This is a genomic window from Corynebacterium sp. HMSC063A05, from assembly GCF_001809695.1.
Taxonomy (GTDB): Bacteria; Actinomycetota; Actinomycetes; order Mycobacteriales; family Mycobacteriaceae; genus Corynebacterium; species Corynebacterium amycolatum.
On record NZ_KV798496.1, the window covers coordinates 325,348 to 383,018 of the forward strand.

The following is a 57,671-nucleotide window of genomic DNA, read 5'->3' on the forward strand; positions in this document are numbered from 1 at the left end:
GGAGCTTATCGAAGCCGCGGGTGGGCCTGCGGAGGAGGTATCCCCCGCCAACCGCCTACGCGCAAACCTCCAGGTCTCGCTGGAGACGGCAACAAGGGCCGAGCTACTCATGTCCATCGACTCTGCCGCCGAACCGGAGCTGCGCGAGATCTGGACGCGCCTTTTGCGCCGGTGGAATCCGCCGGTAGAACAGATTGCCACCGATGAGGAAGCCTGCATGGCCTACGTTGTCCAAATGATTTCCGATGGACTCTGGGCCAACGACTATCTCAACGGCAATCAGCTCACGAAAGCACAGCGTAAGGCAATCGCCGAGGCCGCGGCAAAGCTGATTCCAGAGTCGATGGAGTAGCCAGCTCTAAACGCCCTTGCGCTGAACGTCCTTGAGCTCGGAGTCAGTAGCCAGGCCGTAGTTAGCACCCTCATAGACGGCCTTTGCTCGACTCGTTCCGCCGAGCACATACTCACTAAAGGACAGCACCAGCGAGCCAAGCACATTCTTAGACGGATCATCCAGGTAGGTGCCGTGGTAGGAACCGGTGACTACCGCTTCCCAGGCGGGCCCTTCAGCATCGCGGTAACCACGTCGATCCGCATCAAAAGGAACGATGTCCTCGTGCTCCGCAATGGCCACCAGGCTTGGAATCTCCGGCGGTGTGGAGATTAGTCCAGCGTCGGAAGGCCCTGGGGTGATGGCGACCAGACCGCGGGTGACCATATCGATACCCGCAGCCTGGAAGGCTTTATCCATCCTGTTGTTCAGGAAGATTGCGGAGCCACCACCCGCAGAGTGCCCGACCAGCATCGTGCGGGAGAAATCGATCTTGCCTGCAAGTGGTGTGGACTCGTCCTCATTGGCTGCTGCGGCAACCGAAGCTGCCAGCACCATCTGTGGCGCGAACCAGTTGGTGAAGTTGTAGCCAAGAGCCACGACGTATCCGTGGCTTGCATAGAGTCGCGCTTGCGCGTCGTACATACCCGGCTCAGTACCAATGCCAGGACTCAGAACCATCAGTGGCGCAGACTCCATCGAGTCAATATCCGCCGGATAGATAAGCTGTGCGCCAACTGGGGAGGCGTTGGCCGATTCTGGCAGTACGTCATAGCAGCCGGTGGTGCCGTGGAGACCGTGGAGGTCCCGCAGCACGCGGTTATAGATGGTGTAGACGACACCATCACATGGCATTGCTTCGCGGGTTGCGGCAACTGGATGGGAGCCCATCGCTCCGAACTCCTTGCGCAGCTGCCCCGCCTCTGGGGCGAACGGCTCGGTGATATGGCCACTTTCGCCACCGGAGATGATGCGGTTCACGCCACCCATGACATCCACCAGACCACCGCCAATTTTGTCCACGGTTTCCGAGTTCTGGTAGTCAATAGTGCTTTCGCGTGCAGTGATGTCCGGTAGCTGACCAATGCGCGGTGCCGCTTGCGCTGGCACCTGTCCGCTGAGAACTACACCAGCTACGAGCGAGAGAGCAACCACCTTCGAGAACGTACGCCCCTGCCCTCGGCGGGATGCCAACACGGTCTTTCCGGCGGCACTTAGTGAACCAATCATCGTTTTCCTTAACTCTTGCCAAAAACCTTGGAATACAAATCTACCTAATGCGTAAAGAAGTACGTAAAGACAGAATCATCCTCCCCCATACTTCACCCCTCAAACAATCATTCAGGGCGCTACAAATGTTCACTCTCGCTCAAAATTAACACCCTCACCCCCATTTCCTACCCCCTTTGCAAGAGTGTGCAAATTCAGAAAACCCACCTCACCACCGTTACCCACATATTTTTATTACCTTTTTCCACAAACGCCTCCGCTGCCTCCCCACCAGCGCATACCTTATTGACACCAAGGAGAAAGCGGCCACGCCCACACTCACTGTTAACCGACAACCGAGTGCGCATGGCCCTTAATAAAACCCCCGAACAGAAAAGAACTCCCACAATGAGAATCGGCATCCCTTTAGAACCCGATCCCCAGCAAACAATTGTGGCTGCGACCCCGGAAACCGTCGGCAAACTCGTCAAGCTTGGCTACGAGGTCGCCGTGCAGGCTGACGCCGGCCTGGCTGCAAAGTTCACCAACGCGGACTACGAATCCGCCGGTGCCACCATTGTCGACGAGTCTGTCTGGCACAGCGATATCGTCGTAACGCTCGACACTCCGCCGGAGCAGTTCCGTGCACTGCTTAACGACGGTGCCATGCTGATTAGCCGACTTGCACCAGGCCGTAACGAAGAGCTGGTCGAAGAGCTCGCGCACTGCAACATCACTGCCCTTGCTATGGATGCAGTTCCCCGCATTTCCCGGGCACAGTCGATGGACGTGCTGTCGTCGATGGCCAACATCGGCGGCTACCGCGCAGTAGTCGAAGCGGCTTCTGCATATGGTCGCCTTTTCACTGGTCAGGTGACTGCCGCAGGCAAGATGCCACCAGCTACCGTTTACGTCATCGGCGCTGGTGTCGGCGGACTTGCCGCAATCGGTACCGCCAACTCTATGGGCGCGATTGTCAAGGCAACAGACCTGCGCCCTGAAGCCGGTGAACAGGTCGAATCGATGGGTGCAGAGTTCATCCCGATTCCGGCTGCCACTGAGAAGTCCGAAGATGGCTATGCCAAGGAAATGACCAATGATCAGGCTGCCGCTGCCGCGAAGCTCTACTCCGAGCAGTCCGCGCAAGCTGACATTGTCATCACCACCGCGAATATCCCGGGCCGCCGCTCTCCGCTGCTGCTGACTGCTGCCGATGTTGCAGCTATGAAGCCAGGCAGCGTCATCGTCGACATGGCTGCCGCCGGTGGCGGTAACTGCGAGGTGACCGTTCCAGGCAAGACTATTGTCACTGACAACGGGGTGACCATCATCGGTTACACCGACCTTGCAGGACGTCTGCCCGCACAGGCATCGTCGCTGTACGGCCAGAACATTTTCAACCTGTTCAAGCTGATTACGCCAGAAAAGGATGGCTCTCCAGTTCTCAATCTCGAGGACGAGATTATCCGTGGCATCACGGTGACAAAGGCTCGCCCACAGAATGGTGCCGGCGCTACCGGAGCTGAGATTCTCTGGCCACCACCGCCAATCAAGGTCGCTGTCACCCCTGCTGCCCCGCTGCAGGAACAGCAGGCTCAGCAGGCTGCATTAGAAGAGAATGCGCCGGAGAAGGTTTCTTTCATGGGATCGGGCCTGGGCTCGAAGATTGCTCTGGGTCTGACGGCACTGCTGGCAATTGTGGTTATGCTCAGCGCGCCGCACAGCGTGAGCGCCAACTTCATGGTTCTCACCTTGGCTATCGTGCTTGGCTTCTACGTGATCTCCGCGGTTACGCCACGCCTGCACACACCGCTGATGTCTGAGACCAACGCGATTTCCGGCATTGTTCTGGTGGGTGCGATTCTCCAGGTGGGAAGCTCCAACCTGCTGGTTTCCGGTCTCGCGTTCGCGGCCATCGTGGTCAGCTCCATCAATATCTTCGGCGGTTTCGCCGTCACCGACCGCATGCTTGGCATGTTCGTGAAAGAGGAGGCATAAAGTCTAATGGCTAGCATTGATACTGCTTCGCTTCTGGACTGGACCTACCGCCTGTCCAACGTCGGCTACATTGTCGCCGCTGTCCTGTTCCTCTCTGCCCTCTCGGGCCTGTCTAAGCCGGAGACCGCTCGCCGCGGAAACGCCTTCGGTATTGCCGGCATGGCTGTCGCCGTTGTCATTGCCATCTTTCAGGCACTCGTCACCGCTGACACCAAGCCGGATACTCACTTCTCCCCGCTGATTACCCTGATTCTCATCGCTGTCGCTATCGGCATCGGTGGTGTCATCGGTATCACCCGCGCACGCAGCGTTGCCATGACTGGTATGCCGCAGCTGATTGCACTGTTCAACGGTCTGGTTGGACTCGGCGCTATCTTCATCGGCTTCAACTCGTACATCTTCGCCGAAGATGTTGACACCGATGCCCTGAAGTTCCACTTCGGCGAGGTCTACATTGGCGTCTTCATCGGCGCTGTGACCTTCACTGGTTCCATCGTCGCTGGCCTGAAGCTGTCTGAGAAGATCAAGGGCTCGCCGCTGCTACTGCCGGGCCGCAATGCTCTGAACATTGCCATTCTGGTGGTCACTCTGGTTCTCCTGGCTGTCTTCATCGCAACCGGCACCGAGGGCGGCGCCATCGCATGGGCATGCATGGTTGCTGTGACTGCTTTGGGCCTGTTTTTGGGCTGGCACTTGGTCATCGCCATCGGTGGCGGCGACATGCCGGTTGTCGTGTCCATCATGAACTCGTACTCCGGTTGGGCCGCTGCTTTCACCGGCCTCATGCTTGGCAACCCGCTGCTCATCATCACCGGTGCGCTGGTTGGTTCCTCCGGCGCCTACCTGTCGTACATCATGTGTGAGGCCATGAACCGCTCCTTTGCAAACGTTATTCTGGGTGGCTTTGGCTCCGAGGCTTCGTCGGCAAGCGCTGTGGAAGGCTCCCACACTGAGGTCAACCACGAGGACACTGCAGAAATCCTGCGCAACGCGGACAAGATTCTCATTGCTCCGGGCTACGGTATGGCTGTGGCACAGGCTCAGTACGCCGTCGCCGATCTGGTACGCAATTTGCGTGCCGACGGTAAGGAAGTGGTCTTCGGTATCCACCCAGTCGCTGGCCGCCTGCCGGGTCACATGAACGTGCTGTTGGCAGAGGCCAAGGTTCCCTACGACATCGTGCTGGAGCTGGACGAGGTCAACGATGACTTCGCTGATGTGGATGTCACCCTGGTCATCGGTGCAAATGACACCGTCAACCCGATGGCAGAGCAGCCGGGCTCCCCGATTGCGGGTATGCCGGTGCTGAAGGTGTGGGAATCTGAGCGCGTGATTGTTCTCAAGCGGTCGATGGGTTCGGGCTACTCGGGCGTGCAGAACCCGCTGTTCTTCAACGAAAACACCGACATGCTTATCGGCGATGCGAAGGCGAGCATCGACTCCCTGAATCGCATCCTGGCGGATTCGAAGGTCACCGCTTAAACCCGAAGTAAGCAACGCCGTACAAACCGGAGCCTAGGCGATTAGTTCCTAGGCTTCGCCACGGGCTGCATCACGAACCATGGTGATGTGCTCAATGCCGGCTTCCATGAAGGTCTCCCCGACCTCATGGAAGCCGGCTTTTGCGTACACAGCCTTCGCCTGCGTCTGGGCATGAAGAATCAGCCCCGTATCCGGGTGGTCAGCGATGACCTGCTGCAGCAGTTTCGAGGACAACCCCCTACCCCGGCTCGCAGCATCGACGACAACTCGGCCGATGGTGCGCGGGTAGCTCGACGAGTACTCATCGAGCGTGTCAATTACACGCAAGTACGCGATAATCTTGCGGGAGTCGTTGTCGTCGCGGATGAAATAGTGCTCTGCGGTATCTTCCAGGTCGCGCCAATCCATTTCCGGCTCCTCACAGGACTGCTCAAGATAGAACACGTCGGTACGCAGCGCCGAGATGGCATACGCATCGGTCGCACTGAGGTCGGAAAAAGAAGCTCTCTCAATCATGGTGGCTGATTTTACTGCGAAGTGCTGTGCGACTCTGACAGCTGGCAGACTTTGTGGCGCACCATCGCGCAGGATGACGCCGCAGACCTATGCCGCCCGCACCCGGCGGAATTTTACCTTCGCGCCGGGCACCAATTGCCCAGCTCTCGACAATGACGGCTCCGTCAGCACACCAATGACCGGATATCCACCCGTCGCCGGATGATCAGGACCGAAAATAATCGGCTGCCCCGATGCGGGCACTTGTATCGCACCGGGAACCATTCCCTCGCTGGCCAACTCATGGGTGACCTGGCGCTCAAGAGTAGTCCCACTCAGCCGAAGTCCGACGCGGTTGGCCTCTTGCGTCACGGTCCATGTCTCGTGAAAGAAATCACTGACACTTTCCGACGTAAACCAGTCCGCCCGAGGCCCAGGAACAACATCAAGACGGGCAGCCTCGCTCGACCAATGAGGAGCGGGATAAATTGCGATTGACGAACCCGTCGAATACTCCGGGTCGCCGACTGGCAAGACCTGACCAGCCTGCAAAGGCGCTGGACCGAGCTTGCCAAGCGTATCGTATGACCGCGACCCCAACACTTCCGCGACATCGATGCCCCCTCGAATCGCGACGTATCCACGAAGACCCGCATCGAAGGTACCAAGCCTCACAATCGCCTTCGCCCCGACCACAATTCGGCTATTCATCGAGGTTTTGATGACCTTGCCATCCTGCTCGACGGTCACCTCACCGTGGGCTCCTGCAAAGGAGATAATTGCCCCCTCCGCTACTTGGAACTCCAACCCGCCGACGACGCATTCGAGCACAGCGAGGTTTTCTTCGTTGACAACCATCCGGTTAGCAGCTGCCGCGGACTCGCGGTCGAACGCACCGGAGGTACTCACCCCCAAGCTCCCTTGCCCAGCACGGCCCCAATCCTGAATAGTCGTCAAAATACCGGGTCGAATAATCTCGATAGAATTCTTCATCTCTTCCGCACCCTTTTTCTACGCCGCACTCGCCGTAGAAGTCGCCTCAAATTGAACCTCAGCCCCGGGCTCAAGCAGCGCCGGATTGAGCCGATTTAAGTCCCACATCTCCACATCTGTATGCCCCAAGAGTTGCCAGCCACCGGGCGAATCGATGGGATACACACCTGCGAATTGGCCTGCAAGTCCGACAGAGCCCTTGGGAACTCGGGTGCGCGGCGTCGCAAGGCGGGGAATATCAAGCGGCTCTGGCCATCCCTGACCGCTCCCCCGCACCATGTAATAAAAGCCCGGCGCAAATCCACCGAACGCGGCCGTCCAAGGGCGCTCGCAGTGCCAATCAATTAACGCTTGGGGGCTCATCCCAAGGCTTTGTGCCAAGGATTCAAGGTCCGCGCCGTCATAGTGAACGGGAATCGTCACTGTCTTTCGCTTGTCGACGGTGTGCCTCTGCGTATTGTTGCCCTGCAGCGCGGTTTCGACTGCGCTGAGGTATCGACGAGCCGGCCCGCGAAAGCGAAGTAGGAGCGTTTGGGCTGCGGGTACCCTGTCAACGAGTCCCTCGATCTCAGCCGCCGCAGAGTGTGCACGAAGTACCTTCGCCAACGGATTGGCCGATGATGAATAGTCGATAAGCAGCGCATTTGTTCCCATAGGGCGAATCTCGGCCATGGCGGTGCTGATCCTTTCTTTCTTGCGAGGTTGAAAAACTGCGGTCGATAAGACCGGTGTACGAGTCCGCGCTATACGTGGGCAGCGACGGTAACTCCCGCGTCGACGAGACCTTGGCGAATCCTACGGGACAGTTCGACCGCGCCAGGGGTGTCTCCGTGCAAACAAATAGAGTTAGCCTGCACGGTCAACAGTGAACCGTCGTAAGCGGCGATTGGTTCCCCACTGGCCATTGCAATGACACGTTTGACGGCGGCATCGGGGTCTGCAATGACCGAGCCCGCGAGCGCTCGGGAAACTAGCGTTCCGTCGGAGTTGTATGCGCGGTCAGCAAAAGCTTCCCGAATCACAGGGAGGTCCGCATCGAGGCTGAGCCGTTCGATGACCGACCCCGGCTGCGCCATAATGGCAAGCCCATCTCCGCAGGTGGAGCGAGCGAGCAGGAGCGCCTCCACCACTGCAGTGGCCTGATTTTCGTCCACTGCGATGCGGTTATAGAGGGCACCGTGGGGTTTGACGTAGGAAACTTCGGTACCCACCGCCCGTGCACATGCCGATAGGGCACCAATCTGGTATACAGTTTCGGCTCGCAATTCTCGATGTGAGTAGTCCATGCGACGTCGTCCGAATCCGGCGAGATCGCGGTAGGCGACGTGTGCGCCGATGCGAATTCCGCGCGCGGCAGCTGCCTCACAGGTCTCCATCATGACGCTAGCGTCACCCGCGTGATACCCGCAAGCAACATTCGCACTGGTCACAATGTCCAGTAGAGCGATGTCATCCCCCATCTTCCATGAGCCGAAAGCTTCCCCGAGATCAGAGTTGAGATCGATAATGGCGCCCATAAACGTCGCCGCCCCTTCCAGGTAGTAATGCTGGTCTTTGTACCGTTGATATGTTGGTCCTCATCTGAGCTGTACGAAAAACCGGCCGATTAGCCGAGCATTTCAAACACGCCGCCGAACGAGCGCCACGCCAAGAACCAAGCGACTGCGACACCCACGATTCCGATAGCCGCTAACCACTTCGGGTACTTGTAGCCATTCATGAGGTCCGCACGGAACAGCGCGATGTAAATCAGCACAGTAACGCCAATTGGTAGAACCAAACCGTTGAAGGCTCCGGCGAAAACCAACAGCGTCGCTGGAGCCGTACCGATGACACCGAAGAGCAGCGTGGAAATTGCAATTAGGACAATGGTGATCGTGTTTTGAGTCTTGGCACCAGCACCCGCGGAACGAGTCAGAAACGTTGCCGAGGTGTAGCTGGCACCCACAATCGACGAGATTCCCGCAGCCCACAGGACAACGCCAAAGAATCGCATACCCCAATCGCCTGCCGCAGCTTGGAATGCCTCTGCAGCGGGGTTTCCATCCGTATTGAGGACCACGCCACCCGCGACCACTCCCAAGACAGCTAGGAAAAGTAGGAAACGCATGATAGCCGTGACAATGATGCTCGTAACAGATGAGCGAGTGGTCTGCGCGAGGTGCTCCACACCGCCGGCGCCAGCGTCAAGCATGCGGTGAGCGCCGGCGTATGTAATGTAACCGCCAACAGTGCCACCGACCAGCGTGATGATTGCCAGCAAGTCAATCGTGTCGGGCATGACCGTGTTCTTCAGTGCTTCTCCTACTGGTGGGTTAGAACTGAACGCCACAATTGCAGTGACCAGAATCATCACTACACCAAGCACGACGAGTGCCTTGTCCAGCGCCATACCCGCCCGTCGGGAGAGAAAGAAGCCAATGGCGAGGATTGCAGTAACAATGCCGCCAATCTTTGCGTCCACGCCCAACATCGCGTTCGCGCCAAGTCCAGCACCGCCGACGTTGCCAATATTGAAGACCACACCACCGATGACAATGAGAATTGACATAAGCCAGCCCAACCCCGGAAGCACGGCGTTGCCGAGCTCCTGCGCGCGGCGTCCAGAGACAGCGATTACTCGCCACACGTTGAGCTGAATCGCGATATCAAGAAGCACCGAGATCAAAATGGCAAAGGCGAAAGCTGCGCCAAGCTTGGCCGTAAAGGTTGCGGTCTGGGTGAGGAAGCCCGGCCCGATAGCACTGGTCGCCATCAGGAATACAGCGCCGAGGAGTGCCGTTCGACGCGCCTTGTGGGCAGATGTTGAAGCGTCCATAGCGTAAGGCCTTTCCCTACAAGCCAGACGACTCCCACGTTGAAGGATTCCTACGTTGAAGATCGCCTGCACCGAGATTGTTGAACAATGTCTCGTATGTTAATTGGTGATGACCGCCACACAAAAGTGCTTTAGTAGTCTGTATTACATGACTACCCCCGGAAACATCCTCGACGATCAGACCCACACGTCCTCTGGGGAAAAACAACATGACGTTTCAGTAGCGGATGCCACCGCAACTGTCCTGCGCCGAGAGATTCTCGCCGGAAAGCACTACAGCGGCGAGCAGCTCCGTGAAACCCAACTTGCTGCGCGACTACAGGTCAGTCGCAACACCATCCGACAGGCGTACCGGAAGCTGGAATCTGAGGGGCTACTTACTCACATCCCTCATCACGGCGTTTTTATCGCCTCCTTCGACAAAGAACGCATCCGCGAACTGTATGCTTTTCGCCATGTCGCCGAATGCGGAACACTGCGGTCGCTAAGCAAGAGCCAAGCAAAGCTCCTCGGCGAAGAGATTCTTTCTCTTTGTGGTTCGCAGTCATCATTGAACCTTCCCGAACGGAATAATGCCTTTCACCTCGCCATCGTCAGGGCTTCCGGGTCTCCCGACCTGTTAGCAACCGCCGAATCCATTCAGGCCCAACTCCGTCTTTGCTTCCTCTCCTACCCCCAAAGCATCGAACTCCATGCCCGATACGCCGATCGCCACATCAGTATCGCCAAGGTTCTCATCGAAGACACCCCGCACCACGCCGCCGACCTCCTCAGCGCCTACCTCAACGAGTCCTTCGACGCCGTCACCGCTGCCCTCCCACCTGCCACCCGTTCATAATTAGCAGCTAGGACTACAGTGATGGACATGGCAGCAAATTCAGGCAACGCATACGCAATGACCATTACGGAGTTCGGCCCCGCTGACATTTTCACCAGGACACCTATCGAGCCTGCAGAGCCCGGCCCCGGTGAAATCCTGGTCAAAACCACAGCCATCGGCGCAAACCCGCTGGACTACAAGATGCGCGATGGATCTTCCGGCCTGTGCGCAAAGTTCACCCCTCCCGCGGTGCTCGGACGTGAAGCCGCTGGCGAAGTCGTTGCCGTCGGCGAAGGTGTGGACAGCTTCGCCCCCGGCGACCGTGTCTTCGGCATGCGCAGCTTCGACGACTTCCGCGGCACCTACGCAACGCACAACGTCTTCCCCGCCGACGGTGTGGTCCGAACGCCCGATTCGCTTGACGACGTTACCGCTGCGGGCCTTGCCCTAGTGGGAATCACGGCGACCGTGGCTGTCGAGCAGCTTGCAAAGGTAAAAAGCGGTGACACCGTACTAATTCATGGTGCCGGTGGCGGTGTTGGCCAGCTGATGACGCAGCTGGCGGTCGCCCGTGGCGCAACTGTGTTGGCCAGTGCGTCGTCACGCCATCATGAAAAACTAGTGGGCTTTGGCGCGCAGCACATTGATTACACAGCGGAAGATGTATTCAAGGCTGTGCGCCAGCAGTTCCCCGAGGGCGTGGACGTTGTCCTTGACGGCGTGTATTTCGATACTTTCCTCCCCTCGCTGGATGTGTTGGCATCGGATGGTCGGATTGTGGCGCTGCCTTCGCTGGCCGATTTAACACCGGCGAAGGAACGCGGCATTGAGGCACACATCCCGGCTATTTCGAATGACACGACTATTTATGCAGACCTGGCCGACCGCGTGGTTGCCGGTGAGATTTCGCTTCCTATCGGCCTGACTAAAAATCTCACCGAGGTCGCGGAGGTCCACCGGGTATTGGAAGACGGACACGCTGACGGCAAGGTTGTGATGACCGTCGACTAATTCAAGTGCGTTACTACAGCTCGCGACGAGCGTTCTGATACGTCTTCGTCAGCGAGCACCAGAGCTCGTCGGCATCAGAGATGGCTTCCACCAGCTCCCGGTTAGTCATAGTTTCGCGCTGCTCGCGCAGTCGGTTGTTTAGCTTTCGAGCTCGAGAGAGCTCACCGCGTAGTTCGATGAGCTCCGGCGTAGCCTCTCCGGAGGCAAATACATCTTTGTAGATGGTGCCGACCCCCATTGTGGTGTTCACGTTGTCCCAGGCAGAGAGGATTGCGGTGAGCTGGTACTCGGTGTCCATGGCAATCTGCTGTAGCTCAGCGTGATTACGCTCGGCGAGCTCGTGCGCCTCAGCGCTGCGGCGCACACCGACCCACGCCTGGTATGCAATGAGAATCGCAAGCACCAAGCCCGCAACTGGCAATGCATATTGCAGAATCCACAGCGTGACACCGAAGAGCTGAACAATCAGGCCGAAGAAGAAAAATACGACAATGACCGTCGCGCACCCGTTGTCGGAGCCTGAGCGTTTACTCATCGCGGCGTCACCTCCGCCGCAGCATTCAAAATCGCATCGGCCCCCAGGTGGCTGGCGTAGCCAAGTCCGATGGCTGCTGCCAAAAGGAGTATTGCCAGCAACGTATAGACGATTGCCTCTTTGACGGTGCTAGTGACCGCAATGCGCTGCTCTTCGTAGTCCAGCAGTGCCCGCATATCTTTGGTCGAGGCATTCAAGCGGCGTTCGAGATTAGCCATGTGTTCCTGCTGCTCAGCAGGCGAGATAGCGATGGCATTGAGTGGCACATCAACGCTCTCGACACTGGCATATGCCTGTCGACGAGCACTCTTCACGCTGTCGAACGAAACTGACGGTGCGGGTGGCACTTTAGTTGGCCCAGTGAGATTCCGCGACACCTTATAGTAAGAGCGCGCTGCGGCCCTCGTCAGTTCGTTGTTGGAGTCGCCTTGATTGCCCATAGTGCCGAGTCTGCCACATGAATTTTCTTTGGCTCGGTATCGTCCACCTCATCGAGGATGGCAAAGACATGCATGCCTGCATATGGTGCGGCTTCGGCTCGGAGCACAGTCCCCGGTCCTACCCCTGATGTCGCCAAATAGCGCAGTAGTTCAGGGTCGGAGTCATTAATGCGATCGACTACCACCATCGCGCCGGCTTCGATATCCGTCAGGTCGGTGCGCACTGCGCTGGCGATGGTACCGCTTGCGCTGGGAATTGGATCGCCATGCGGATCGCGCTCAGGGAATCCCAGCATTGCATCAATGCGACTAATGAAATCATCCGAGACCGCATGTTCAAGCTTTTCGGCTTCCTCGTGAACCTCATCCCAGGTGTATCCCAGAGTCGAGACCAAGAAGCTTTCAATCAACCGGTGGCGACGCACCATGATTAGCGCAATGTCTCGCCCACGGTCCGACAGGCTAATGCCCCGATACGGCTCGTGGTTGACAAGGCCACGTGCAGCTAGCTTCTTTACAGCCTCGCTGGCGGTGGGCTTCTTTTCGCCCATCCGCTCAGCGACGTCGCCAAGTGCCACTTTTTCACCGGTGCGCTCGTGCAAATCCCAAATGACCTTGAGGTAGTCCTGGGTCTTTGCTGGTAAATCCTCCACGTGCATTCTTCAAACTCTAGCGCTATTGCGTGTTGACGCAATCTTGAGGGGGACATAGAAACAGCCGGCGCATACACCAATGCAGCCACCAACTGACAGATTCGCCGCCACCGCAATGAATAGCCCCACCAGGCCAATCGCGATACCCATCAATGGCGCCAACACGAATAGCAAACGGGTATCGTTCACTACCCCAACGAGCGCAGCTGCCGGGGCAGCTAGCAGCGCGATGGATAGAATCGTGCCGACAGCCGGAATCAGCGCCACCAGAGTCAGAACGATGAGCCCGCTGGTGACCAGCTGTGCTTTTCTCCTCGAATGCGCGACTCCGAAAGACTCCGGGTCGAAGGTGAAGTAAATCAGCTGCCGCCACCGAGCCACCAGCACCAACGCCACCAGCAGCAAGAGGCCACCGGACAGCGCAATATCAATCTTGTTCACGTTGAGTACGCTGCCGACCAGGAAACTCTCTACCTTCACCGGCAACGGGGCGAACCACTTGTTCAGGAAGTAGCCCAGTGCGAACCCAAATGTCAGCACAATTCCCGCCGCCGAGGACGTCGTTCCCACCTTTGACAGACCGAACAGCGCCCCAATCGGAATACACATCAGAAATGCTCCGATAAAGAGGAACACCGAAATCCACGAGTGGCTCAGGCCGAGCGCTGCCGCAATAACAACGCCCACAACCGCGCCGGGAAAAGTCGCATGTGTAATCGCTTCTGCGAAGAACACTTGTTTTCCCAGCACCGCGAGCACCCCAACTACTCCAGCCAGGGCTCCTACCAGTATCAGTTCGATAATTGGCAAAATCAGGATGCTAGACACGGTCGCCTCCCAGCACGACGCGCAGCCCCAGTGCCATGAAATACAGTCCCACCGAGGTCAGCGCGACGACTGCCTGAGGCGACACCGGCCCCAAAGGCACCAGTGCCAAACCAACGATTCCGCTGAGGCAGCCCACTGCAATCGCGATCGGCACCATCACATGAACTCGGCGAGTCAGCAGTCTCGCCGCCGCTCCCGGCACGACCAGATATCCGACTACCAGCAGCACGCCCACTGCGCTTGCCGACGACACCACGACCGCAGCAATCGCCGCGTTAATGGTGAGGTCGGCGCCCCACACATTGACGCCTGCGGCTTTGGCACCGAAGCGATCAAAGGCAACAAACACCTGCTGGCGCCAGGTCACTGCGATAAGAACCAAGGCGATGGCACAGACAATCAGGGCGCTGGTGAGACGGGAGTCAGTGACTTCCAGCAGTCGCCCGAACATGAGCGCTTCCAGCTGTCCTGACTGGTCACCTTTCTTCAGCGAGAGAATCACGCCGATGGAAAAGAAGCTGGTCAGTACGACTGCTACTCCAGCTTCCGACATGTGCGAGCGCGATACTAAGGTCAGTGCTACTGCCACTACCACCGCAAATGCTGCAGCCACCGGGATAATCATGTCGATGCCGCCGAATACGGCACCGGCCACAATTCCGGGAAAAATAGAATGCACCATGGCCTCCGCATTGAACTCGAGGCCACGCAGGTTCACGATGACACCGACCAGGCCAGAGACCGCCCCGAGGGCAATCAGCAGCACTAGTGGCCTGAACATGAAAGGCGCTACCCCAAGCTCATTCGCAAGCTCAGTCCACATAGGCTGGCACCAACTTCGAGGTCGCACCAAAAGCTGGCTGCTCCGCCACGATTAATGTGTTTTCGCAGGTTTCCTCGGCAAGCACGAGATCATGGGTGGCCGCGATAATTGCCGTGCCATTTTCCTTCAGTTCGTTGAGGAGATTCAGCAGCATCGCCCGATTTTCAGCGTCGAGGCCGTTAAACGGCTCGTCGAGAAGCACGAGTTGCGGACGTGCGACGATGGCACGCGCCAACAGAACGCGTTGCTGCTGACCACCGGAGAGGTTGCCGAAACGTTCACTGGTGCGGTCGGCAAGCCCGACTTTGGCTAGCGCTGCGTGGATGCGTTCTTTGCGGTGTCCAAGCGGTTGGAAGGGGCGCAGTTCGTGCAGCACCCCCATGGCGACGACATCGAAAGCCGTGACCGGAAAAGTGCGATCGAGGTCTGCCGACTGCGGGACGTAGGACACAATCTTCGCGTTGTTGTGCATCTCACCAGCGAGAATACGAGTCCCACCCAGGATTCCGCGCAGCACAGTCGTTTTTCCAGAGCCATTGGCGCCGATGAGTGCAAGCCCGGTACCCGGCGCGACATTGGCGGTGATGTGATTGACGATGGGTACCGCCGTGTAGCCGAATGAGGCATCGCGGAGCGTGACTATGGGCTCGGCAGACATGGGGTTAGCTAAGCGGTTACGGCTCACTTGATGCCCTCTGGCAGCGGCGCGACAGTTCCGTCCCATGCCGTCACAACCTGAGTGACGTTGTGGATGATGGAACCGATGTAGGTTTCGCCATCACTGCCAGCCGGACCAAGGGAGTCGCCGTAGAGTGCGTCCTCACCAACGATGGCCTTGACACCTGCGGCCTTAGCGATCGCCTCAATTGATTTCGAGTTGTTCGAGTTCTCCGCAAACAGCGCAGTTGCACCCGAGTCCTTCACGGTCTTTGCCGCCTCGGCGATATGCGCGACCGTGGCATCCTGCTGCTCGTTGAAATCAGACAGCGCTGCACCGATGAAGTTGATATTGAACTCGTGGGAGAAGTATCCAAAGGCATCGTGGCTGGTAAACAGCACAGGGTCCGACACGGTGGCGATGGACTTATTTGCCCACTCATCCAGCTGATTCAACTTGTCCTGGTAGGCCGCAACGTGGTCGGCGATGGTGGACTTCAGCTCATTGTCGCCACGTTCCTCAGCGACCTGTTCCAGTGCGTAGCCGATATTGGCAACCTGAACCTTGGCGTTCTTCGGCGAGGTCCATACATGCGGATCGAAGCGGAATTCCGCCTCCTCACCGGGTTCTTCCGGCGGGAATGGCCATGGGGCGACATCAATCTTTTCCACCCCTCGGTCGATGGTGTAGTTACCATTCTTCGCCTTCTCTGGTGGCAGCGGCTTGGTTTTGTCCGTGTCCTTGGCTGCCTTCATGGCATCTACGTCACCTGCAGTGAGAACGCCACTGGTTACTGCCATCGTTCCGGAAAAGCCCGAGGACTCAATCGCCTGGTCCAGGAAGTGCTCCAGATCAACCCCGTTGACGAACAAGAGATCGGCGTTACCAGTCTTGGTCAGCTGCTCATGGGTCATTTCCAGCTCATGTGCTGTTGCATTCGGCGCCAACAGACAGGTCAAATCAACTTCATCGATGTCCAGCTGCTTCACGTAATCACAGATCTGTGTCGTGGAAGCCACGACGTTGATTGGGTTCTCGCCGCTGGCTCCCTCACTGCCATCGCCACACGCTGCAAGGCCAGCGCCCGCTAGCAAGATTGAAAGGCCCGCACACATGGACTTAGCTGATCGCGAAAGCTTTCCGGAAATTGTCATGTTGGTGTCCGCTCTTGATTGTTTGTTATTGCTTTACGACGGCTTCGCTGACCGACCGCTTCAATAAAGCTGGTCACTTTAAGGACGGTTGGGGCGCACTTCGCCGTTCATCTATCAGGTGTGAGAGTAAACCTAACGACATCTATTTTCAACCTGTTGAACTCAGATGTTTTTGGTATTACATTTTTTGAAGATAATGATTGAACAAAATCTAACCGCTGGCCGTTGCGCCACAGCACCAACCTTCCCGCCACAACATCAGCCATGATGGAGACATGGAAGCGAAGATTTACCACAACCCCCGCTGCTCAAAGTCCCGCCAAGCTCTCGCCGTACTACGCGAGGCCGGAATCGAGCCGGAGATCATCAAGTACCTAGACACTCCTCCAACCAAGACCGAGCTGCGCTCGCTAATCGAGACGGCCGGCCTGAACGTCATCGATGCCGTGCGCACAAAGGAAGCGGAGTTCAAGGAACTGGGACTCTCCAAGGACTCCAGCGACGAGGAACTTCTGGACGCAATGGTTGCGCATCCACGCCTGATTGAGCGCCCGTTTGTCGTCACCAATAAGGGGGTAAGGATGGCGCGCCCCACCGAGGCCATTAACGACATTCTCTAACCGATGACAAGCGTTAATCGCTTTTACACCAACCCCCTTCAAAGGTCTCCAAGACCAGCAAGTTAACAGCCCGTTAATAGGAGATAAAGCCACTGTAAACTCGCCGCTGAAACGATAAAGCTCTCCGCCTGCTGTCCCTAGCCACCCGCACAGGTTGCACCAGAGGCAGCGGCGGCCTTCAGCGAAAGGACTCTCATTATGAGCAGTCAGAGGCTCGGCTGGCTCAGCGCACCCGGCCCAGCAGCTCCCCTCCCCGAGGAAAAAATTGCCCCGACCTACCGGACCTGGCGATTCAACGTCTTCATGGGCATCTTCATCGGCTACGCGGGCTTCTACCTCATCAGAAATAACATCCCCCTGGTGTCTGCCGTGCTGGAAAAGCACGACCTACTTGGCGCAGCCGGAATCGGCATCGTAGCCAATGCAGTTCTGTTCTCCTACGGCCTATCCAAATTCTTCATGGCCATGCTCTCCGACAGAGCCAATGCCAGGTACTTCCTCCCACTTGGCCTAGCACTGTCCGCGGTCGTAAACCTCTTTGTTGCGTTCGTCCCAGCCATCAGCGCCTCTGTTGCAATATTCGCGACAGTCATGTTCATCAATGGTTGGTTCCAAGGCATGGGCTGGCCTCCCTCTGGACGAGTTGTCGTCCACTGGTTCTCGACATCCGAGCGCGGCACTTTGATGTCGATCTGGAACACTGCCCACAATGTCGGCGCCGCCGTCGGCGGTGCTCTGGCAGCCTGGGGCTTGCATTCGTTCGCCACTTCCGACGCCGACTGGACTCCCGCATTCTGGCTACCGGCAATTGTCGCGCTCGCGATTGCCGCCATCGCATTCCTGCTGATTCGAGATAACCCGCAATCCATGGGCCTGCCTCCGGTCGAGGAATACCGTAACGACCCGGACAAAGTCGAAGGAACTAATGACGAGGCACAAGAACCCTGGTTCACAATCGTCAAGAACCATGTTCTTACCAATCCGGTTATCGTCATGCTGGCACTTGCCAATGTATTCGTCTACGCACTCCGTTACGGAGTTCTTAACTGGATTCCGATTTACTTGACAAACGAATTGCACAAGACCAACGTCACGGGCGGAATCATCGGATTCATGCTCTACGAGGGCGCAGCAATTGTTGGCACCCTGCTGTGCGGTTGGGTCTCCGACAAGGTCTTCAAGGGTTGGCGCTCAGGCGCCGGCATGCTCTTCCTGGTTGGCACCGGCATCACCATTTTCGCATATTGGCAGCTACCCGCCACGGCACCATTGTGGATGTTCTACGTGCTCATCTCCCTGATCGGCGCACTCATTTACGGTCCAATCATGCTTATCGGACTGCAGGCCATCGACCTCTCGCCTAAGTATGTTGCGGGAACCGCAGCTGGTTTCACTGGATTGTTTGGATACCTTCTCGGCGCAACACTCGCCTCCACTGGTGTCGGCCTCTTGATCGACTTCGCAGGCTGGAATGTTACATTCGCGACTCTCATTGGAGTTGTCGCTATTGCGTTTGTCCTCATGATCTTCGTCGGCAAATACGAGCGCGAAGTCATGCACAAGGCAGATGAAGCCCGCACCAAAACAGCTCAATAACTGTCAGTCACGGTGTTGCTAGTCGAATATCAACTTCACTCCGTGGGGCCAATACGGTCGCAAGGTCACCAATTCATCGGTACACTCTATGTCACAAACGAAAAACGCGAGTAGACATTACGAATGGAAGGAGACTTCACCATGGGACTTATGGACAAGGCCAAGGAAGCACTGAGCAACGAAGAGAACACCGATAAGGTTCTGGACAAGGCTGAGCAGCTAGGCAAGGAGAAGCTCGGCGAGGACAAGGCCGACCAGATCAAGAAGGCTCGCGACATGGCAGACGAGCGCCTGGGCGACGAGAAGTAAGCTACAGAGCTTTTCACCCCGCATTAGCACCCCACTTTCACAGGGGAGCTGGTGCGGGGTTTTGCTGTCCTTAGGAGATCCCACAGGACCGCTGACGCGCCTTTATTGACAATTATTTTCACATTGTCCATCATTAGCCAAGTGAAAACTATTGTCGATAGAGCTTCTCTTCCGCGTCCTCGAAACCAAAAACTTCGATCCCGGCTCTTCGGCTTTCTGTTTTTCCTGGCCGTCCCCGCCACAATCCTCTTGGCGATCTCCATCGGCCCCGCGGGAACCGGTTTCAGCAACGGCATCGTCGCACTGCTCACTCCGCTCATCAATACGCTTTCCGACGACCTCCCAGCTCTCAACCACCTTCTGCCAGAGATATCCCCTGCCACGCAATCACTTGTCTGGAGCATTCGACTACCGCGCGTCCTCCTTGCGGGACTGGTCGGCGCCTCGCTCGCTGTCGCAGGCGCAACCATGCAGGCAGTCTTTCGCAATCCACTGGCGGAACCCGGTGTTACCGGTGTCTCCTCCGGTGCAGCAGTGGTAGCCGTTATTCTCATCGTCACTGGCGTGGCCGCGAAAGCGCCGTGGGTTCTCTCGGCAGGCGCGTTCATAGGCGCGTTGCTGGCTGTCATATTTGTCCAGATCGTCGCCGGTCTCAATGGCGGCAGCGGAGCCACCCTGTTGCTCGTCGGTATTGCACTCAACGCATTCCTCGGCGCAGTCATCGCCGCCACCATCGCAAACGCACCACACAGTGATGACGCACAACAGGCCATGTTCTGGCTCAACGGCGATTTAACTGCTGCCAATTGGCAGGACATTGCGCTGGCAGTCGGCCCCATTACCGTCGGCACGGTTATCTTGATGATGCTCATTCCCGAACTCAACCTGCTCCTCCTCGGCGAAGAACAGGCCGCTGCCACTGGTATGCGCACAGTCTGGATCCGGCAACTGCTACTCGCCCTGGCTGCTTTAGTCACGGCAGCGGGCGTCGCTGTCACTGGCGTTATTTCCTTTGTCGGATTGGTCGTCCCGCACCTGATTCGCCTTGCCATCGGCCCCGATCACCGCAGCCTGCTGCCCATTTCTATGTGCCTCGGCGCAGTGTTTCTCATTCTCGCCGACCTCGTCGCCCGCAGTCTCTTTTCCCCAGTTGCTCTGCAAACTGGCACAGTCACCGCGTTCCTTGGCGCACCTGCGCTACTCGCGTTGATTCTTCGGCAAGGTGGTCGCCAGTCATGAGTCAGCAGACGCAAAATCTCACTGACCACGTCACTAAGCCAGACACCGACAGCACCGCGCTGCTGCGGGCTACCGACCTCAGTGTCGGTTACCGCAATCGGACCGTCGTAAGTGGCGTGAACCTTGCTATTCGACCTGGCGAAGTCCACGGCATCATCGGCTCCAACGGCACCGGAAAATCCTCCTTGCTCCGTGCTATGGCTGGCATTGTGACACCGAGTTTGGGGCAGGTTGAGCTCCTCGGCACGCCGCTGACGAAGCTTCGTGCCCACGAACGCGCCACTCGATTGGCGTACCTGCCACAGCACACACCGGCCGATGCTGCTATTGACGTTCGAACTGTCGTGGCACTCGGCAGGTACGCGCACCACCGTCGGCGTGACCGTTTCCGCAGCTCACTAAACTCCACGGACCACGACATCGTCGCCTACGCGCTAGACCGCGTTGGTGTCACCGCACTCGCCGACCGCCCTATCACGGCTCTGTCCGGCGGGCAGCGGCACTTGGTGTTCATCGCAAAGCTATTGGCACAACAGGCCAAGGTCATGCTTTTCGACGAACCCACTGCAGCCTTGGACATCGGGTTTCAGCTGGAAATCCTCGAGCTCGTCGGCGAGCTTGCCGACGAAGGCCACGGTATCGGAGTCGTCCTTCATGACCTCAACCTCGCTGCCCGCAGCTGCCACCGGCTCAGTGTGATTCACAACGGCGGATTGGAAGTCACTGGTTCCGCCGAAGCGGTGCTAACACCTCCCCGAATAGATGCGATTTATCGCATCTCCAGCGCTGTCGATACCGATCCGCATACCGGTTCGGTGCGAGTGACGGCGTTGGCTCGGGCTCGCCCGGCTGACTGATTGCGGCTAACTGATTCAGACTGACTGATTCCAGCTAGCGATAACGCAACTGAAAACTTTCCCGACAATCAAAACTCAACATTCAAAGAAGTACTTTCGTGTTTTCACCAACTTCTCCTATCTCTGCCTTGAAGCGAAACTCTAAAAAGGCCTTCGCTCTGCCGTTGATTGCAGCGCTCCCACTCGCTGCGGTGGTCGCTTGTTCCACTTCGGAGGAGGCGTCGCAGCAGCCGTCGTCAAGCGAAACTACGGCGAACCAGCAGGCGCAGTGGCCGCGTACTGTGACCGTTGGCGACCACGACGTTACGGTGCAGAGCCAGCCGAAGCGCATCGTTGCACTGTCGACCGAGGTTGCAGATCTGGCGCTGGAACTGGTTGGGCCAGATCGTGTCGTCGCGGTGACGAAGAACGCGCTCGATGAGAGCTCGGGTAATCAGGTTGAGCTGGCGCGTCAGGTGCCCAATGCGATTGCCAATTCCACAAAGCCGGATCCGGAGCAGATTCTGTCCTATGAGCCGGACATGGTGTTGATGACTAGCCGCCATGATCAGGAACAGTCGGCAAGTAAGCTGCTGGGTGCCAGCGATGTTCCGACCGCGGCGTTTTCCAGCAGTGATTTCGCTTCGCCGAAGGCGCTGGCAGAGTCGGTGACCACGCTCGGCAAGTTGCTCGGAGCCGAAGACAAGGCAGCCGAAATGGTTGCCAAGATTGAATCGGAAACCGAAGAGATTCTCTCAGGAATTGATTCCACAACTAAGCCAAAGACGCTGGTTCTGTTTGCCCGCGGCGGCCAGAAGATGATTATGGGAATGCAGTCGGCGACGACGAATCTCGTTGAGCTGGCCGGTGGCGAGCCGATTTCGCCAAAGGGCAAGCGCCCGGGTGCCGTCCCCGCGGATCCCGAGACAATCGTGCAGCTCAATCCGGATGTCATTTTGATTCAGGATTTCCACGGCCAGGGCAAGGCTCCATTCCAGGAGTTGCTGGATAATCCGGCGCTTGCCGACGTCGCTGCGGTCAAGAATGATCGAGTGCAACTGATCGATGCGAAGACGACCTCTGGCACCGCCGGAATGCATATGCCCGATGGACTGCGTGAGATCGCTGACGCGCTGGCTAAATAGAAGATAGGTTTCACGTCGCTATGTGGATTCATGAAGCACTGACTTCGCCTCCCCGCGGAATGCACTGGGTTTTGTTATCCAGCTGGGGGCGTAGCTTTTTCTTCGCTCTCAGTGCTGTGTCTCTTGGACACGCGCTCGATGCTCTAAGCAGTTTGCACGGCGGTATGACATTCACCAGTGGCGGCAATTGGTTTGGGGAATGGGGACTTCATGAATCCCTGGCCGCTACAATTGTGGCGGTCATTCTGGGAAGCCTCTGTGCTTATGTCACCGAGGCACTACCACCACGGCTAGCTGGGGAGCAGGAAAAGCTGTGGCGCTCGCATGTGGTTGGCAGTGTGCTGAAGCCGGAGTTTTCTGCTCCTGAACAGGCCACGAAGCACGCACATGGAAAAGGGCACGGTGGCGGGAAAGCTGGTCACGCACCTCGAAGCGCCGCCAACACTGGCGAGGGTCTACTCTTCGATACCGCAACCACAAGCGTCGAACAGACCGCGAATTACCGAGCGACATTTCTCGCCCCCACGTTGGCCTCGTTTAGTGCTCCACTGATCATTTTGGCGGTCTGGGCTTTGTGGGTGGATACGAAAACCGCCTTGTGGCTGGCACTATTTTTCATTTCCACGCCGTTGATCATTATTGGTGCTGGAAAGATTCTGCGGAAATCCAATGCGACGTATCGCCGAAAGCAAGCAAAGGCCACCCATGCGTACTTGGAAATGCTCGAAGGGCTGGGAACATTCAAAGTTCTTGGAGCAATTGACCGGGTCATGACGCGTTTTGCCAGCCAAACTCGCACCGCGATGGCTGAGCTCACCGCCCTGCTCGCCCGCAATCAGCTGATGATTATTGTCAACGATGCTGTTTTTGGAATTGCAATGTCGACTACAGCAATCGGCCTTGTCCTGCTGCGTTTACAGGCCGGCGCAATCAGCGTAGGCACTGCTCTCGCAGGTGTTTTTCTATCCGTTCTGCTCTACGAGCCCGTTAATCGTGTCGGTCGGACCTTCTACATCGGACTCGGTGGACGCACCCATCGAAATGGAATTGTGGAGATGTTCGGTGAACCTCCAGCTGAAGCGTCCACAGCCGCAACAGCGCATTCCACCGATGCCTCCGCGCCGCAGGCACCGCACGCACAGCACGCACCGGAGATTTCCCTCCGCGATGTCAGCGTTGACATCGGCGAAAAGCGCATTCTCTCCGATATCAACCTGACAATTCCAGCCGGCAGCAGAGTCGGCATCGTTGGCCCCAGCGGTTCCGGAAAAAGCACACTCCTGCGTGTACTCGCAGGCCTGCAGCCACATTCCGGGGAAGTCTCCCTCGACGGCCACGCTCTTTCAACCCCGGAGTTGCTCGCCAACTCGCTACTCATCTCCCAGCAACCAGCCATTTTCGGCACCACCGTCGCGGACAATCTTCGCATCGCATGCCCGGACGCAACGGCCGTCGATATGCGAAAAGCACTTCGCGACGTGCACTTACTCACCGAAATCGAACAGCGCCCTGGTGGTCTCGATTCGGAAGTCGGCGATCAGGGCAATTGGCTCTCGGGCGGGCAACGACGCCGCCTGGCCATTGCGCGTGGTCTGCTCGGTACTGCTCCGATTGTGCTTCTCGACGAGCCGACAGCGGACATCGATCGCCGGACGGAAGGTCTCATCAAGGAGTCCTTGACCCGCCTCGCTGAAGGTCGCACGAGCATCATGGTCGCTCACCGAATGGAGGCACTATCGGACGTTGACCTGGTCATTGTCGTCGCTGAAGGCCGGATTGTGGCTGCGGGCAAACCCGACGAATTGAGCACAAGCAATGAGTATTACGCACGGGCGCTGACCGAGGAGAGCTGACATGAACAACATCATCTGGTTGCTGCGCTTTTCCGCACAGGCTCGCGGGGCGCTCAGCGCATCTATCCTCGCACGCGTGGTTGGGCACATACTGGGTGCATTAATGCTGGCCGTGCCTGCCTGGGCAATTGCCACAATTGCGCTGTTGAAGTGGGACGCAACCGGCTCGTCGCAAAGCAAGGGCATGACGTGGACCTGGGCGGTCATTGGCGTGATTGCGGGGCTGGCGCTGCTGAAAGCGATTCTGCGGTATGTCGAGCAGTACCTCGGACATTTGGCGGCATTTCAGCTGCTCGGCGAGCTGCGACTGTGGATCGTCGAGCGCCTTATCCCGCAGGCGCCCGCGATAACCGATGGGCTGGGTACTGCCAGGATCCACACGATTGCGATTCGTGATGTTGACCGTGTGGAAGTCTTCTTTGCGCACACAATTGCGCCTGCGGTGACGGCCGTATTAATTCCTCTGCTGGCAGTCGTGACAGCGTCATTGACTGCCGGAGCACTGCCTACGATTGTTCTGGCACTGACCTTTGCGGTTGGCTTTGTGATTGCGCTCGCAGGCGCTAAGAAGACGACGGCGGAGGCCTCCGCAACGAACTCCACACGCACGGAAGTTGCGCAGTATATCGCCGATACACTGCGACTTCGGGAGGAAATCCTCATCTACGGCGCAGCCGAGCAGCGGCTGCGGGGACTGCGCGAGCTCGACGAGCAGCTCACCCAGAAGATGCGTGCAGGCGGCAAGCGGGCTGGACTGCGCTCTGGTGCGACTGGGCTTCGGATTTGGGGCGGCAGCATCGCTGTCTTTTGTGCTGGTATCCCGGCGCTTTCAGCCGATCACCGCATGCTGCCCGCAGTTTTGGTGGCGACGTCCCTGGTGGCGGGAACAGCTGCATCGATGGATTCGATCGAGCGCCTGGCATCTTCTCTGCCAGCAGGGCTCAATGCAGTCACTCGGATTAGGGAGCTGGCCGCGCAGCCACCGACTGTGGAAGAACCGCGGCAGCCGGAGCAGCTGGAGATGCCGAATCAGTTTGAACCGCGACATGCGCAGGGCGCCCGGGCCAACTCCGCCGACCCTGTCCCTGCCCTCGAACTGAGCGATGTCAGCTACCACTACCCTGGCGCCGACAGCCCGGCACTGACCAACATCAATCTGCGCATTGCCACAGGCCAGTTCATCGGTGTCGTCGGCCCAACCGGTTCGGGCAAGTCCACACTCGCCAGGCTAATCCAACGGCATGTCGATCCGGATTCCGGCGAAGTCATCATCAACGGCCACAATGCCCGTGACCTCGGCTCAACCAAGGTCTGCCGAGCTGTTGTTGTCGCAGATCAGAATCCTTTTCTCATGGAGGCCACCGTCGCTGAGAATTTGTGTCTCGGCTCACCTGATGGCTGCGAGGTTCCCGAATCACTGATGCGCTGGGCACTCGAACTCGCCGCCATCGACCCTGCTGAGCTGCCGCTGGACAGGACCATTGGCCGCCGCGCACAGCGGCTTAGCGGTGGTCAGCGTCAACGACTAGCGCTGGCTCGCACCTACTTACGCGCGGTACTTGCCGACGGCTCCGTACCCAACGGCCCCGTCGCACACCTCGCCGGAAAGATTGTCATTTTCGATGAAGCCACCAGCCACCAGGATCCACTGACGCAGGCTCGTATCGTGGATAATGCCCGCTCATGTGGCGCGACCTGCATCTTCATCGCACACCGACTTCAGACGCTGGCTCAAGCCGACGACATCCTAGTCATCGAAAACGGCCAACTCATCGAGCGCGGCACTTACGACAACCTCTTGAGCGCCGACGGGGCCTTTGCTCGACTTGCGCGCGCCGAGGTCTAGGCTCGATCTAGCTCTCCGCGCAGGTCTTCCGCAGCACTCGGATACTCGCCTAGTGATCCTCGACGAGCTCGCGGAGCCGCGCAAAGATTACCGCGCCATCGTGGCGAATACCGTCATGCTGGAATGCATTGGTCACATGTGGCCGCAGGTCGCGGTAGCTGTTGGCTGTCTCCATGGAGTACTCGAACGGTACGAAAATGTCGTCAAGATAAACCGCGGCTGCCGCGGTCGGAGCGTCGGCAAGCAAACGCGCGGAATCATACGGTGAGCTTTCCCAGGTGTGCTGCGCCAATTCTTCGGCCTTTCCCTTGAACGGAATAAGCGCGGGATCTTCGTCGAATTGCCAGGGGAAAATGTGCTCGCCGGTGAGGTAAAACGGCTCGTCTCCTGCGGGATTGGCATTTTCTTCGAAACCTGGAACTTCCTCGCGAATGCGGTGAGCTGCCCAATTAGTTGTGGGGTGGTCCCCGACGCCACCATAAATAGATTCGTGAATCGCGGCGTATAGCGGACCGTCGGCGAAACTCACGCGGGATCCGACATCGGCTAGGAAATCAATGCGCAATTGCTTTTCGCCATCGCGAATGTTGAATGGCTCTTCCAACAAATACGCCAGATTATGGAATCCATCTCCGCGGCCTAATTCAATTCCGATGGTTCGGAATCGGCGAGAACTCAGACGCTCACCAGTGGGGAGAGTTTCTGCAGATTGCTCCAGGTGCGCACAGATTTCTCGAATGCGGTTTTCGGCCCAAGGATACTCGCGATAAAAGCGCTCGTGGCGGGTGCGCAGCTTCCCATATGTCGTGCGATAAAGGTCATCAGCGCCACGGTCCAGAACGGGCAAACCACCTGTGAGGTAAGCGTGCTCCACGGATTCCGGATAGCGGCTGAGATATGAAGTAATGCAAAAACCACCAAAGGACTGCCCATACAGTGACCATCTCGCAATGCCCAAATACTTTCGCAATGCTTCCGCATCTTCGACAATGTATTCCTGACGCAATTGCGCAAGCCGCGCGGCCGGAATACCCGCAATATTGGCCGCATCAATTCGATGCGAGCGTCCCGTGCCACGTTGATCCAAAAGAATCACGCGGAATTCCTTCAGCGCCTCACCAATTACTCCGCTAGTTCCCACCGGACGCGGTGCCGGGAAGCCTGGACCTCCCTGCAAATAGACAACTGCCGGCGCGTCCTCATTTCCTGGCGCATAGATCTCCCTTGCGAAGAGCTCAAATGTCGCAGCATCCGCAGCCCCGGCAAAAGGATCCCAGGGAACCTCAAGGGTGTGTTCCTTAATAATGTGCCCAAAATGCCTGCTCACAGTACTCGTCGATGCCATGTCTCTACCGCTCCTCTAATCCCGCTGGTCGTATTTCTTCATTAGCTTTGCGACGAGCAAATCGGTCGCCTCATCGTCAGCAAGAATTTGATCCAACATCTCCCGGTATTCCCGCTGCCGCAGCGCAGTATCTTCCCCGTAATCGTCATAGGAATCGCCGGATAGGTCCACACCGAAATTGGATTCATCGCTTTCGTCTTGCTCTGTCTCCTGTTGTGCCGACGGAACTTCCAGATCCGCTGGGAAGTCCGCATTGAACTCCTCCAGGAATTCCTCCGCGTTGGCCTCTGCGTCGGAACGCGATACTCCCCTATCGACCTCAGCCTGAATGCGACGCTGCAGCGCCTTTTCCATCTGGCGGTGGCGCCAACTGCGCAGGCGCGCGGGCTCGAAGCGTCGACCGACCTCACGGCTCTTGCCCTCTGCGCGACGCGCGAGGACCGCAATCTGCGACGCGGTGTCGTTCAATGGTGCCCACTCAGAGCGTGCCGATACGCGCCAATTGCCCCAGTACCCCAGCAGCGACAGCAGAATGCTGACGACGGGACCGACGACCATGGACACGGCCATAAATCCCAGATGGTGGCCTCCGATGACAATAATTGCGCAAGCCACGGCGGGGATGACCGTGGGCTGATTGCCGCCGAAAACAGCGGGTACCCGTCCGGTAACAATGTCACGAATCATGGAACCGCCAGTGGCTGTGAAAACGCCCATCATGATGCACGGCAGAATGGGCAAGCCATACGTGACACCTTTGACCGTTCCCGTAGCGGCCCAAAGACCCGAAACCACAGCGTCACCGTGGACCTGAACGTATTCCCAGGTCTTACCTTTGAAATAGAAAAATCGCGCGATAAGTGCACCGGTGAATGCCAGGATTAGGTACTCCGGCTGACTCATTGCGGCGACGGTGCCCTGGTTAATCAGAACATCGCGAATCATGCCGCCACCCAGTGCAGAGAACAGTGCAATAAAGAAGAACCCGATGATGTCGTAGCCTCGTTGCCGGGCGATGGTGCCGCCGATGATGCCCATGAGCAGGACACCACTGACATCGGACCACCGGTACATCGACTCGATGAGCGGATCTACTTCTGCGACGTTCATGATGTTCAAGCTTAGACGCTGCTATTTTTCAAGCATCAACGAAAGGTCGGGATACCCATGGAAAACGCTGACACCTTTGTTTCGGAACGCCCCAGTGGCAGGCTCATGCGCGGCATCGCAACTGCTTCCCGCGCGCACGATGGGCACTACCGAAAGGGCTCTGGCGTTCCCTATATCAGCCATCCAATGGCGGTAATGCTGATTGCGGCGAGCGTGACTAACGACGAAGACGTGCTGTTGGCAGCCCTCTTCCACGACATTTTGGAAGACGTGCCGGAAAACTACTCACGTGCCGAGATGGAAGATGAGTTCGGACCTCGCGTGGCCACGATCGTCGATGGCGTCACCAAGAATTCTTCCCTGCCCTCCTGGCAGGAGCGTGCCGATGCCTACCTGGAGCAACTTTCTCGTGGCAGCGCGGAGTCAATCATCGTGGCCGCCGCGGATAAATTCCACAATCTCAGCCAAACTCTGGAGGATTTAGACCGCGAAGGCCACTCCCTGTGGCGACGCTTTCGTTCAACTCCGAGCCAGCAGCTCTGGTGGTACACGAATGTCCGCAACGTAATCGCCGAACGACTGCCCGACATGCCTCTGTTGGACGACTTGGACATTCTAATTGAGCGCCTCGATTCCTGGGTACAAGCGGCGTAACCTGCGTTTTTCCAATCGCTTTAAGTTATAAAAACATGTCTAGGCATAGCCTGAACCACTCCGGCAACGGTACAGTGGCAGCCTACGTGGCTCGGATATTTATCACGATATAGAGGCCACGCAACAACAATCCGACAATAGATCCAGGAATACGCAACAGGAGAAAAACAGTGACTTCCACTGATGCATCGTCCACAACCGAACTGCCCACCACCACTCAGCAGTGGGTTCTAGCTTCCCGACCGACCGGCCTGCCGACTGACGAGAATTTCCGCCTCGAGACCGTCGATTTGCCAGAGCTTAACGACGGCGACATTTTGGTAGCCAACTCGGTCGCTACCGTCGATCCCTACATGCGTGGCCGGATGAACGACACCAAGTCGTACGTTCCTCCTTTTCAGCTTGACCAGCCAATGACTGGCGGCGCTGTGGGCACTGTCCTTGCGTCCAAGTCGGATAAGTTCCAGGTTGGCGACGCTGTCCGCCACTCTTATGGCTGGCAGACCAATGCTGTTATTGCCGATTCCGAGGCAACACCGGTTGACCTCAACGTTGCACCGGCTGCTGCCCACCTGGGCATCCTTGGTCTTACTGGACTTACTGCTTACGTTGGCCTGACTGCTGTCGGAGAGATGAAGGAAGGCGACGTCGTCTTTATCTCTGGCGCTGCTGGTGCGGTCGGCTCGGCTGCTGGTCAGTTCGCCAAGCAGATGGGCGCAGCCCGTGTCATTGGCTCCGCCGGCTCGGACGAGAAGGTTGAGCGTCTACTCGAACTCGGCTTTGATGCCGCCTTCAACTACAACGACGGCCCGGTTGCAGAACAGCTGGCAAAGGCCGCTCCAGAGGGCATTGACTTCTACTTCGACAACGTCGGTGGCGACCATCTCGAGGCAGCCATCGGCGCGATGCGCACCTTTGGCCGCGTTGCTATGTGTGGCGCAATCTCCCAGTACAACAACACTGGAGCTCCGACCGGACCACGTAACTTGGCTCTGGCGATTGGCAAGTGCATTACTCTGCGCGGCTTCGTCTTGGGCAAGTACCTGCACCTGGCAGGTGAATTCCAGGAGCGAATGGCTCCGCAGGTCGTCAGCGGTAAGGTCGCCTACGATGTCACCACTCGCCACGGTATCGAGAACATGCCAGCTGCATTCCTCGAACTGTTTAGCGGAGGCAATACCGGCAAGATGGTCGTAGAGTTCTAAATAACTGTCATCGAGTTTGGAGCTAATTCGTGAACACACAGAAACCTCGACTGCTTACGACCGACACACTGCTAGTTCAAGAAACACGCAACGTTATGCGCAGTGAATACTCTATTTTCGATGACAACGGCACCCAGATTGCCCAAATTACCCAAGCAGGATCACTGGGTCGACGCATGTTGGGCATCGGTGTCAAGTACGACATCTTCGATGTGGACGAGGATGGCAAAGAGGGCGACAAGCTCCTCACCATCACCGACCCCGCGAACGTTTTCGGCGACACATACAAGGTTCTCACACCCAACGGCGCTAAAATCGCCACAGCCAAGACCAAACGATTCAGCCTAAAATCACGGCTAACTTTGTCCGTCAAAGGGCTTTCCGACGTCGATGTTGACGGCGGCTTCCGCGGTAAAAATTACGCACTGACCAGCAAGGGACGCCCGATTGCGAAGATTGACCGGAAGTACCGTGGTCTCAAAGGCGCTATTACCGGCAAGGACACGTACGCTCTGCATTTGGAGCCGAACTTGAACGAGGAAACGCGGGCTGCGGTGATCGGTACTGCGCTGGTTATTGACATTGTCAGGCGCAAGAACGATGAGGCTGTAGCGGTTAGTGTGAGCTAGCGCTTCCGCCTTGTTAAAGAACTGCCCTGCTAAGGCGTCACCTTGTGCGGCGCCGAGACTTCCTTCAGCCTGCTGGACATAGCGACACCAACCAGTCCCATTAGTGCCAGGAAGATTAAAGCTGCCGCAGGGCCGAAGCTGGCGATAACACCCGAAAGCGCACCGACGATGAGCAGGACAACGCCCATGATGGTGTTGGCTGCTCCGACATACTCGGTGCGCTTGTCGCCTTCTGCCATGTCCACAACATAGGTCGAACGAGCCACGCGAACACCGGCGTGGACGACGGACATCGCGAAGAAGCCGAGCGGGAAAATCCAAGCGTTCGCACCGGCGGAAAGCCAGTGAGCACTTGCGACCAACAAAAAGAGAACAATAGAACCGACCAGCGAAGAGTAGGTCAACACCTTCTTCGAGGATTTATCCGACCAGATTCCGGCGACTTTTCCACCAACCAAAGAGGCGAAGCCTGCGGCGAGCATGAAGATACCGACATTGGCGCTTACTCCCCCGCCGCTACCGTCAGAGGCTTCCAGATCAGCTCCCACCTGTGCACTTAGGGTTACGATGAACGACGTGGATAGTGCTGTGACCAGCAACAAACTACGGACGATCACAAAGTCGCGGAAGTTCTTATCCTCTTTAAAGAGCCGCCAGGTGTCCTGCCACCAGGTTTTATTCGGTTCTTCCTTGTCCCCGTCGTTGGTGGGCTCAACAATCCCACGGAAAATCAAAACTGCTGCTACCCACGACAGTGCCGCAACAAAGATGAGCCCCGCCACGATTGGTTTGGTGACGTTGTCGCGGATAATCCACAACACTGCACCAACAATAATTGCGGCGACACCGCCCAACATCGCAGCTCGGCCACTAATCTGCCCGCGCTGCCCCTTCGGAATCGTGCGGCCCTGGACATCCTTTGAGGCCATCGAGCACAGGGCTCGGGCCGTCGCAAAGCCTGCAAGCGCGACGATGACAGCGACGCCGAGCGCGGTGCCTTCTAGGAACAACGCAGCCAGACCAATCAGCGCTGCTGCGATGGCTTGCCCCAAAGCACCAGCGATCCAGACGGTTGTGCGGCGCGGGCGAGATTTCACCCAAGGTGTGAAGGCGGCCTGCGGAAGCATCGAACCGGACTCGCGCACCGGCACAAGCATGGCGATGAAGAAGCCCGGCGCGCCAGCCGAATGCAGCAGCCATGGCAACAGCGTCTTCGCCGCGACGATTTGATCGCCGATATTCTGTAGTCCGTTCGCCCAAACGTAACGCTTGGCATTCGCGCGGGCGTGTTTTTGCACCGACTCTGGGGTGCTCCCTGCGTCCGTGGGTTTGTCAGCTTCCGAGCTATCAGTCATGGCTCTCACGCTACCTGCCTGTAGCAACGGCGCTACCGTATGCGGCAGCCCCGCTGTGTCGCCCGACGGCAATTCTCATCCGGCGCTCAGTCGCTACACTCGCGGGAAGAACACCGAATTCCCTCAACGAAAGTAGCAATATGCCCGCTGACCTTTATCGACGTCTTTCCAACCTCGATGGCAAGAGCTACGGTGCATACAAATCTCTTCGTGGCTCCCACGACCTGCCGGATCTCGACACGACACTGTTTATCGACAAGGTCCAATCCGACCCTTACGCCCCAGCATCACGGGCACGCGTCCACATTCCGCTGTCAGTGCTGGACTATCGCGGCGCATCCCGCGCACAACCGGGCAGGTTCAGCACGGCAGAGCTCGACTTATTGAACCGTCGCCTCGTGCGCGCGTTTAAGAAGTATGGCCGCGGTCTGTTTATCGATCCCCCAGGTCAGCAGGTTTTGCGTCGAGCAGCTGTCGCTGAGCTCCGTGGGGATGCGCACGACGTCGATAAGCATGATGATGCCCTCCAGATCTGCCTGGAAATCCAACTGCCCGCCCGCGGCCGACGCATTCTCGGCCGTGAGGCAGCGCGTCTGATCTGTGAGGATTTGTTGGACGCGCTTGACGACGCCATCGTGAACGCACCCATCGATGCGCTCGAGGCAGCCGCGGAATTGGAGTATGACCAGAACTCATTGCGCCGTGCAGTGGCGGACGCGGACCTGATTGGGTTTGTGGCAGACGGGTCCGTGTTGCCTCGTCAGGCGGGCAATAGCCAGCTGCCGAAGCCCGGTGCGACTGCGTTTACCTCGCCGGAATCGTTGCAGCACAGTTTTCAGCTACCTTCGGGGAAAACGGTGCAAGGCATGGGCATCCCGCGGGGCGTGACGTTGATTGTCGGTGGCGGTTATCACGGTAAGTCCACGCTGCTGTCCTCCCTGGTCACGGGCGTATATAACCATGTCGCTGGCGATGGCCGCGAGTTTGTGGTCGCCGACGAGACTGCGGTTGCGCTGCGTGCCGAGGACGGCCGGGCCATCACTGGTGTGGATATCTCACCGTTTATCAACGGTCTTCCCTCCGGTGATGACACGACCCGGTTTTCCACGGCGAACGCGTCGGGGTCGACCTCCCAAGCTGCGGGTCTGATGGAGGCGCTGGGTTCCGGTGCGCGAGTGCTGCTCATCGATGAGGACACCTCCGCGACCAACTTCATGATTCGCGATGAGCGTATGCGCCGACTCATCCCCGATGACCGCGAGCCGATTACTCCACTGGTCGCACGGGTCCGCGAGCTCTGGGAGGACCACGGGATCTCCACGGTCATCGTCGCTGGTGGTTCTGGTGCTTTCATCGATGTCGCGGACACCGTGATTGCTATGGATGCGTACACGCCTTACGACGTCACCGAGCGCGCCCGTGAACTTCGCGAATCTGCCACTCCGGCTGCACCTTCGCCAGCATTCGTGCAGATTGGTGAGCGTTTACTGCAGGCAGGCTCTCCTGCCGGTGAGAGCCGTGGCGGGCATGACGGCCGCGATGGTCGCGGACGTGGCGGTCACCGCGGCGGACGTGGCGGCGGGCGTGATGGTCGTGGCCGCGGTGCGAAACCGCCTAAGCCACCGCGTGCTCGTGGTCTCGAGCTGATTCAGGTGGGCAAGGACAATCTTGACTTGCGCGCTGTCAGTCAATTGATGGACTCCTCCCAAACAGAAGCAATTGCCCGGATTCTGGGGGCCGTCGTCAAGCAGCTCGATGGGCGTACTGACCTTATCGAGCTAATCCAGCGTGAGTACGACAATTTTTGTCATTCGCTCTTCGACGCGACAGCTGAGTTCAATAATTCAGGTCATCTCGCGGAGCCTCGTTTCCAGGAGGTGACGGCGGCAATCAACAGGCTCCGGCTCTTGCGGTAGGAGCCCGAAGGTTGGCAATCGCGGGAACGACATTCCTGCGGCTGCCGCAGCAAACTTCCTCATCTGATTCCGGCATCTGGCCTTGACCTTGACGCGACGTCAAACAGAAAGATGATTCCCGTGAGCAACAACGACAACGAGTACACCATCGGCGAGGCAGCCGAGCTCCTGGGCGTTACAACGCGCACGCTGCGACATTGGGATGCCATCGGGCTGCTCAGCCCGCAGTATCGCACGTGGTCCGACTACCGCCTCTACACCGATGAGGATATCGACACGGCATTGGAGATTCTGGTCTATCGCGCCGCTGGTGTGCCGTTGAAGACTATCGAGGAGTTCATCCACTGCGATTCCTCCTCGAGAAGTCGGAAAGATCGTTTGCTCGCACAGCGAACTGTTCTCACAGAGAAGATCGCTGCCCTGCACCACATGGTGCAGTCTCTGGACAAACTGATTGAGGAAGGACACACGATGGAAGCAAAGACGAAGGCAGAGCTCTTGGGCCGCGATTGGCAGAATCTAGAAGCCGAAGCTGAGGAACGCTGGGGCGACACCACCGAGTGGGAGCAATCCCAGCAGGCTCAGGAAAAGATGAATGACAGCGACTGGGCTGCTCTTGAGGCAGAGGCTAAGGATTTTGCCGATGCGCTTGCCGACGCCGCCGAGCGCCACGTGGAGCCCGGTTCCACTGAAGCGGCCGAGCTAGTTGACCGTCACTTGGCCACTATTACCCGCTTCTACGAAGCTGGTCGAGAAAAGCAGATTCTGTTGGCACGCATGTACGTCGCTGATTCCCGGTTTGATCGGTATTACCGTGGCAATGCTGGCTACCTGCTGGAGTTGATTGAAGCTCAGGCCCGTAAGGAAGGTATTGACCCGGCTACGGCCGAGTGGCGTTAGGCGGCCTGTAGCGGTACCTGGCAGGTGGCGCTAGGCTGCGGCAGGCGCTTTCATACCCCCGAAATACATGGACCAATGGACTACCGGCGTGCATTTTTAGTGGTGTTTGACGGATAATTGACGGAGAAATACCTTCATACTGCCAAAGCTATGTAATCCATATTTTTGGGTCAGCTTCTCCCATGGCTCCGTCATAACCCTAACTCGGGAAGGAATTAACTATGAAGTTCTCTCGCTCTATCGCCGCTGTCGCCATTGGCGCCGCTACTGTGCTGGGCGCTGTTGCTGCCTCTCCGGCTGTCGCACAGGCTATTGGTTGCCCCTTTGCACCAGTGCATAAGTATGAAGAACACCGCTTCTCTGGTTCTTCGACTTCCGCAGATGCTTTCAAGGTTTGGTTTAACGGTGGCGTCTACATTGAACCAATCGTAGAAACGCTGGATTTGGTTGAGCTTCAGGTTAACGACACCCAGGTCGCTCACGCTGGCGACATCATCTACAAGGATGAAAACGGCAACTTCTGGGTGAAGTAGTCTACGCAGGAAAAACCGAGTGTAATTACAGGTCTTACCCCATGGCAGATTAACCTCATCTGAATAGGGCTATAGCGCTTAGCGTTGTGGAGTCACTGGTACTCTGTCTCGCACCTTTTGCAATTTCTGCCACTAGCCCTCGTTTTCTGGAGTGTTCCACCATGGAAATCATCATCGTCGATTCTGAGGCTGAAGTCGCGAGCATCGCTTCGGATTACCTCGCGCACTACGCCAACAAGGGTGTAAACCTCGGTGTAGCAACAGGATCGACCCCGCTTGCGACGTATCGGGAGCTGATTCGTCGCCATCGGGCTGGTGAAGTCACTTTCAAGGACTGCAGCTTCTTCGCACTCGACGAATACGTGGGCCTGCCCATCGAGCATGAGCAGAGCTACTACCACGTGATTCACAACGAGTTTTCCGATCACGTGGATGTCGACCCGGCGCGGGTCCATATTCCCGATGGTCTCGCAGACGACATTGGCGCTGCCTGCGAGGACTACGAACGCAAGATTATCGAGGCCGGCGGCATTGACATTCAGTTACTGGGCATCGGCACAAATGGGCATGTCGGTTTTAACGAGCCCGCCAGCTCTTTCGGTTCCCTGACTCGCATTAAGACGCTGCACCCGCAGACCGTGCTGGATAACGCCCGCTTCTTCGACTCCACCGAAGACGTGCCGTACCACGTGGTCACCCAGGGTCTTGGCACCATTTCACGTGCGGGGCACCTCCTGCTGCTGGCCACAGGTTTTGCAAAGGCGCATGCCATTGCCGCCTCCATCGAGGGCCCGCTGAGCGCTTCTATGCCCGCGTCCGTATTGCAGCTGCACCCACGGGCCACGGTTGTGATTGATCAGGCTGCAGCCAGTGAGCTGAAGAACAAGGAATACTACGAGTTCACCTACGCTCATAAGCCGCAGTGGCAGAAGGATATGTGGAAGTAGGCCCCAGCTGCCCCCCTACTATTGCCCTACCGCACCCCGCCACACACGACTAGTCTGCACTAGTCGTCGTCATCGTCATCCATCTCCAGCTCGGGGTCTTCGGCACGCGCCTGCTCGTAGACCTCCTTTGCGGCCGTGAGATTAATGACGCCGATGACAAGTCCTACGACGATGTCCGGCCATGCGCTGAACCAGAAAATGGTGACCACTCCAGCGGCGAGAATGAGCAGGTTCGCCAGGACGTCGTTACGCGCCGCCAACCACGCGCCGCGCATGAGCGCACTGTCGGCTTTGCGCAGGTTCATCAGCAAAATCGCGCAGACCAGGTTGATGACCATCGCAATAATCGCAGTCACCGACAGCGTTAGCGGCTCTGGCGGCTCACCGCTGATCATCTTCCAGATGGCAGTGCCGAACGCCGCAATCGCCGGAATCAGGATTAGCCCGGCAAGGCCGAAGCTTGCTTTACGACGGCTCGCCAGCGACCAACCCAATGCGGTGAGAACCAGCAGGTTCATGAGGAAATCTTCAAGAAAGTCTGCAGCGTCGGCGAACAGCGCTGCGGAGCCAATAATTGAGGCAACAATTAATTCAATGAAGAATCCGAGAAGATTCAGGCCTGCTACCCACGCAACAATTTTGCGGGCACGGTGATCCAAAGTCGATGAGGTAAACACGGGGGGGGGGCATCGTAACGCCCGGCACGAGTACCATCGAAACCCATGACCCCCGCACAGAAATTTCACTCAGAAATGAAGGTTCCCGGCGGCAAATTGGTTGTTGCCGACTGCGAGACCACAGGTGACACGATTTCGTCGATAAGCATTTCGGGCGATTTTTTCCTCGAACCCGATGAAGCCTACGACATTATTAATGACGCTCTCCTCGGTGCGCCTGCCGGGGACAATACGGAACGCCTACAGGCTCGCCTCGATGCGGCGCTGAAGGATTTTGAGGATCAGTCTGGCCGCGAGGTGCGACTGCACGGTTTTGATACCCACATCATTGCGCAAGTCGTTCGACGTGCACTGACACAGGCCGTCGACTTCACTGATTTGGAGTGGGAGGTTTTGCAGCCGGGTGTCCTGCCGACGGTGATGAATGTTGCGCTCGACGAGGTCCTTCTTGATCAAGTCAATTCCGGGCAGCGCGGACCGACTCTGCGTTTCTGGGATTGGGATGATCGTGCCACTGTGATCGGTTCATATCAGTCTTATGTCAACGAACTCGAGCCCGAGGGTGTAGAGAAGCACGATGTGCAAGTGGTGCGTCGTCTCTCCGGCGGTGGCGCGATGTTCATGGAGGGCGGCAACTGCGTCACCTACTCGATCTATGTACCAGAGAAGCTGGTCGCTGGTCTTAGCTACGTCGAATCCTATGAATTCCTCGACCGCTGGGTCATCGCTGCACTTGCGCAGCTCGGGGTCAATGCGTGGTATGTCCCCATCAATGACATCACCTCCGATGGCGGCAAGATTGGTGGTGCCGCACAGAAGCGCCGTGGCTCAACAGTGCTTCACCACGTCACCATGAGTTATGACATCGACGCTGACAAAATGATGGAAGTCCTGCGCATTGGCAAGGCCAAGATTGCCGATAAGGGCCTGCGCAGCGCGAAGAAGCGCGTCGATCCGCTCCGTCGCCAGACCGGTGCCAGCCGCGCGGAAGTCATTGACACGATGAAGCAGACATTCATCAACCGCTACGGTGCCGCCGAGGCATCGCTTTCCGATGAGGACTTCGCTGCGGCGCAGCATCTTATTGACACCAAATACGGCACGGAGGGCTGGACTCACCGAGTCCCCTAATGCCCACGCCAACTATCTAAATGAAGAAAATCTTCGGGAAAGAGAGTTAACTGGATAAAAAGTAAACCAAGGAGACTCGGCGTGGACGACGAGAAGAAACGGCGTCAAGTGGAAAGAAATCTGACGATACGTCCACTCATTAGTGAGTGCGTCGCCGAATATTAGCTCTCCATGCCCACCAGTTTCTCCGCCAACTCCGCAACATCGTTTGGGTGATACTGCGCGGGCCGGTTTCGCTTCGGCGAGCAGGAATCAATGACATCCCGCCACCGCTGCGGAATGCCGGAGGCCCCAAAGACGCCACCGAGAAAAGCACCAACAATGGCCGCGTTAGTGTCGGTGTCGCCGCCACGGCCAATGACTCGGACCAGAGAGTCCTCAAAGGTCGTGGTTTTGTCTTCTACCCGGCGCAGTTCTTCATGCAGTGCCCACAGCGCAAAGCGCAGCCATCCCTGATGCACCGAGAAATCCGGCTCCCCGCTATCCACCACGGCACCGCTGGCCTGCCACTCGGTTTCCCACTGCGCGCGCTGGGAAGCCAGCCACTCCATCAGCGCACTCACGCCAATGCCGCGGCGCGGCTGGTGGAGGCCGCCGCTGATGACGTCGGCAAGCGCGGATGCGTAACGTGAATTGGCCTCTATGCACACTGGGTGCGGGTGCGTGATGGCGGCGTCCTTGCGGGCGAGTTCGCCAGCACGTGCGGGGTTGCGCCAGTACACGATAGCCAGCGGTGAGATACGCATGAGCGCGCCGTTAGCCTGGGAGTTCGGGTTCGGCGCGCGCCGGAGCAACGCTGCCGTGGTGGCCTCTCCGATGTCGAAAGCGTCGGAGTTTGCCCAGCGCACATAGGACTCGCGGACATCGGCGGCATCGTAGCCTTCGCAGCGCACCAGTGAGCGTGCCAGCGCCAGCGCCATTTCGGAGTCATCAGTGGGCTGGCCGGCGGCGATGTTGTGGGTGCCGCCATCGGCAAGTTCACAGACACCGTGTGGGTAGCGCTGTGCAATCTCCTCGGCACTACAAAACTCCACTAGCGCGCCGAGGTTATCGCCGATGACCTGGCCATAGAGCACGCCGCGGGCACGGTCGACTACGCGGGCGAAAGCATCGGAATTGTGATTCACAGGCACCTCTTACAGAGCTTGACGGCGTTGGCGGCTTGAATGGCATCGGCGAATTCACCGAGACACCTGTACAACGCCGCTACAATCCCCGCGAGAGGTTCCAGCGCAGAACCGCAGGTCGGTCATGGTAGCGACCGAGCACGGACAGGGATGCGGTATTCAATGGGAAGGACTGGCCAAGTGCAATGGGCAGTTCCAACCAGGCTGTGGTGAGCGCACGCAGCGAGTGACCGTGGGCGAACAGAATCGCCTTGTCTTCGCCCGATTCACGCACCCTTTTCACCACTCGCTCAACTCGCTCACGGACTTCCTCCGCGGTTTCGCCATTGGGCACACCGTGAGTCCAAATCTGCCAATCGGGAACGGTCTTTTGCACTTCCTTCGAGGTAATCCCCTCGTAGTCGCCATAGAACCATTCCGCGAGATCCTCTTCGACCTCGAAGTCGTGGAACCCCGCCAATCGAGCGGTCTCCTGGGCGCGCTGACGGGGTGATGCCAGCACTAGCCCAAAGTCCTTCGGATCCAGCCAGCCGTTGAGGGCCTTGGCTTCTTCCCGACCGTTGTCAGTCAGCGGAAGATCAGTTACCGATGTGTGCTGCCCAGTGCGCGACCACTCAGTTTCACCGTGCCGCACGAGATATAAATCAGTCATAGTTCCAGCTTAGGCTTATTTGAAAATGCTGTTAGCCGCGGTAACCCTGCTAGCCCATCACGGGGTCACGGACTTCCAAGCCATGCTCCGGGTCCTCACACACCGTTACCGCTCCCAACTCCTCAGACCTCGCCGCCGTCGGAGAGCTACAGGTCCAGTCCCCTACTTGAGCGGTCAGGGTGTTGCCACCGCCCTCAGTGTCCTTGATTGCGTCGTACCGATCCAACACATCCATGGCCTCAGCGCAGGTCATCTCACCCTTGACCACTTCCGCCAGACGATGGCCCTCCATGGCACCGCACATCATCGGCCCCTGAACAAGTGCATCCGTGCCCTGACTGTAGCCCCTCGCCGGCTCACTCCCCTGGGCCATGAGTTCCTCGGCGGAATCGAAAACCTTGCCGGAGGTGCGAATATTCTTGTCCTTGCCTTCGATGGTAAAGGCCGCGTTATCCGACTGGCACACCAGCTTGTTCGCATCCGTCTTCGCACACGCAGCGGTGCCGAAGCTCGTCCATTGGCCGTCGTCAAGCTCTTCCTGAGCCGGCGGTACCCCTTCGACGAGCGTGTACGCGGCACCTGAAGTATTCAGCATGATTGCGCCCGGCGACTGTGGTGGGAACGGCGGAACCTCCACGTCGGGAATCGACGAATCAGCCTTACCGATGCACGTCACCGCGCCGTCTGAGTAGAAACACTCGCTCTTTTTCCCGTCTAGCGTGACGTAGAACGCCTTGATTCCGTTCTGGCTAAACCGCTGAACGTCAATTTTCTGGTAGGCGCTTTCATCAAATCCGATGCTGTCGACGCTTGTCCCCTTCGTCGGCGACGGCATCTTCGGATTATCGCCCTCGCTTGCCGACGTCGATTGCGACTGTACCTCACTCTGATCATTGTTGCTTTGTGATGCGGCGGCATCTTCGGAATCTGAAGATGAGCAGCCGACGAGAGTTCCGAGCATGACAACAGCAAGGCCCGCGGTCATCCGAAACATCGCACTGCGACTGGATCGAATAGGACTCGCGGGCATCTGGTTTTGGGTGACTGACATGAAATCAGCTTATCGCCGAACGAATCGGCTGGCTTGTTGTTTGCCGTATTTAACGGATGCGACTAAGACCGCTGCTTAAGCGTCTCCACTGCACGGTCGGCGAGCTCCTCGCCAGCACCGTCGTAGAGGTAGACGGCCATGTCGGCACCAACGTTGAGAAGCTGATCCTTAAACCTCTGCACCTTAGTGGTGGTAGCAACCACGGCTTCGGTGTCCTGCTTACGGATGTTCTGAATCATCGCGTAGGTCTCAGCGTGCTCAGACAGCGCCAACACGTACAGCGCTGGTTTCTTCTCCAACTCGATGTGGTGCCAGAGCTCTGGGTCTGTCACATCGCCTGGGATGACCTGGTAGCCCTGCTCGCGCAGCTCTTCGATGCGATCCTCGTCGAAATCAACACCGAAGACGTTCATGCCGTACTCGTTGACCAACCTGCCGTAGACACCAACGCCGACTCGCCCCATACCCATGATGAGAGCATCGGCGTTATCAATAATGACCTTTGCCTCTTCTGGCACCAGGCGGTCCTCTGGGGTTTCTGGGACGAACTTCTGCAGGAAGCTGACAATCTTGTCTTCGTGCGGGGCCATCAGCGAGCTGGCAATGAAGCTACCCGCCACGGCGACTGCCATAATCGAGGTCCATTCTTCCGGCAGAATGTCCTGTTGCGTCGCCGCCGCCATCACAATTAGGCCGAACTCCGAGTAGTTACTCAACGTCAGCCCCGCCAGCGCACTCGTGCGCAGCGACAGTCCCATGCGCTTGAGAATCCAGATGAAGATAGTGGCCTTGAACACCAGGAACAGCACCATAATCGCAGCGATGACGTAGCCGCCCGCGCTTGGCAGACCACCGAGACCAATCTCGATAAAGAACGCGACCAGCAGTAGCTCACGAATACTAATCAGTGCTTCCGACAGACGGTCAGAAATTGGGTGCGAAGACAGCAGAATACCGGCGACCAGGGACCCCAGCGAGCCAGAGAGCCCTGCCAGTTCGAAAGCCGAGTAAGAAGCCACTGCAATACCAATACCGGTGAGAACCAGCAGCTCAGTGCGGAACATGCGGTTGGGAAGCCGCGCCGCCAGCGGGCGAATGAAGAACAATAGTGGCAGCGCCAGCGCCCACAGCTCCGGGGTCTTACCCGACGATGCCACCAGCACGCCGACCGCAATGATGTCCTGCAGAATGAGTACACCAATCGCGATACGTCCGATGGCCGAAGCACCGCGGTTCTGCTCCTCCAAGTGGCTCATCACAAACACCGTCGACGAAAATGAAGTCGCGATGCCGATGTAAATTAGCGCGGTCACCGACAGTCCCGTGAGCTCACGCAGCGGCAAGAAACTGGCGACACCGAACAGCACGGCAAAAACTACCGTGTTTAAAAACGCGTGGCCAAGCCCCGAAAAGACCACTCGTGGCGCCACGATATCCTTCGGATTTAGCTTCAGACCGATTGTGAACAGCAAGGTGGTAACACCAAGCTCGGCCAGCGAATCAATGAACGGGATTTCCTCAAGCCCCATTGCATGAACGGCAAAACCGGCCCCAAGGAAACCAATCAGCGGCGGCAGCCGAAGCAACGACGCACCGAGTCCGCCGATAATCGAAAACAGTATTGCTGTTAGGTATACGGATTCCACCCATCAAAGATATCGGCTGACACTACCGATTGATGCAGTGGCTAACCATTAACAGATTTTTAACACCAAACCGGGGTTAGCTTCTTGGGAGTTAGCGCCGGTACGGGACCTCGCCCAACGCAATCGGCTGCGGGTGCTCTGTAACCCACTCGATTGTCGCCTCCGTCAGCGCATCAATGTCCGCCTCACCAGCTTTGCGCTGCTTTACGACGGCCATGGCATCCTCGGCGGCCCCAACCGTCTCCAGCCAGAAGTCGATCATCTTGGCATAGTCTTCGTCCCAGTTGACGTAGCCCATCTCCAGCGCTTCGTACCCGAGCCGGCCCACGATGCGGATAACTTCGCCCTGCACAGTCGCGGCTGGGCCACCACCCGGCACCAGGTAGTTCCAGAGGTATCGGAACTGGCCGTTGATCGACTTGTCTGCGGGGACAATAATGTCGCTGTGGCCGTCGTGAGGCGTGATTTCCTGCGGGCGGTCAGCACCGATGCGCTCATATAGTCGATCCATGACTGGCTGGTACTTGTCGCGCTGCTTGTCTGACAGGCGGTTGTAGCGGCGACCGAACTTAGTGAACTCTTCGCGAGCTTCGTCGTCGATTTCCGAACCCGCGTCCAGGAGCACCTCGATACTCGCTAGGACTCGACTGAGGGAATCGATATCGGCGGTAGCGACGGCCTCTTTGAACGCTGTCCGGCCGTGACCGAGGCGGTTCTCGCGGTGAAGGTCAGCGCCATTTTCCAACAGCAACGCAATCGCCTTGGGCTGATGGCTCTTCGCTGCCATGAAAAGCGGCGGATGGGTGCCAGCTTCGATGTCTGCACCGCAGTCAAGCAGAATCTTCATCTTGTCGATATCGCCCCGGCTTGCATGCTCTGCCAGGGCGGTCCGACCGAAGCGGTTCTCGGTGTTGACGTCGAGCCCCTGGTCGATTAGCCAGCGCATGAGCTCTAGAGGGGTACCACGGAGCGCCAGTGCAGTGTCCTTGCTGTATCCGAAAACTGCGTTGAGTGCGCAAGCGTCATAGACGGCCTTCAGCGCATCCATGTCACCGGCTTCGAGCAGCTCTTCGAAGTCCTCGACCAGTTTCTTCCGCTTCCGTGGCATGCTGTTTCCCTTTCTGCGCGCTAAATGGGGCGTAGACAAATGGACTGTCGGGCAATGGAGTGGTGGAGCGATCGGTTGACGCGTAATTGGCTAGCGGGGCCGGCCCCACGGAGTAACAACACCGTGAGGTTATGAACGCAGACTAGCGGAAGTCAGAGAGTTTGGCGCGTAGAGCTTTCTTCTCGAAGGATTCATAACCGCACTCCTTCAAATGGTCGGCGGTATGATTTCCCGACAAATCCTCTTACAAACTGCTGTTACAGGTACATGCAAAATTAGAGAACGAACTTAAAAAACATAATCACTCACATGCATATCTCGCTCAACTGGACGATTGAGTTTATTGCCACGACATAGGATTAAAATCAGTTCAGCATATGAAAAATAGGCAATCGCCAAACTTCGGACTACGCCAATAAAGAAATACTTGGCTATATGGAAATCCTTGGGATTAGCTCTAAGCTTTTCCCATTTAGCTCTTTTCTTACCTGAATGAATTAACCCGCCATAGAAAAATAGTGAGATTAATTCATTAGGCAGCATCTCCATATAGCCCATACTATCGGCTAACTCATGAGGGTTTCCATATATGCGCTGAAAGGTCAGAGTCTCAATATTCTTATTCAGTAACCTACCAATATGATTCTCAATTGGGGCTGAAAAATTTTCCCTTAATAGCAACTGGAGATCGTTTGGCAACTGTGCTGATAGGTTTCGTTGGATAATATTACGTGCACTCGCGAAACAGGTAGGACCAGGTTCCGAATCTGAATACACTCTACGAAAAGCTACCGCTATATTGCGAAGATCATTTTCTGTTACTACTTTTATAGATGTAGAATACGACTTTTCAGCAGTGAATTGCCATAGAACGGAATTAGGACTCCACAATACATCAAGTTGAGCTAATTCCGAACACGCGTCAATGAAGGTTTGGAGCGAATTACGATCATCTTCCGACAATTCCAATCGCGCATTCATCGCAAGCCAATATGGTCGAACTTCAGAGATTGCTACAAATGTACACCAATCCCGCAAAACACCTGCCGGGTTTTTCATCACCCTTCTAAACGGCACTGTTTTTTCGTCTAAATCTGAGACGACTCTTGGCTGATAGAACATACCAGAAAACTCACTTCACTATTTAGCCTAAAGCGCTAGACAGCCGAGGCAGTTAATTATCACATTCTCCCGGTATCGAGCGTAATACGCCCCTCTACTTACCGCCCTCGTCGGTAGACAGCGCAGCCACGAATGCTTCCTGCGGCACTGAGACCGAACCGATATTCTTCATACGCTTCTTACCGGCCTTCTGCTTCTCCAGCAGCTTGCGCTTACGGGAAATGTCACCGCCGTAGCACTTGGCAAGGACGTCCTTGCGCAGTGCACGAATGTTTTCACGGGCGATAATCTTCGAACCGATTGCAGCCTGAACCGGGACCTCGAACTGCTGGCGAGGAATCAGCTCGCGCAGCTTCTTGGTCATCTTGTTGCCGTACCACTGGGCGTTGTCGCGGTGGACGATAGCGGAGAAAGCATCGACGGCCTCTCCCTGCAGCAGGATGTCAACCTTGACCAGATCCGCAAGCTGCTCACCGGCATCTTCGTAGTTCAGCGAGGCATAACCCCTGGTACGGGACTTCAGCATGTCGAAGAAATCAAAGATAATCTCGCCCAGCGGCATCTTGTAACGCAGCTCCACGCGGTCTTCCGACAGGTAGTCCATACCGCCCATCTCGCCGCGCTTCTGCTGGCACAGCTCCATGGTGGGACCAACGAATTCACTCGGCACAACGATGGTGCACTTGACCATCGGCTCGTAAATCTCGCGGAGCTTGCCCTCCGGCCAGTCACTCGGATTGTGAACGGTGACCTCGGTGCCGTCCTCAGTGACAACGCGGTAGACAACGTTCGGGGCCGTCGAAATCAGATCCAGGTCAAACTCGCGCTCCAGTCGGGCGCGGGTGATCTCCATGTGCAGCAGCCCCAGGAAACCACCGCGGAAACCAAACCCGAGAGCCACCGAGGTCTCCGGTTCGAATGTCAACGAAGCGTCGTTAAGCTGGAGCTTTTCCAACGCATCGCGCAGGTCAGGATAGTCGGCCTGAGAAATTGGGAACAGCCCGGAGTAGACCATTGGCTTGGGCTCTTCGTAGCCTTCCAGCGGCTCCTCAGCCGGTGTGGCGTTCAGCGTGACGGTGTCACCGACCTTGGACTGACGGACATCCTTCACACCGGTGATGAGATAACCGACCTCGCCGACGCCAAGCCCCTTACACTTCTTCGGTTGCGGCGAAACAATGCCAATTTCCAGCAGCTCGTGCTTAGTGCCAGTGGACATCATCTGAATGACTTCACGCGGCTTGAGCTGACCATCAACAACACGGATGTAGGTGACCACACCGCGGTAGGTGTCGTAGACCGAGTCAAAAATCAGCGCACGGGCAGGTGCCTCCGGGTCGCCGACCGGTGCCGGGACGAGCTCACAGACTCGGTCGAGCATCTCCTCAACGCCCTCACCAGTCTTACCCGAAACACGCATGACATCCTCCGGCTCACAGCCGATGATGTGCGCGATTTCCTCCGCGTACTTATCCGGATCCGCGGCCGGCAGGTCAATCTTGTTCAGAACTGGGATGATCTCCAGGTCATTTTCCATGGCCAAGTACAGATTGGCCAGCGTCTGCGCTTCAATGCCCTGCGCGGCGTCGACAAGCAGAATCGCGCCCTCACACGCCTCTAGCGCACGCGAGACCTCGTAGGTGAAGTCAACGTGACCAGGCGTATCAATCAGATGCAGGACAATCTCTTCCCCCGCGTGCTTACCTGTGCTCGGAACCCACGGCAGGCGCACGTTCTGAGCCTTAATCGTGATGCCTCGTTCGCGCTCAATATCCATATTGTCGAGGTACTGATCGCGCATGTCGCGCGCCTCCACAACACCCGAGAGCTGCAGAATTCGGTCCGCCAGGGTGGACTTACCGTGGTCAATGTGCGCAATAATGCAGAAATTTCGAATCCGTGAGGGGTCCGTAAAAGTCTGCTCCGCAAAATTCTTGGTCACGTTGGGTCTACTCCGAAAAATAAAGACGTTATGGGCATTGGGGCGCGGCATGAACCGACCCATATGCGCCGGCCTCGAAAACCGACCAGCCGGGCTTAAATACAATCACGCACAATCTTACCTATCGATTCCCTCCGCACTAAACCTCTAGACTTAGATTTCATGAGCTCCACTTCGTCCACCGATCAAAATGAACGCGAAAGCTGGCCACGCCGCCTGCGTAATCGCATCAGCGCGCGTCTTTTCGCCGGTACCGAGTGGTTCCGCGGCCCCGACACACTCGATGAGGCGCTGTTTAAGCTCAACACGCAACTTGGGCTCGCTCAGGACACCTCGCTTTCCGACGAGTCCAAGGAGGCCCTACTTCGCCTGCGAGACCCGGTGACCATCGCGCGTCCAACCGCGGAACTGGCCCGCACGATCGTGTACAGCCCCGACATGGATGGCCAAGCCGACCCCGGCGAAGTGGTGTGGATTCCATTGCAACTCGAAGGCGAAGACGCCGCCTTGCGGGAGCGCGCAGTTGTCGTGGTTGGCCGCCATGACCAGTACCTTCTGGGCATGCTGATTTCCACTCGCACCGAGCACAGCGAGCAACCGGAGTGGCAGTTTATCGGCAGCGGGTTCTGGAATGAAGACCCCAAGCCATCCTGGGTTCGCATGGACCGCATCTTGCTCATCCCGGAATCAGGCATTCGCCGCGCAGGTGCGATGATGCCCCGCAGGCGCTTCGAGCTCATCGCCGCCCGACTGCGCGGGGACTACGGCTGGAATTAGGCAGTGGCTGGTATTAGGCAGCGCTGTTTGCTAAGATTCTGCAAGTTGTTTACCGTTGTGTTCCTTTACGGCGAGCGCGGGCAGGACCTTGGGTTCGCGTTTTCATCGTCGTACAAGCGCAGTGCGCGGTGTGATCTCGCTGGTTGATTAGTTTGACCGGCGATGATTGTACAGCATGATATGCACTGTGATCAGGACTTTTCTTGGTGGCGGGCGGTAACAATTCCAACTACTACGGATACAAGAGGTATTCACGATGGCAAATATCAAGTCCCAGATCAAGCGCAACAAGACCAATGAGAAGGCTCGCCTGCGTAACCAGGCAATCCGCTCTGCAGTCCGCACTGAGATCCGCAAGTTCAAGGCTGCTGTTGAGGCTGGCGACAAGGCTGCTGCTGAGGCTCAGCTGCGCGTTGCATCCCGCAAGCTGGACAAGGCTGTCACCAAGGGCGTCTTCCACCGCAACACTGCGGCTAACAAGAAGTCCGGTATGGCTAAGGCTTTCAACAAGCTGGAGGGCTAATTCCCTTTTGGCGCTGTGAGCTGTGCTGTTGCAGCGGCTGTTTCAGCGCTGCGCTTGCGTCGTGTGAGCACTGCTTTTACGCCGCGCTTGCACCGTGAAAGTTAACCGCTTTCTGCTATTTTCCGATTTTCAATTCGGAATGTGGCGGGAGGCGGTTTTTCTTATTTAATCCCAATGCGAGTTACTGACTGCGTTTATGTTTGGCGACGGCGGGCCGATGCGAGTTACTGACTGCGTTTATGTCAAAATTGGCCTGAAAAATGGCTTGAAAGTGCTATAAACTTACACAGTTTCACATTTGCAGCCCGTTGGGCTGGCCGTGGACCCCGCCTCCCACACTGTTGGTTGTTGATTTCCATCGCTTCGGTTCCAGCACACCAACCTGCGGCCAGCACATGCGGACAGCACAATTTCTACAGGAAGGAAACTCATGCCGAAGACAACTTTCACGACCGTTGCGCACGCCCCTACCAACCTCGAAACCACGGTGACCTCTCGAGACATGAGCTTCACCCTGGACGAGCCGACTGACCTCGGGGGAACCAACAAGGGCATGAACCCGGTCGAGGCGCTGCTCGGAGCCCTCGGCGCCTGCAAGTGCATCGTCGTCCGCTCATTCGCCGCTGCCCAGGGCATCAAGCTCAACGATGTCAAGGTTGAATGCTCTGGTGTGCTCGACCCAGACGGATTCATGGGGAAGACCCCGGAGGCAAAGATTGGTTTCTCCGAGATCCACACCCGCTTCCACATTGATGCCGACAACACGAGGGAAGAACTAGTTGCATTCCTCGACTTTGTCGAATCCCACTGCCCGGTTCAGGACACGCTGTCTAACCCGGCTGCATCTTCCTTCGAGCTCGCATAGCGAAGAATCAACGTGACGTAAATGCGGCTAAGTATCGAGGCAAGTCACTGAACTGAAGCTCCCACGGGGACCCGAACTATTTAACGCCGATGGGACGAATGCGCCAGCTCCGCGATACGAAGCACCGACTGTTCCAGCGACAGCTCCGGTGTCGACGAGGCTCCCTTCGTGTCCGCATCCAGCTGTGCCGCGACAACCACAGCGCGAGCAACCGCAGGGGTTGACCAGGCTGAAGCTAACCGCTGTGTTTTCTCCAACTTCCACGGCGGCATGCCATAGCGGTGGGCATCTCTACGCGCATTGACACCACGCGCGCCGTGGAGCCGAGCTACATCACCGACCATTCCCGTGATTGCAGCCGACAGCAGTGCCGGTGCCATGCCCAGCTGCAAGGCACGACGCATCTTGGCCAACGCTTCCCCACCGCGACCGCGCAGTGCTAGCTCGGCAATCTCAAAGCCCGAGACCTCCGCCGACGCGCCGTAGTAGGTGCGAACTGCTTCCGAGGTGACCTTGCCCGCAGTATCTGCACAGAGCTGGGAAATGGCAGTGGCCAACTCGCGGAGGTCCGAACCGACCGCATCCAGGACGGTATCAATGACGTCGCGACGCACCTTAACCCCGTGTGCAGCAAACTCTTCGCCGACGAAACCGGGCAAGTCGTTTCTCTTGAGCGGTTGTGCTTCGAAAAAGCGGACGCCTAGCTTACGCAGGTCAGCCACCATCTTCTTCTGACGTCCCTCACCGGTGTGAAGGAGAATCAACGTGATGCCCGGCGCGGGATCTTTAACAGAATCCATCAACAGCTTGGCGGGTTCTTTACCCGCATCCTGGCAGTCGGTGACAACCACAATGCGGTCATCCCCAAACAACGAGGGGCTGAAGAGCTCCACGGCATCGACAGTGGTCATGTCCCCTGCGCGGATGGTGGTCACAGGCACCGAGCGTCCGCCTGGATCAGACTCCGTTGCCGCCTGCGCGCGGACGGCGGCGACAATGGCGAGGCGGGCGCGGTCTTTCAGGAGCTCTTCTTTGCCCACAATCAAATTCACGGGTGCGACGGCGCTCAATCCCGACCTCTTTTCCGCGTTGATTCCTGCGACTGTTGTTTCTAGCCTACGGGACAGCCCGGATTTCACCTCCCTCGCCAGACATCACCATTCGAATAGAGAGCTTGTGGCCCATCTCGCTGTGGGCAGACCACGGGAATGTGCTCGGGTGTCATTACTGTTTTTCGCACACGTGGCCCACACTCGCGGGCGATAAACCACTGGGGTGAGTGGTGTGCTGGGGGAGCTCTGCCGCTCACTGCTTCAGCAATATATGACGGGGATTCCACCACCACGGTTTCTATCGTGGGATTATCAGCGGCAGCATCAAACGCCTGGGAATACCACGTCTTTTCCTCGGTGAGCCCCAGGGCAATTCGGCACTGCCGGCTGAGCGGAGTCGGTGCAGAGTGGATCTCCGGATCTCGCGCAGAGCGGTCAGCAGAAGCAGCATTGTTACCAGTTTCTCCGACAACACCCGCGTGAATAAGAACGATCTGATTCTTCTCAGCGCAGGCCGCAAGATTCCACCCCTTTGGGGCACGCGCAATGTCGAGGCCGAACACCCAAATAACGGCATAGCTACCGACTGCCAGGACAACGGCACAGGCCCCAGCGCGGAGCGCAAAACGGGGCCAGCCCCAGAGCGTCGTAAAGCATGCAACTGTGAGCGTGCAGGAGACGAGCAACGTGACCGGCCCATCTGCGGGTGCGATGATGCCTGCAGTGAGGTGTGCGACCTGATGAATCCACCACGCGCACGGCGCGGCGCACCATAGCAGAGCGCTGACCAGCCAACTGAGATTCAGCGCGGCGGCAACGGCAGCGAGAGAACCGGCGATAGTAACGGGTGCGACGGCGGGTGCGGCGAGAAGATTGGCGAGCAGTGAGACATGACTAATTTCGCCGATGAGCAGCGCCAGTACTGGCATGGTGACCACGTGTGCAGCAATTGCCACTGCGATGGCGCGGACTACTGGGGCGGGCCAGGTGCCCATAACGGTGGTGGCGGACAGGCGTCTGGCAAGGGGCTCGGCAAGAAGGACTAGCCCGGCGGTGGCTGCGACCGAAAGCGCGAAGCCCACTGACACCGATAAGTCTGGTGCCAGGAGAATCAACCCGATAATGCCAGCCGACAGCGCTGCGATGGCTTGGCCAGTTCGCCCCACGATGATTGCCAATAGCCCGATGCAGCCGGTGACCACTGCGCGTAGCACTGAGGGTTCTGTGCCCACTATTGCTACAAACCCATACAGGGCAACCGTGGCGACTGCGACTCGCACTCGCGGTCCAGCCCAGGAGAAGACCGCCACGACAGCCCCGACAACAAGTGCAACGTTGGCTCCAGAGACGGCCGACAGATGTGAAAGCCCGGAAGCAGTCATCATGTCGCCGTCAGCGAGGGTGAAACCGCGCTCATCGCCGATGGCCATGGCGGGTATGAGGCGGTCGGGGCCAAAGGGGAGATTCTGCGCCGAGTCAAAGAGCTGCTGCCTCACGTCAGCGGCAAGCCCCTGTGGTGGCGCAATGACCTCAACATCTCCGCGTAGATTCAGCTGGATTCCGCTGATGCAGGGTTTGCTGGCCGCACGTATACCGGCTGTGGATTCAACTACGGTGTCTCTCGTGACCGACAACAGTGACTCGTCGCCAAAAACCGTCACCTGCCCAGGAAGACCCTCGATGCGCGCCTTTGCACTCGCCCCGAATTCGGTTGCTTTCGGCTCCGTGACCAGGCGCAACTGCACTTTCGCCATCCTGCCAATGTCGTGATGGAGCTCGTGGGCTCGGGCTCGCGCTATGCGGATTCGCGTGGCTACCGCAACGCTCGCCACCGACACAGCTGGCACCAGGATAGTGGCGATCGCTCGCCAGCCGGATGTCACCGCGCCTCTTCCCCATCGCCACGACCACCGCTGCCACGCCCACGGCAGCACCACCGCAGTCACGATTGCACACGGTGTCACAACTATCGCCCATTCTGGGCGCATGATCACTGCCACCGCAGTCGCCCACGCCAACACCGCTGCTGGCACTAGCCGCACATCGAGCCCAGCACGAGCGCGCAGGTCAGACGGTGGCGACATCGCGCAGAGCCTCTACCTTCGCCGGGCCGATTCCCGGAACCTCCTCAAGTGAGTCGATACTCGCAAAAGGCCCGTTCTTTTCCCGAAAGTCGATGATTTTGGACGCCGTTGCGGGGCCGATTCCGGGCAATCCCTCCAACTGAGTAGCAGTAGCGGTGTTGATGTTGATCTGTCCGTCCGAGCCGCCCGGGCCAGCCCCGCCTGCAGCACCGGCGCCAGAACCGCCAGAAACATCGGCCCCGCCCTCCGCCGTCCCTGCTGGCAACGCCGCTGTCCCGACCACAATCTGTTGGCCATCAACCAACGGTGCCGCCAGGTTCACACTGGCAGGATTAGCCTCCGGTAAAAGCCCACCCGCACGCTCAATTGCCTCCACCACCCGCGCGCCCGCTGGCACCTCCACCACGCCTGGATTCACGACCAACCCCACCACCGACACAATCAACGGCCCCGCCTGTGCCTGAGCGTTAGTCTCCTTCCCCGGACCACCCGGCGTCTCCGCTGAGGTTTCGGTCGTCTCCGGTGTCGTCCCCGCGACAGCCGCGTCCTGCACCGCTGGCATCTCTACCTGCGGCGACGACGGCCATAACACCGCCGCAATTGCTCCCAGGGCCAACACCGCAATCACAATGCACGCGGCCATCGCCACCCGCGGCGTCACCACCGTCCGGCGCACGGAAAAGTCCACCGCCATGCGCTTGTCTTGATCAATCGGCTCCAGGTAGTCCGCCAGCCGATTCCGCAAATTCGTCACGATGCGCACACTAGCGCCCCGCCCCACACCGCACTCCCGCGAAAGCACCTGTCGAAGCGTCATCTGTGGATAAAAAATGACCTGTGGAGGTTATCCACAGGTCACATCATCTGCTCAGTTCAGCCGCTATTTCTTCTTCTCATCGCCGTCATCATCACGCTTGTCGCTTGACGACGACTCCTGCGATTTCTCCCCTTCGTTGCCAAATACAGCTCCCTCGGGATCGGACTTATCGCGCAGCGCCAAATCAGAGATAGCCTTCGCCAGGCGCTCAGCTTTATCCAGGGCTGCTTGGCGGTTCTCACTCCACGTTGGCAATTTAGAAACAGCCGTGGTGAAAAGCGGAATTCCCTGTTCATTAGTCACGACTGTGCGATGGATACGCTTATTGCGGTTGCGACTAGCCGCCGGATTCTCAACTACCTTCACCACAGCCTGATCGGTGATTGGTTCATCCGAGTCAGTGGTATCAGCAGTTTCAGCTGAACCAACGGAGCCATCCGCCCCTTCCATGTCAGCAGAGTCACCGGAATTGCCTATGTTCCCGGAATCATCTTCCACCGCGTCGGTAACCTCAGCTTCAACAGCAGCCGCGTCACTCTCCTCCACACTGTGGAGCAGCGCAGTTACTCCCATCTCTGCTTCAAAATCCATGGCATCCGAATCGATCGAGCCACCGGAAACCATGCCAACTGCATAGGCTCCCTGCCCGACATGAGCAGCAAGCGACTCCGGCAAATCCAGGATTCTAAACCGGGTATCGTCGGGTAGCTCTTCGGCAAGCATGGCCTGGAGCTCGTGGACGTCGTCAAGCGCGTCGGAATGATGCAGCAATACTGCAGGCGGACGGTTCGTCGATGACGCAGACCGCACCATCTTCGTGGCAAAATCCACCATCCGCTGCTTGACCTTCGCTTCTGTGCGGCACTTGGCGACGAGTGCCAGTGAGCCATCTTTAATGCCGACGATGGGCTTGATAGCGAGAGCCGTAGAGAGCATCGCTTGGCCCGCGGAGATGCGACCACCACGGCGCAGCGAATCAAGCTTTGGTACAAACAACCAGAGTCGATAGCGCTGCAGCACATCACGGGCTACATCGGCCACCTCATCACGACTGGCCCCGGCCCTCGCTGCCTTAGCTGCCGCGATGGCAGCGGCACCGACTCCAGCCCCTACGGTGTCGGTGTCGATAACGGTCACGCGGTCCAGTGCACCAGCAGCGGTGACAGCATTAGACCAGGTCGCGGACATTCCTTTGCCAAGATGCAGGGCAACAACGCCAGCGTCAGAGCCGTCCTGGTTGGAGCGTTCCAGCGCACGCGCATACGCGGCGCACAGCTTCAGCGGACTGACTGCCGACGTGGTGACGGCGTCTTCATTGATGTCATGGCCGATGGGAACCACGGTGATATCGAGCTTGCGGGCAACCTCGGGCATCAGGCACGCGGTGTCATCGACAACAATGCGAACGCGACCGTCACCGGGCATGGCGGCCCCCTGAAGAATCAGAAACCTGCGACTCCCGCGCGCGAACCTTCGCATTAAAAGCATTCAGGTACCAAGAGGTCTCACCATTGACGCGCGTGCGTTGCTCCATTTCAACCCACGCAGTGTTGCCCAGGCCGTTAAACGTGCTGAAATAGTCGCGCGGCAGCTGCAGCAGGGCTGCGGTAGCGGCAGCAATGGCACCACCGTGGGACACGAGCACAAAGGTGTCCGACTCCCAATCGGGGTTAGCTGCTAGCTCAGCAATGACTGCCAGCATTCGGTTGGAGACCTCAAAGCGGGTCTCACCGCCCTTGGGTGCCCAGTTGAGGTTATGACGCCAGTGGTCACGCATACCGGGAAACGCGGAGTCAATCTCGTCGTAGGTGCGCTCTTGCCATTCACCGAGGTTGGTCTCACGCAGGCGCTTATCAAAACTCAACTCTGCGCCGGTGGCCTCAGCTAGCGCGCGGGCGGTGTCAGCTGCCCGGGTCAGGTCGGAGGACACGATTTTTGTGATTCGCGGTTCAGCCTCCGCCAGGTACTGCGCCGCAGTACGGGCTTGCTCGCGGCCAACGTCGGAAAGCTGCGTGTCCAGCTGTCCCTGAATGCGACCGGTAGCGTTATACGACGTCTGCCCGTGCCGCAGCATAATCAGGCGACGTCGAGCGGCAACATGTGCCTCGCGTGAGCCCGCCACAGTTAAAACTCGTCCGTGTCCGGGTTTTCGGCAGCCAGCGGAATCTCGTCGATGGAACGAGCATGGCGGGCGGAATCTTCGCCATCCTCGTTGCTCGGCTGCTCGACGCCTTCGACCTCGATGCGCGGGCAATCGCGCCACAGTCGATCCAGGCCGTAGAAGTCGCGTTCTTCACTGCGGAAGACATGCACGACAATGTCGCCGTAATCCAGCAGCGCCCAACGTCCCTCACGGACACCTTCGCGGCGAACCGGCTTTGCGCCGAGGTCACGCAGATCGTCCTCAACTTCGTCGACGATTGCGGCAACCAGACGCTCATTGTCAGCACTGACCAGGACGAATGCGTCCGTAATCACCACTGGGCCAGAGACATCGAGAACAACGACGTCCTCACCCTTTTTGCTATCGGCGGCCTTAGCCGCGGCGGTCGCCAGCTCAATGGCGCGTGGTTGTGCAGTCACGAAAGACTTCAGCTCCTTGTGATTAAAAAAATCGTGAAAAACAGCGTTTGTACTTGTAACTTACCGTCTCAGCGGGATTTTGCTAACTTTCAGTCGTCGGTATCGGACTTCGCATCCACCGATGCCGCATCCACCGGCGCCGTGTCCTCGGAGGTCGAGTTCACCGATGCGGGGCCCACAGAACCAACTGTGCCCTCAGCAGACTGGTACAGACCACGCTTAGCGATGTACTGGACCACGCCATCCGGCACCAAGTACCACACAGGGCGTCCTGCCTCCGCCCGCTTTCGGCAGTCGGTGGAAGAAATAGCCATCGCGGGAATCTCGATGAGGTGTAACCGTGAGGCGTCAATCCCCTCCAGGTCCTCTGCACGCAGGTGAACTCCTGGGCGAGTGACGCCGACGAACGTTGCTGCGTCGAACATCTCCTCCCAGTCCCGCCACGTCATAATCTTCTGCAGCGCATCGGCACCGGTAATGAAGAACAGATCCGCGTCGGGATAGATGACCTTCAAATCCCGCAGCGTATCGACGGTATAGGTCGCACCCGGCCGGTCAATATCAACCCGCGAGACCGAAAACTGCGGGTTTGACGCGGTGGCAATGACCGTCATCAGGTAGCGATCTTCGCTGTGAGAGACCTTTCGGCCGCGCTTTTGCCACGGTTCACCCGTGGGCACGAAAAGCACAAAGTCGAGGTCAAAACGATCTGCCACCTCGCTGGCGGCAACCAGGTGACCATTGTGGATGGGATCAAAAGTGCCCCCCATCACGCCAATGCGCTGCCGCGGCGCTTCCGCCGACTTTGCTGTCAACGCGGCATGTACTCGCGACCGCACACTTTTCTTGCGCTTAATCATGACTGGCACTTTACCTGGGCACTACGGACGAGTCTGTCCACGACCAGCCAGAACCCACTTGCTGCTGGTCAACTCCGGCAGCCCCATCGGGCCACGGGCGTGCAGCTTCTGAGTGGAAATACCAATCTCTGCGCCGAAACCATACTGCTCACCATCGGTGAACGCAGTGGAGGCATTGACGCTGACGGCGGCGGCATCAACGCGGTCGACGAACTCCTGGCACACTCCCCAGTCACGTGCAGAGATAGCTTCCGTGTGTCCCGAGGAGTACTCAGTGATGTGATCAGTTGCGGCCACCACACCGTCGACAATGCGCGCGGCAATGTCTAGCGAGAGGTACTCATCCGACCAGTCTTCCGCCGTCGCAGGAATAACCTCACCAGTCCACCCAGAGGCCGCCAGATTATCGACATCGCCGTGGACCGCAACCCCCGCGTCGGCAAGCGCGTCCAAAATGCGGACCTGATCCTGCGTGGACAACGCCGAGTCAATGAGAACCGTTTCAGTAGCGTTACAGACGCTCGGACGGCGGGTCTTGCCGTTAATCATCAGCGCAATCGCCTCGTCAATGTCGGCGGAGGCATCGATGTAGATGTGGCAGTTACCGGTACCGGTCTCGATGGTCGGCACCGTTGCCTTCGTCACAACGGCCTCAATCAAACCGGCACCGCCGCGCGGAATCACCACGTCAACCAGGCCGCGAGCTGTGATGAGATCCTGCACTGAATCGTGGGTCTCACACGGCAGCAGCTGGACAAGGTCCTCCGGCGCATCGTGGTTGGCCAGCACCTCACGCAAAACCGCGACCAGCTGCGTGTTGGAATGGACAGCGGACTTGGAGCCGCGCAGCAAGGCTACGTTGCCCGACTTCAGCGCCAGACCAAACGCATCGACAGTAACGTTCGGACGAGCCTCGTAGACCATGCCCATCACACCCAGCGGGACGCTGACCTGGGAGAGCTTAATGCCGTTGGGAAGAGTGCTTCCACGCAGCACCTCGCCTACCGGATCCGGCAGAGCCGCAACCTGACGAAGCCCACCGGCAATACCCTCAACACGATCGGCGTCAAGACGCAGACGATCCAGCAGGGAGTCACTAAAACCACGGATCTTACCGGCCTCGATGTCCTTGGCATTGGCCACCAGAATCTCTTCAGTACGGGCAACCAGCGCGTCTGCTGCGGCCAGCAGGAGCTCGTTCTTGCGTGCCGACGTAAAGCGCGACAGCTCTCCCGCGACAGCCTTGGCACGCTGTGCCTTATCTAAAACCTCGGCGCGCTCAGCAGCACGCTCCGGGCTAAGAGCCGAATCCTCGGCAATACCCTGTTGATTGGTGTTAGCAGTTTCGTTCGTTTGAGCAGTCATGCC

The 57,671-nt window shown here is 57.9% G+C and carries 56 protein-coding genes (1 of these 56 running past the window's edge); 24 read left to right on the top strand and 32 right to left on the bottom strand.

The annotated features are described in order from the left end of the window. A protein-coding gene (locus tag HMPREF2651_RS03140; protein WP_038628259.1) for a TetR/AcrR family transcriptional regulator crosses the window boundary here: on the top strand, positions 1–352 show its 3' portion. It extends 194 nt beyond the left edge of the window; only the last 352 of its 546 coding nucleotides appear in the window; its start codon lies beyond the left edge, outside the window; it ends in the stop codon at positions 350–352. Between the two features lie 6 nt (positions 353–358). Here HMPREF2651_RS03140 and HMPREF2651_RS03145 read toward each other — a convergent pair whose 3' ends face one another. After that, entirely contained in the window at positions 359–1,561 is a 1,203-nt protein-coding gene (locus HMPREF2651_RS03145; protein ID WP_049180846.1) for an alpha/beta hydrolase, read from the bottom strand. A 387-nt stretch (positions 1,562–1,948) separates the two neighbouring features. Between HMPREF2651_RS03145 and HMPREF2651_RS03150 the strand changes: the two genes are divergently transcribed. Next, positions 1,949–3,538 carry a Re/Si-specific NAD(P)(+) transhydrogenase subunit alpha gene (locus HMPREF2651_RS03150; RefSeq protein WP_038628253.1) on the top strand — a complete coding sequence of 530 codons (1,590 nt, stop codon included), beginning with the start codon at positions 1,949–1,951 and terminating at the stop codon, positions 3,536–3,538. A gap of 6 nt (positions 3,539–3,544) precedes the next feature. Beyond that, complete coding sequence (locus HMPREF2651_RS03155; protein ID WP_038628251.1) at positions 3,545–5,020, top strand: NAD(P)(+) transhydrogenase (Re/Si-specific) subunit beta; 1,476 nt, start codon at positions 3,545–3,547, stop codon at positions 5,018–5,020. A gap of 48 nt (positions 5,021–5,068) precedes the next feature. On the opposite strand, the gene HMPREF2651_RS03160 is transcribed toward HMPREF2651_RS03155, so the two are convergent. From HMPREF2651_RS03160 to HMPREF2651_RS03180, 5 genes are all read right to left on the bottom strand, one after another. Next, positions 5,069–5,536 carry a GNAT family N-acetyltransferase gene (locus tag HMPREF2651_RS03160; RefSeq protein ID WP_038628248.1) on the bottom strand — a complete coding sequence of 156 codons (468 nt, stop codon included), beginning with the start codon at positions 5,534–5,536 and terminating at the stop codon, positions 5,069–5,071. A gap of 87 nt (positions 5,537–5,623) precedes the next feature. Further along, positions 5,624–6,508, bottom strand: a complete 885-nt coding sequence (locus HMPREF2651_RS03165; RefSeq protein WP_038628245.1) for a 5-oxoprolinase subunit C family protein — start codon at positions 6,506–6,508, stop codon at positions 5,624–5,626. An 18-nt stretch (positions 6,509–6,526) separates the two neighbouring features. Beyond that, on the bottom strand, positions 6,527–7,180 hold the full coding sequence (locus HMPREF2651_RS03170) for a 5-oxoprolinase subunit B family protein (protein WP_038628241.1): 654 nt from the start codon (positions 7,178–7,180) through the stop codon (positions 6,527–6,529). Between the two features lie 71 nt (positions 7,181–7,251). Continuing rightward, positions 7,252–8,025, bottom strand: coding sequence for a LamB/YcsF family protein (locus HMPREF2651_RS03175; RefSeq protein ID WP_038628238.1), 774 nt, complete (start codon positions 8,023–8,025; stop codon positions 7,252–7,254). A gap of 89 nt (positions 8,026–8,114) precedes the next feature. Continuing rightward, a complete protein-coding gene (locus HMPREF2651_RS03180) occupies positions 8,115–9,326 on the bottom strand; it encodes an NRAMP family divalent metal transporter (protein ID WP_049180847.1) in 1,212 nt (403 codons plus the stop codon). Positions 9,327–9,474: 148 nt separating this feature from the next. Here HMPREF2651_RS03180 and HMPREF2651_RS03185 point away from each other — a divergent pair, with 148 nt between their 5' ends. Beyond that, positions 9,475–10,164 carry a GntR family transcriptional regulator gene (locus tag HMPREF2651_RS03185; RefSeq protein ID WP_049180873.1) on the top strand — a complete coding sequence of 230 codons (690 nt, stop codon included), beginning with the start codon at positions 9,475–9,477 and terminating at the stop codon, positions 10,162–10,164. A 27-nt stretch (positions 10,165–10,191) separates the two neighbouring features. Next, complete coding sequence (locus HMPREF2651_RS03190; RefSeq protein WP_235191238.1) at positions 10,192–11,157, top strand: quinone oxidoreductase family protein; 966 nt, start codon at positions 10,192–10,194, stop codon at positions 11,155–11,157. A 13-nt stretch (positions 11,158–11,170) separates the two neighbouring features. On the opposite strand, the gene HMPREF2651_RS03195 is transcribed toward HMPREF2651_RS03190, so the two are convergent. From HMPREF2651_RS03195 to HMPREF2651_RS03225, 7 genes are all read right to left on the bottom strand, one after another. Beyond that, complete coding sequence (locus HMPREF2651_RS03195; protein ID WP_038628219.1) at positions 11,171–11,692, bottom strand: hypothetical protein; 522 nt, start codon at positions 11,690–11,692, stop codon at positions 11,171–11,173. Beyond that, positions 11,689–12,006, bottom strand: coding sequence for a hypothetical protein (locus tag HMPREF2651_RS03200; protein ID WP_038628215.1), 318 nt, complete (start codon positions 12,004–12,006; stop codon positions 11,689–11,691). Before HMPREF2651_RS03200 ends, HMPREF2651_RS03195 begins: the two co-directional genes overlap by 4 nt. Before the next feature lie 92 nt (positions 12,007–12,098). After that, complete coding sequence (locus HMPREF2651_RS03205; RefSeq protein WP_038628213.1) at positions 12,099–12,791, bottom strand: metal-dependent transcriptional regulator; 693 nt, start codon at positions 12,789–12,791, stop codon at positions 12,099–12,101. Positions 12,792–12,794: 3 nt separating this feature from the next. Continuing rightward, positions 12,795–13,613, bottom strand: a complete 819-nt coding sequence (locus HMPREF2651_RS03210) for a metal ABC transporter permease (protein ID WP_049180849.1) — start codon at positions 13,611–13,613, stop codon at positions 12,795–12,797. Then, the gene (locus tag HMPREF2651_RS03215; RefSeq protein WP_038628208.1) at positions 13,606–14,436 is read right to left on the bottom strand and encodes a metal ABC transporter permease; all 831 of its coding nucleotides are present in this window, start codon (positions 14,434–14,436) and stop codon (positions 13,606–13,608) included. The genes HMPREF2651_RS03210 and HMPREF2651_RS03215 overlap by 8 nt, the downstream gene beginning before the upstream one ends. Beyond that, positions 14,426–15,094: a metal ABC transporter ATP-binding protein gene (locus tag HMPREF2651_RS03220; protein WP_038628204.1), complete on the bottom strand. Its 669-nt coding sequence runs from the start codon at positions 15,092–15,094 to the stop codon at positions 14,426–14,428. The genes HMPREF2651_RS03215 and HMPREF2651_RS03220 overlap by 11 nt, the downstream gene beginning before the upstream one ends. Positions 15,095–15,117: 23 nt before the next feature. Next, positions 15,118–16,248 carry a metal ABC transporter substrate-binding protein gene (locus HMPREF2651_RS03225; protein WP_038628201.1) on the bottom strand — a complete coding sequence of 377 codons (1,131 nt, stop codon included), beginning with the start codon at positions 16,246–16,248 and terminating at the stop codon, positions 15,118–15,120. Positions 16,249–16,523: 275 nt separating this feature from the next. Here HMPREF2651_RS03225 and arsC point away from each other — a divergent pair, with 275 nt between their 5' ends. From arsC to HMPREF2651_RS03265, 8 genes are all read left to right on the top strand, one after another. After that, the gene (arsC, locus tag HMPREF2651_RS03230) at positions 16,524–16,868 is read left to right on the top strand and encodes an arsenate reductase (glutaredoxin) (protein ID WP_049180851.1); all 345 of its coding nucleotides are present in this window, start codon (positions 16,524–16,526) and stop codon (positions 16,866–16,868) included. A 198-nt stretch (positions 16,869–17,066) separates the two neighbouring features. Then, complete coding sequence (locus tag HMPREF2651_RS03235) at positions 17,067–18,464, top strand: MFS transporter (RefSeq protein WP_049180852.1); 1,398 nt, start codon at positions 17,067–17,069, stop codon at positions 18,462–18,464. Positions 18,465–18,605: 141 nt separating this feature from the next. Further along, positions 18,606–18,773, top strand: coding sequence for an antitoxin (locus HMPREF2651_RS03240; RefSeq protein ID WP_080969535.1), 168 nt, complete (start codon positions 18,606–18,608; stop codon positions 18,771–18,773). Between the two features lie 141 nt (positions 18,774–18,914). Continuing rightward, positions 18,915–20,012 (top strand): FecCD family ABC transporter permease, encoded by a 1,098-nt coding sequence (locus HMPREF2651_RS03245; RefSeq protein WP_224792231.1) that lies wholly within the window; start codon positions 18,915–18,917, stop codon positions 20,010–20,012. After that, complete coding sequence (locus tag HMPREF2651_RS03250; RefSeq protein ID WP_070585972.1) at positions 20,009–20,869, top strand: ABC transporter ATP-binding protein; 861 nt, start codon at positions 20,009–20,011, stop codon at positions 20,867–20,869. Before HMPREF2651_RS03245 ends, HMPREF2651_RS03250 begins: the two co-directional genes overlap by 4 nt. A gap of 98 nt (positions 20,870–20,967) precedes the next feature. Continuing rightward, a complete protein-coding gene (locus tag HMPREF2651_RS03255; protein WP_049180854.1) occupies positions 20,968–21,993 on the top strand; it encodes an ABC transporter substrate-binding protein in 1,026 nt (341 codons plus the stop codon). Between the two features lie 164 nt (positions 21,994–22,157). After that, positions 22,158–23,846 (top strand): ATP-binding cassette domain-containing protein, encoded by a 1,689-nt coding sequence (locus tag HMPREF2651_RS03260; protein WP_239663041.1) that lies wholly within the window; start codon positions 22,158–22,160, stop codon positions 23,844–23,846. Position 23,847: 1 nt separating this feature from the next. Then, the gene (locus tag HMPREF2651_RS03265) at positions 23,848–25,692 is read left to right on the top strand and encodes an amino acid ABC transporter ATP-binding/permease protein (RefSeq protein WP_049180856.1); all 1,845 of its coding nucleotides are present in this window, start codon (positions 23,848–23,850) and stop codon (positions 25,690–25,692) included. Between the two features lie 49 nt (positions 25,693–25,741). Here the strand turns inward: HMPREF2651_RS03265 and HMPREF2651_RS03270 are convergent, their stop codons facing one another. Then, the gene (locus HMPREF2651_RS03270; RefSeq protein WP_049180857.1) at positions 25,742–27,037 is read right to left on the bottom strand and encodes an alpha/beta fold hydrolase; all 1,296 of its coding nucleotides are present in this window, start codon (positions 27,035–27,037) and stop codon (positions 25,742–25,744) included. Between the two features lie 15 nt (positions 27,038–27,052). Next, on the bottom strand, positions 27,053–28,147 hold the full coding sequence (locus tag HMPREF2651_RS03275; RefSeq protein WP_038628175.1) for a trimeric intracellular cation channel family protein: 1,095 nt from the start codon (positions 28,145–28,147) through the stop codon (positions 27,053–27,055). A gap of 57 nt (positions 28,148–28,204) precedes the next feature. Here HMPREF2651_RS03275 and HMPREF2651_RS03280 point away from each other — a divergent pair, with 57 nt between their 5' ends. From HMPREF2651_RS03280 to HMPREF2651_RS03290, 3 genes are all read left to right on the top strand, one after another. After that, positions 28,205–28,801 (top strand): HD domain-containing protein, encoded by a 597-nt coding sequence (locus tag HMPREF2651_RS03280; protein WP_049180858.1) that lies wholly within the window; start codon positions 28,205–28,207, stop codon positions 28,799–28,801. A gap of 170 nt (positions 28,802–28,971) precedes the next feature. After that, on the top strand, positions 28,972–30,006 hold the full coding sequence (locus tag HMPREF2651_RS03285; protein WP_162837321.1) for an NADP-dependent oxidoreductase: 1,035 nt from the start codon (positions 28,972–28,974) through the stop codon (positions 30,004–30,006). A gap of 29 nt (positions 30,007–30,035) precedes the next feature. Continuing rightward, on the top strand, positions 30,036–30,635 hold the full coding sequence (locus HMPREF2651_RS03290; RefSeq protein ID WP_049180859.1) for an LURP-one-related family protein: 600 nt from the start codon (positions 30,036–30,038) through the stop codon (positions 30,633–30,635). 29 nt (positions 30,636–30,664) lie between these two features. Here the strand turns inward: HMPREF2651_RS03290 and HMPREF2651_RS03295 are convergent, their stop codons facing one another. Further along, positions 30,665–31,990, bottom strand: a complete 1,326-nt coding sequence (locus HMPREF2651_RS03295) for an MFS transporter (RefSeq protein WP_239663042.1) — start codon at positions 31,988–31,990, stop codon at positions 30,665–30,667. Positions 31,991–32,130: 140 nt separating this feature from the next. Here HMPREF2651_RS03295 and HMPREF2651_RS03300 point away from each other — a divergent pair, with 140 nt between their 5' ends. From HMPREF2651_RS03300 to nagB, 4 genes are all read left to right on the top strand, one after another. Next, the gene (locus HMPREF2651_RS03300; protein ID WP_049180860.1) at positions 32,131–33,906 is read left to right on the top strand and encodes an ABC-ATPase domain-containing protein; all 1,776 of its coding nucleotides are present in this window, start codon (positions 32,131–32,133) and stop codon (positions 33,904–33,906) included. Between the two features lie 111 nt (positions 33,907–34,017). Continuing rightward, positions 34,018–34,806 carry a MerR family transcriptional regulator gene (locus tag HMPREF2651_RS03305; RefSeq protein ID WP_049180861.1) on the top strand — a complete coding sequence of 263 codons (789 nt, stop codon included), beginning with the start codon at positions 34,018–34,020 and terminating at the stop codon, positions 34,804–34,806. Positions 34,807–35,027: 221 nt separating this feature from the next. Further along, a complete protein-coding gene (locus HMPREF2651_RS03310) occupies positions 35,028–35,339 on the top strand; it encodes a hypothetical protein (RefSeq protein WP_049180862.1) in 312 nt (103 codons plus the stop codon). Positions 35,340–35,500: 161 nt separating this feature from the next. Then, complete coding sequence (gene nagB / locus HMPREF2651_RS03315; RefSeq protein WP_049180863.1) at positions 35,501–36,286, top strand: glucosamine-6-phosphate deaminase; 786 nt, start codon at positions 35,501–35,503, stop codon at positions 36,284–36,286. A gap of 59 nt (positions 36,287–36,345) precedes the next feature. Here the strand turns inward: nagB and HMPREF2651_RS03320 are convergent, their stop codons facing one another. Next, on the bottom strand, positions 36,346–36,963 hold the full coding sequence (locus tag HMPREF2651_RS03320; protein ID WP_049180864.1) for a cation efflux transmembrane domain-containing protein: 618 nt from the start codon (positions 36,961–36,963) through the stop codon (positions 36,346–36,348). A 45-nt stretch (positions 36,964–37,008) separates the two neighbouring features. Here HMPREF2651_RS03320 and HMPREF2651_RS03325 point away from each other — a divergent pair, with 45 nt between their 5' ends. After that, on the top strand, positions 37,009–38,094 hold the full coding sequence (locus HMPREF2651_RS03325; RefSeq protein WP_038628161.1) for a lipoate--protein ligase family protein: 1,086 nt from the start codon (positions 37,009–37,011) through the stop codon (positions 38,092–38,094). 161 nt (positions 38,095–38,255) lie between these two features. Here the strand turns inward: HMPREF2651_RS03325 and HMPREF2651_RS03330 are convergent, their stop codons facing one another. The 7 genes from HMPREF2651_RS03330 to lepA all read right to left on the bottom strand — a co-directional run bounded on the left by HMPREF2651_RS03330 (position 38,256) and on the right by lepA (position 46,742). Continuing rightward, entirely contained in the window at positions 38,256–39,221 is a 966-nt protein-coding gene (locus tag HMPREF2651_RS03330) for an ADP-ribosylglycohydrolase family protein (protein ID WP_016422328.1), read from the bottom strand. A gap of 79 nt (positions 39,222–39,300) precedes the next feature. After that, the gene (locus HMPREF2651_RS03335; RefSeq protein ID WP_005511515.1) at positions 39,301–39,873 is read right to left on the bottom strand and encodes a histidine phosphatase family protein; all 573 of its coding nucleotides are present in this window, start codon (positions 39,871–39,873) and stop codon (positions 39,301–39,303) included. Positions 39,874–39,922: 49 nt separating this feature from the next. Then, positions 39,923–40,858, bottom strand: a complete 936-nt coding sequence (locus HMPREF2651_RS03340) for a hypothetical protein (RefSeq protein ID WP_224786603.1) — start codon at positions 40,856–40,858, stop codon at positions 39,923–39,925. Between the two features lie 128 nt (positions 40,859–40,986). After that, on the bottom strand, positions 40,987–42,570 hold the full coding sequence (locus tag HMPREF2651_RS03345; protein WP_005511540.1) for a cation:proton antiporter family protein: 1,584 nt from the start codon (positions 42,568–42,570) through the stop codon (positions 40,987–40,989). A 91-nt stretch (positions 42,571–42,661) separates the two neighbouring features. Next, the gene (locus HMPREF2651_RS03350; protein WP_049182068.1) at positions 42,662–43,678 is read right to left on the bottom strand and encodes an ankyrin repeat domain-containing protein; all 1,017 of its coding nucleotides are present in this window, start codon (positions 43,676–43,678) and stop codon (positions 42,662–42,664) included. Between the two features lie 288 nt (positions 43,679–43,966). Beyond that, positions 43,967–44,800, bottom strand: coding sequence for a hypothetical protein (locus tag HMPREF2651_RS10880; RefSeq protein WP_141746475.1), 834 nt, complete (start codon positions 44,798–44,800; stop codon positions 43,967–43,969). A 94-nt stretch (positions 44,801–44,894) separates the two neighbouring features. Beyond that, on the bottom strand, positions 44,895–46,742 hold the full coding sequence (gene lepA, locus HMPREF2651_RS03355) for a translation elongation factor 4 (protein ID WP_141746476.1): 1,848 nt from the start codon (positions 46,740–46,742) through the stop codon (positions 44,895–44,897). Positions 46,743–46,904: 162 nt separating this feature from the next. Between lepA and HMPREF2651_RS03360 the strand changes: the two genes are divergently transcribed. From HMPREF2651_RS03360 to HMPREF2651_RS03370, 3 genes are all read left to right on the top strand, one after another. Further along, on the top strand, positions 46,905–47,519 hold the full coding sequence (locus tag HMPREF2651_RS03360; protein WP_038628145.1) for a type II toxin-antitoxin system PemK/MazF family toxin: 615 nt from the start codon (positions 46,905–46,907) through the stop codon (positions 47,517–47,519). 256 nt (positions 47,520–47,775) lie between these two features. Further along, positions 47,776–48,042 carry a 30S ribosomal protein S20 gene (gene rpsT, locus HMPREF2651_RS03365; protein ID WP_038628143.1) on the top strand — a complete coding sequence of 89 codons (267 nt, stop codon included), beginning with the start codon at positions 47,776–47,778 and terminating at the stop codon, positions 48,040–48,042. A 430-nt stretch (positions 48,043–48,472) separates the two neighbouring features. Beyond that, positions 48,473–48,907 carry an OsmC family protein gene (locus HMPREF2651_RS03370; RefSeq protein ID WP_049182064.1) on the top strand — a complete coding sequence of 145 codons (435 nt, stop codon included), beginning with the start codon at positions 48,473–48,475 and terminating at the stop codon, positions 48,905–48,907. An 80-nt stretch (positions 48,908–48,987) separates the two neighbouring features. Here the strand turns inward: HMPREF2651_RS03370 and holA are convergent, their stop codons facing one another. From holA to HMPREF2651_RS03410, 8 genes are all read right to left on the bottom strand, one after another. Beyond that, complete coding sequence (gene holA, locus HMPREF2651_RS03375) at positions 48,988–49,977, bottom strand: DNA polymerase III subunit delta (RefSeq protein ID WP_065419954.1); 990 nt, start codon at positions 49,975–49,977, stop codon at positions 48,988–48,990. A 65-nt stretch (positions 49,978–50,042) separates the two neighbouring features. After that, positions 50,043–52,043 carry a ComEC/Rec2 family competence protein gene (locus HMPREF2651_RS03380; RefSeq protein WP_049182060.1) on the bottom strand — a complete coding sequence of 667 codons (2,001 nt, stop codon included), beginning with the start codon at positions 52,041–52,043 and terminating at the stop codon, positions 50,043–50,045. Next, positions 52,027–52,797 (bottom strand): ComEA family DNA-binding protein, encoded by a 771-nt coding sequence (locus HMPREF2651_RS03385; RefSeq protein WP_224786601.1) that lies wholly within the window; start codon positions 52,795–52,797, stop codon positions 52,027–52,029. Before HMPREF2651_RS03385 ends, HMPREF2651_RS03380 begins: the two co-directional genes overlap by 17 nt. Before the next feature lie 126 nt (positions 52,798–52,923). Continuing rightward, positions 52,924–54,285, bottom strand: a complete 1,362-nt coding sequence (locus tag HMPREF2651_RS03390) for a DegV family protein (RefSeq protein ID WP_049182056.1) — start codon at positions 54,283–54,285, stop codon at positions 52,924–52,926. Further along, positions 54,275–54,982, bottom strand: a complete 708-nt coding sequence (locus HMPREF2651_RS03395; protein WP_038628127.1) for a histidine phosphatase family protein — start codon at positions 54,980–54,982, stop codon at positions 54,275–54,277. Before HMPREF2651_RS03395 ends, HMPREF2651_RS03390 begins: the two co-directional genes overlap by 11 nt. Before the next feature lie 2 nt (positions 54,983–54,984). Further along, on the bottom strand, positions 54,985–55,443 hold the full coding sequence (gene rsfS, locus HMPREF2651_RS03400) for a ribosome silencing factor (protein ID WP_049182054.1): 459 nt from the start codon (positions 55,441–55,443) through the stop codon (positions 54,985–54,987). A gap of 89 nt (positions 55,444–55,532) precedes the next feature. Beyond that, on the bottom strand, positions 55,533–56,303 hold the full coding sequence (nadD, locus tag HMPREF2651_RS03405; RefSeq protein WP_049182052.1) for a nicotinate-nucleotide adenylyltransferase: 771 nt from the start codon (positions 56,301–56,303) through the stop codon (positions 55,533–55,535). 21 nt (positions 56,304–56,324) lie between these two features. After that, positions 56,325–57,668 (bottom strand): glutamate-5-semialdehyde dehydrogenase, encoded by a 1,344-nt coding sequence (locus HMPREF2651_RS03410; RefSeq protein ID WP_224786600.1) that lies wholly within the window; start codon positions 57,666–57,668, stop codon positions 56,325–56,327. Positions 57,669–57,671: the final 3 nt, after the last annotated feature.

Bases quoted from the DNA above. Each gene is read 5' to 3' on its own strand.
- HMPREF2651_RS03150 (WP_038628253.1), top strand. From the start codon at position 1,949: ATGAGAATCGGCATCCCTTTAGAACCCGATCCCCAGCAAACAATTGTG.
- HMPREF2651_RS03305 (WP_049180861.1), top strand. From the start codon at position 34,018: ATGATTCCCGTGAGCAACAACGACAACGAGTACACCATCGGCGAGGCA.
- HMPREF2651_RS03185 (WP_049180873.1), top strand. From the start codon at position 9,475: ATGACTACCCCCGGAAACATCCTCGACGATCAGACCCACACGTCCTCT.
- HMPREF2651_RS03165 (WP_038628245.1), bottom strand. From the start codon at position 6,508: ATGAAGAATTCTATCGAGATTATTCGACCCGGTATTTTGACGACTATT.
- HMPREF2651_RS03295 (WP_239663042.1), bottom strand. From the start codon at position 31,990: ATGACTGATAGCTCGGAAGCTGACAAACCCACGGACGCAGGGAGCACC.
- HMPREF2651_RS03380 (WP_049182060.1), bottom strand. From the start codon at position 52,043: ATGTCGCCACCGTCTGACCTGCGCGCTCGTGCTGGGCTCGATGTGCGG.
- HMPREF2651_RS03175 (WP_038628238.1), bottom strand. From the start codon at position 8,025: ATGGGCGCCATTATCGATCTCAACTCTGATCTCGGGGAAGCTTTCGGC.
- rpsT (WP_038628143.1), top strand. From the start codon at position 47,776: ATGGCAAATATCAAGTCCCAGATCAAGCGCAACAAGACCAATGAGAAG.
- HMPREF2651_RS03410 (WP_224786600.1), bottom strand. From the start codon at position 57,668: ATGACTGCTCAAACGAACGAAACTGCTAACACCAATCAACAGGGTATT.
- HMPREF2651_RS03180 (WP_049180847.1), bottom strand. From the start codon at position 9,326: ATGGACGCTTCAACATCTGCCCACAAGGCGCGTCGAACGGCACTCCTC.
- HMPREF2651_RS03160 (WP_038628248.1), bottom strand. From the start codon at position 5,536: ATGATTGAGAGAGCTTCTTTTTCCGACCTCAGTGCGACCGATGCGTAT.
- HMPREF2651_RS03250 (WP_070585972.1), top strand. From the start codon at position 20,009: ATGAGTCAGCAGACGCAAAATCTCACTGACCACGTCACTAAGCCAGAC.
- HMPREF2651_RS03335 (WP_005511515.1), bottom strand. From the start codon at position 39,873: ATGACTGATTTATATCTCGTGCGGCACGGTGAAACTGAGTGGTCGCGC.
- arsC (WP_049180851.1), top strand. From the start codon at position 16,524: ATGGAAGCGAAGATTTACCACAACCCCCGCTGCTCAAAGTCCCGCCAA.
- HMPREF2651_RS03325 (WP_038628161.1), top strand. From the start codon at position 37,009: ATGACCCCCGCACAGAAATTTCACTCAGAAATGAAGGTTCCCGGCGGC.
- nagB (WP_049180863.1), top strand. From the start codon at position 35,501: ATGGAAATCATCATCGTCGATTCTGAGGCTGAAGTCGCGAGCATCGCT.
- HMPREF2651_RS03265 (WP_049180856.1), top strand. From the start codon at position 23,848: ATGAACAACATCATCTGGTTGCTGCGCTTTTCCGCACAGGCTCGCGGG.
- HMPREF2651_RS10880 (WP_141746475.1), bottom strand. From the start codon at position 44,800: ATGTTCTATCAGCCAAGAGTCGTCTCAGATTTAGACGAAAAAACAGTG.
- HMPREF2651_RS03190 (WP_235191238.1), top strand. From the start codon at position 10,192: ATGGCAGCAAATTCAGGCAACGCATACGCAATGACCATTACGGAGTTC.
- HMPREF2651_RS03205 (WP_038628213.1), bottom strand. From the start codon at position 12,791: ATGCACGTGGAGGATTTACCAGCAAAGACCCAGGACTACCTCAAGGTC.
- HMPREF2651_RS03215 (WP_038628208.1), bottom strand. From the start codon at position 14,436: ATGTGGACTGAGCTTGCGAATGAGCTTGGGGTAGCGCCTTTCATGTTC.
- HMPREF2651_RS03225 (WP_038628201.1), bottom strand. From the start codon at position 16,248: ATGACAATTTCCGGAAAGCTTTCGCGATCAGCTAAGTCCATGTGTGCG.
- HMPREF2651_RS03270 (WP_049180857.1), bottom strand. From the start codon at position 27,037: ATGGCATCGACGAGTACTGTGAGCAGGCATTTTGGGCACATTATTAAG.
- HMPREF2651_RS03350 (WP_049182068.1), bottom strand. From the start codon at position 43,678: ATGCCACGGAAGCGGAAGAAACTGGTCGAGGACTTCGAAGAGCTGCTC.
- HMPREF2651_RS03220 (WP_038628204.1), bottom strand. From the start codon at position 15,094: ATGTCTGCCGAGCCCATAGTCACGCTCCGCGATGCCTCATTCGGCTAC.
- HMPREF2651_RS03310 (WP_049180862.1), top strand. From the start codon at position 35,028: ATGAAGTTCTCTCGCTCTATCGCCGCTGTCGCCATTGGCGCCGCTACT.
- HMPREF2651_RS03370 (WP_049182064.1), top strand. From the start codon at position 48,473: ATGCCGAAGACAACTTTCACGACCGTTGCGCACGCCCCTACCAACCTC.
- HMPREF2651_RS03260 (WP_239663041.1), top strand. From the start codon at position 22,158: ATGACATTCACCAGTGGCGGCAATTGGTTTGGGGAATGGGGACTTCAT.
- HMPREF2651_RS03145 (WP_049180846.1), bottom strand. From the start codon at position 1,561: ATGATTGGTTCACTAAGTGCCGCCGGAAAGACCGTGTTGGCATCCCGC.
- HMPREF2651_RS03235 (WP_049180852.1), top strand. From the start codon at position 17,067: ATGAGCAGTCAGAGGCTCGGCTGGCTCAGCGCACCCGGCCCAGCAGCT.
- HMPREF2651_RS03195 (WP_038628219.1), bottom strand. From the start codon at position 11,692: ATGAGTAAACGCTCAGGCTCCGACAACGGGTGCGCGACGGTCATTGTC.
- HMPREF2651_RS03240 (WP_080969535.1), top strand. From the start codon at position 18,606: ATGGGACTTATGGACAAGGCCAAGGAAGCACTGAGCAACGAAGAGAAC.
- HMPREF2651_RS03390 (WP_049182056.1), bottom strand. From the start codon at position 54,285: ATGCCCGGTGACGGTCGCGTTCGCATTGTTGTCGATGACACCGCGTGC.
- HMPREF2651_RS03340 (WP_224786603.1), bottom strand. From the start codon at position 40,858: ATGACCGCGGGCCTTGCTGTTGTCATGCTCGGAACTCTCGTCGGCTGC.
- HMPREF2651_RS03280 (WP_049180858.1), top strand. From the start codon at position 28,205: ATGGAAAACGCTGACACCTTTGTTTCGGAACGCCCCAGTGGCAGGCTC.
- HMPREF2651_RS03170 (WP_038628241.1), bottom strand. From the start codon at position 7,180: ATGGCCGAGATTCGCCCTATGGGAACAAATGCGCTGCTTATCGACTAT.
- HMPREF2651_RS03275 (WP_038628175.1), bottom strand. From the start codon at position 28,147: ATGAACGTCGCAGAAGTAGATCCGCTCATCGAGTCGATGTACCGGTGG.
- HMPREF2651_RS03300 (WP_049180860.1), top strand. From the start codon at position 32,131: ATGCCCGCTGACCTTTATCGACGTCTTTCCAACCTCGATGGCAAGAGC.
- nadD (WP_049182052.1), bottom strand. From the start codon at position 56,303: ATGATTAAGCGCAAGAAAAGTGTGCGGTCGCGAGTACATGCCGCGTTG.
- HMPREF2651_RS03155 (WP_038628251.1), top strand. From the start codon at position 3,545: ATGGCTAGCATTGATACTGCTTCGCTTCTGGACTGGACCTACCGCCTG.
- HMPREF2651_RS03360 (WP_038628145.1), top strand. From the start codon at position 46,905: ATGAGCTCCACTTCGTCCACCGATCAAAATGAACGCGAAAGCTGGCCA.